A 51919-nucleotide genomic window follows, 5' to 3' on the forward strand; every position below is an offset into this window, starting at 1 on the left:
TCATGTATTTTCGACCTAACCCAAGAGGCATACGTCATGAACTTTGGGTTCATGCGGCGGGTTGTCGTAAATATTTTAACGTCACTCGTAACACTCAAACCTACGAAATTAAAGAAGTCTACAAGGTGGGTGAAAAGCCCTCTGTTGTGGCCGATGGCGCGAAATAGAGGAGCGATACAATGACACAAGAATTGAATAAGCAGTCAAATCGCCTTCAAAAAGGCGGTCGTATTGATCGCTCTAAACCGTTGACGTTTACGTACAACGGTAAACAATACAAAGGGTTTGATGGCGATACATTAGCGTCTGCATTATTGGCCAATGGTGTTGACCTTGTGGGGCGAAGCTTTAAATACAGCCGTCCGCGCGGCATTGTTGCAGCGGGCGCCGAAGAACCCAATGCGATCATGCAAATTGGTGCTACAGAAGCCACGCAAATTCCAAACGTACGAGCCACTCAACAATCGCTTTACAATGGTTTGGTTGCCGAGTACGACCAATGGTTGGCCAAGTGTGGACACGGACGTAATGGGCTGGGTTGGTAAGGTCGGTGGGAAAATGATGCCGCCGGGGTTTTACTACAAAACCTTTATGTACCCAAAATCCATGTGGGAAACCTACGAATCGTATATTCGTAAAGCCGCAGGCCTTGGTCGTGCACCAAAAGAAAATGACCCAGACATTTACGACAAGATGAATCAGCACTGCGATGTGCTCATTGTAGGTGCGGGTCCTGCAGGTCTTATGGCGGCATTAACGGCGGCACGGGCTGGTGCTCGTGTGATTATTGCTGACGAGCAAAACGAATTTGGTGGCAGCTTATTAAGCAGCACCGAAACCCTAAATGGCAAGCCTGCGTCAGAGTGGGTAGCCGAAGTCGTTCAAGAATTGTCAGGTTTTAAAGACGTGTTGTTGCTGCCTAATTCTCAGGTGAACGGCTATCACGACCACAACTTTTTGACGATCCAGCAACATTGTACTGATCAGTTTGCGGACCGCGCGCCAAATGGGCAAATTGCACAGCGCTTGCATCGCGTTCGCGCAAAATGGGTGGTGTTGACAACCGGTGCTCATGAACGTCCTTTGGTATTTGGTAATAACGATGTTCCGGGCTGCATGGTTGCAAACGCAGTATCGACTTACATTAATCGTTATGGCGTCGTGCCGGGTAATGAATTGGTATTGATGACGTCTAACGACAACGCCTATCGTACTGCACTGGATTGGCATGATGCTGGCCGGAAGGTCGTGGCGATTGTTGATTCTCGTAAAAATCCACATGGCACCTTTGTGGATGCAGCGCGCGAAGCGTGGCATTAGCATTATGGTGGGTTCTGGTGTGATCGAAGCTCACGGTAGCAAGCGCGTGACAGGTGTATCAATTGCACCATTGAACGAGGTGGGTGATACCGTTGTGGGGCCAGCGGTGAAAATGACAGCCGATACGGTGGCGACATCGGGCGGCTGGAGTCCGGTGGTGCACTTGTCCTGTCACACAGGGGCTCGTCCTGTTTGGAATGATGACATTCTGGGGTTTGTGCCTGGCGCTACGGTACAAAAACAGCTGACTGCGGGTGCCATCAATGGTGCGTTCAGCACAGTAAAAGTATTGGAAGAAGGTTTGAAAGCGGCAACCGACGCATTGACGCATTTGGGTATGGCGGTTCCTACGGTGACATTGCCAGAAGCGCAGATTGTAGAAGAAGGCAAAGCCATGGCTTTGTTTCATATTCCACACACTAAACCAACGTCAAAAGCGCCTAAGCAGTTTGTGGATTATCAAAATGATGTCACGGCGGCGGGCATTGAGTTGGCGTGTCGCGAAGGCTTCGAATCGATCGAACACGTTAAGCGTTATACCGCAATGGGCTTTGGTACTGACCAAGGTAAATTGGGCAACATCAACGGTATGGCGATTGCGGCAAAAATGCTCAATCAAACCATTCCAGAAACAGGCACAACGATTTTCCGTCCAAACTACACGCCGGTGACATTTGGTGCGATTGCTGGGCGAGATTGTGGTGAATTGTTTGACCCAAAACGCTACACCGCCATGCACGCTTGGCATGTGGAACGCGGTGCGAAATTTGAAGACGTTGGTCAATGGAAACGCGCTTGGTATTACCCGCAAGGCAACGAAACCATGCAAGATGCGTTAAACCGTGAGTGCGTAGCGACGCGTGAGTCGGTAGGCATTTTAGATGCGTCTACCTTGGGCAAAATTGATATTCAGGGCAAAGACGCACGCGAATTCCTCGGTCGTGTTTACACCAATGCTTGGGCGAAATTGCCCGTTGGCAAATGTCGTTATTGACCAATGTGTGGCGAAGACGGCATGGTATTTGACGATGGGGTAACGTCATGTTTGGCGGAAAACCATTTCTTGATGACCACTACGTCAGGCGGTGCGGCTCGTGTGCTTTCTTGGTTGGAATTTATCATCAAACAGAATGGCCAGAGTTGGAAGTGTTCTTCACGTCTGTGACGGATCATTGGTCCACCATGACGATTTCTGGGCCAAACAGCCGTAAGTTGTTGGAAAAGCTGACCGATTACGATGTGTCAAAAGAAAACATGGCCTTTATGGATTGGAAACCGATGACAGTGGCTGGCGTGCCAGCTCGTGTCTTCCGCATTTCTTTCACGGGTGAGTTGTTCTTTCGAGATCAACGTACAAGCGAACTATGGTTTGCATGTTTGGAAAGCATTATTTGAGCAGGGTGAAGAATTTAACCTAACCCCATACGGCACAGAAACCATGCACATTTTGCGTGCTGAAAAAGGTTTCATTATTGCCGGACAAGACACAGACGGTTCTGTGCATCCGTTTGACCTTGGTATGTCGTGGGCGGTGTCTATGCAGAAGCCATTTAGCTTTATCGGTAAACGCGGCATGCAACGTGAAGACTGTGTTCGTGAAAACCGTAAACAGCTTGTTGGCTTGAAAACATTAGACCCTAACGCCGTGTTGCCAGAAGGCGCACAAGGTGTGTTGGACCCTAATGCACCGATCCCAATGCCAATGGTTGGCCATGTCACATCCAGCTACTGGAGCGCGAACTTGAACCGCTCTGTTGCCATGGGGTTTGTGAAAGGCGGTTTGGATAAAATGGGAGAAACTGTCTTTTACCCACTTGCAGACGGTCGTGTCATTGAAGCGGAAATTTGTAGCCCAGTATTCTTAGATCCAAAAGGGGAGCGTCAAAATGTCTGATGTCACAGTAGCAGCAACGGAAACGAAATTGGTGACTAAGCAGTTGCCAGCCGCCGATATTATGGGCGAAAGCCCGCTGCATCATGCGGATCTTGCAAGCGTTGCCCAGAAAGGAGCGCAGCAAGGCGGTGTGCATTTTCATGAGCGCAAACTGAAAGGGTTGTTAACCTTGCGTTGCTTGCCAACCGCAGAACAGCAAAACGTAATTCAGTCTTTGTTAGGCGTGGCGTTACCAATGCAGCCATTAACGTCTGTTACTACGGACGCTGTGTCGGTGCGTTGGGTTTCTCCTGACGAGTGGCTGATTATTGTGTCAGGAGATCAGGCGTTTGAATTGGAAACACAATTCAATGCGCAACTCATGGGGCATTTTTCGTTGGTGAACATCAGCGGCGGCACCACTATTTTTGACGTTTCTGGCAGCCATGTGGTGGATATGTTGAAAAAGTCGACGCCAGTGGATTTGCACGACAGTGAGTTTCCGGTGGGTAAAGTGGTTTCTACGGTGTTTGCAAAAAGTGGTGTGATGATTTGTCGTGTGGCAGAAGATCACTACGAACTCGTGGTTCGCCGCAGCTTTGCCGACTATCTCTGGTTGTGGATCCAAGACGCCAGCCGAGAATACGGCTTGGTTGTAACCGCTTAAATCATTGTTATTCCCTTGTGTTATCGCACGGTTTGATTGACCACGTTTGTGGTCAATCCTTTTCGTGATCTAAAAAATGAAGCCAAAAAAGAGGCTATTGTATGAAGCTAAAAACCGCTCCTTGGATCTTTACAGCCAGCTGTCCAAGCATTATCGGCACCGTTGATGTGGTGACGCGATACATGGCGCAAGCCGGAAACTACGTGGATGAAATTCATTCTTTTGATGACCGTGAGTCGGGTCTTTTCTTTATTCGTATTGAGTTTTTGCCACAAAATGCGGACTTTAATGAAGCAACCTTTAAAGCTGAGTTTGCAGAACGCGCCGCTGAATTTTCGATGGATTGGTCGTTAACCGCTCCAAATCACAAGCCAAAAGTCGCCATCATGGTGTCAAAGTACGACCATTGTTTGAATGATCTTTTGTACCGTTTTCGTACAGGGCAGTTGAACATCGACGTCACGGTGATTATTTCCAATCACCCAGATTTAGAAGATCTCGCAAAATGGCACGGTATTCCGTACTACCATTTGCCCATTACGGCTGAAACTAAGCTAGAACAAGAGGCCAAAGTTCGCGCTTTGATTGAAGAATACGACACCGAATTGGTTGTGCTAGCGCGCTATATGCAAGTGCTTTCACCGAGTATGTGTGAATACCTAGATGGCCGCGCCATTAATATTCACCACTCTTTGTTACCGGGCTTTAAAGGCGCACGCCCTTATCACCAAGCATGGGAAAAAGGCGTAAAAATGGTCGGCGCAACGGCTCACTATGTGAACAACGACCTAGACGAAGGCCCAATCATTTCCCAAGGCATTCAAGTCGTGAACCACGCTCACTACGCAGAAGACCTGATTGCCAAAGGCCAAGACATCGAACGCGTTACCTTGTTTAACGCCGTGAAATGCCACGTAGAAAAACGCGTATTCTTAAATGGTAAACGTACTGTTGTGTTTGGTGGCTAGTGAAGTGATTTCCACATAAGAAAACCGACAGCGGGGAGATCAAAAAGGATGTCCCCGTTTTTTATTCTGAATATCCGCTTTTAAAAACTCTGGTCTGTTTGTCTGTCTGCTGCGTATGATTTCTAGTGAATGCATTTAACAGACGTAAGAGGTGGATTTTGAAGACAGCAAAAGTATGCGTGGTGCTGAGTTCATTGTTGCTTGTCGCTTGTACCAAGATTGGGTTGGGTGTGGCGAACTTGCCGAACCAATTTAGTGATACCGAAACGACAAAAGACCTAGCCTATGGGTCTGAGCCTTGGCAAAAATTAGACATTTATGTTCCGCCGCACGCTGCTGAAAAATCCCTTCCGGTCGTTGTATTCTTTTATGGCGGCAGCTGGAAAGATGGTTCAAAGGACATGTATCCGTTTGTCGGTGAAGCGTTTGCCAAAAAAGGCTATATCACGGTCATCGCGGATTACAGTAAATACCCGCAAGTAAAATTTCCTACCTTTGTTGAAGACGGTGCCAAAGCGGTTGCTTGGACCTATCGTCATATCGCCGAATACCAAGGCGACCCTAAACGCTTGTTTATAGCTGGGCACTCTGCCGGTGCGCACATCGGTGCGATGGTGACGGCCGACAAACAATATTTGCACGCCGAAGGCTTAGCGTCATCCATCATAAACGCGTTTGCAGGCTTATCTGGCCCTTATGATTTTGTGCCTTACGAAGACGACTATAAGGACATGTTCGGCCCGCCAGAAAATTACCCGAATATGCAAGTAACCACCTTCATTGATGGTAAAGAACCGCCAATATTATTGTTGTGGGGTGCGGACGACACCATTGTGGGCAAAAGTAATATGGACAAACTCATCACAAAAATCCATGCCGAGCAGGGCACTGTAGAAAGCAAAGTCTATGATGGTGTCGGTCATGCCGACATGGTGTCTAGTCTTGTGTGGTTTTTGAAAAGCAAAGCGCCAATACTGGAAGACGTGAGCGACTTCTTTCAACGTCATGGGGCGAACGCTATAAAAGTGAAGGATTAAAGTGTACTGACATTTTGCTTGGTCAGGATAGCGTTGAAATTTTTTAATGGTCATTAATCAGATAAGCAAACACATACAAAAATTACTTAAATCCATAGTATCTTTTCACAGAAAAACGATAACCTCTGTGTGACGTGTTTTAACTTTTTTTGCGAGAGAAGGGCTTAATGTGGATTTAGTTCGACTTATTTATACAAGTACCATCACCGAGCAATTTGAGGTGGAAGATATTGCTCGTATTCTTAAAGTGGCGCGAGTCAAAAATAAAGCTCTTAATGTTACCGGTTTGCTGTCTTTTAATCGGCAGTTCTTTCTTCAATGTTTAGAGGGAACACGTCAAGAGGTGAATCAGATTTATCATAAAATCGCCACGGATCCACGTCATAAAAAGCCTGAGATAATCAGTTATGAAGTGATTTCCTACAAAGAGTTTGATAGCTGGAATATGGGCTATCTACAAAATACAGCGAGCCTTCGTGAACTGTTTTATCAGCATACAAAAAGTATAAACTTCGACCCCTATAACATGAATGGTGAGCGTGCTTTGGCTCTGCTAATGGATATCAGAGATGAGATAAAACGGGCAGAAACACAGTAAAACGCTAAACAGAATCGATCTTTAATGCTTATGCAGCTGTTTCCTGGCATAAGCATTCTTTATGAACGTCATTCCTAATTCTTTAGCTGGAGTTTTTTTGCACCTCGTTACGTTTACTATAGCGGCCTCTTTTCCCGACACGATGTGAAGTAGCCGCAATGACAGCAAGCAGTATGACGGACACCAATTTCAACTTAGATTTGGCCGCTGAGTTAAAGGCCATTGTAGGAAACCAATACACGTTAACAGACGAAGACAAGACCAAGCCTTACAGCCAAGGTTTTCGTCTTGGCGGTGGCAAAGCGTACGCTGTTGTTCGTCCTGGTAGCTTGGTTGAAATTTGGAAGTGTTTGCAAGCCTGTGTAAAAGCAGATGTGATTGTTATTATGCAAGCGGCAAATACTGGTTTGACGGGTGGCTCAACACCGAATGGCGCAGACTATGACCGTCCTATCGTTATCATCAGCACCATGCGCATCGACGACATTCAGTTGCTTGATCAGGGCAAACAAATCGTTGGCTTCGCAGGCAGTACGTTATTTGGTTTAGAAGATACGCTGAAACCGTATGGGCGCGAACCGCATTCTGTGATTGGTTCTTCTTGTATCGGTGCCTCTATTGTCGGTGGTGTGTGTAACAACTCTGGCGGCGCGTTAGTGCAGCGTGGTCCTGCGTACACCGAAATGTCTTTATTTGCTCAAGTTACCCAAGACGGCGAACTGCAACTGGTCAATAACCTAGGCATTGAATTAGGAACGGATCCAGAAGAAATTCTGACCAACTTGCAAAACAAAACGTACCAAGAAAAAGACGTTCAATTCCCAGAAAAACGCGGCTCTGATAACGAATACCACGAACGTATTCGTGACGTTGACGCTGATACACCATCGCGTTTCAACAACGACCCGCGCCGTCTATACGAAGCATCCGGTTGCGCGGGTAAGTTGGCAGTATTCGCTGTGCGTATCGATACCTTCCCGATTCCAGAAAAATACCAAGTTTTCTACATCGGCACGAACGACCCAGCGGTCATGGAACAAATGCGCCGCGACATGTTGTCTACCTTTAAAAATCTGCCCGTGTCTGGCGAATACATGCACAGCAGCAGTTACGACATCAGTAAAAAATACGGCAAAGACAGCTATTTGGTGATCGACAAACTCGGCACCAAATACATTCCGAAAATGTTTGCCCTTAAGCGCACGGTCGATCGCTGGGCGGGCAAATTCAAGTTCATGCCAAGCAAGTTCTCTGACATCATGATGCAATACGCGAGTCAGCTTTTCCCGAATCACCTGCCAAAGCGCATGGAAGATTTCCGCGAAAAATACGAACACCACTGGATAGTGGAAACTAGCAATGACGGTGTCGCAGAAGCGCAAGCGTATTTGGAAAACTTCTTTAAAAACAACGAAGGCGACTTCTTCGCTTGTACCAAGCGTGAAGCTGACCAAGCTATTTTGCATCGTTTTGTGACAGGTGGTGCATTGACGCGTTATCACATTATGAACAAAAAAGATCTAGGTTCCATCATGACCATCGACGTGGCATTCCCTCGTAATGAGCGTGATTGGTTTGAAGAGTTACCACAAGACATCGAAGAGAAAGTCGCGGTTAAAATGTACTACGGCCACTTCTTCTGTCACGTCATGCATCAAAACTACATCATGAAAAAAGGCATCGACGCCAAAGCGGTGAAGAAGCAAATTCTATCCAGCTACGACGCTCGTGGTGCAGAATACCCAGCTGAACATAACGTTGGCCATGAATATCTAGCGAAACCAGCGTTACGCGAGTTTTACCAAAAAACCGACCCAACCAACAGCTTCAATTCTGGCATCGGCGGCACCAGTAAATTGAAAAACTGGCAAGAACTGAGCGACGAACACACTGGCTGTGGTTGTCATAAATAGGCTTTCTTAGAGCTTAATAGCAAAACTCAAAAAGCCGAGACGTTTCTTTTAAAGCTGTCTCGGCTTTTTTTACTTAACCATTTCGAATTGAGAGATTTCTATATCTTGTCCGTCAGGAAACTTGGCGTGTATTTCTAGCTTACCTCCCAATGCTTCAATGTATTGCTTCAATGTACTGATAAGGGCATCGGGACGATTTTCAATTTGAGAGATGTTTGGCTGAGCAATATTCATAAGGCTGGCTAAATCTGCCTGATTTACGCCTCTTTTTTTCTGACTTCTGCAAGCGACATCTCTGCAATAATTGCAACAGCTTTAGCTCTAGCGGCGGCTTGAACCTCTGGTTTAATTTTCTTCCGTAATTCGTTGATCGACTTAGCCATAACTAAACCTCCTATCTTGTTTTTTCTGAATCACTATTTTTCAAGTAATTTAAGAATTCTGTTTCAGCTAACGGAATATATCTATCATAAAATGTTTTATCTCTTTTCCCATCTTTGCGTCCACCACATAACAATATGGCTTTCCTTGTTGGGTCAAAAGCGTAAAAGACACGATATGGTTTTCCTGCATGCTGAACTCTCAATTCTTTAAGGTTCTTTACCTTATTTGTTCCTTTTAGAGAATCTGCATAAGGTCGTGCTAATTGAGGGCCTTTAATTTCTAATACATCAACCATTGATAGCACGTCTTCTTGCTCTTTGTCCGTCAAGCTAAGAAACCATTGTTCGTATTCGTCGGTTATTAATATCTCCCAAATCATAAGCAATCCTTGCTGTCTTTATGATTTTAAAAATACGCTTTAACGTATATATTGTCAAGAGTATATTTTCACGATGTAAACTCTCTAGATTTGCTTGTGAATAGAGTTATGAGGTAGTTTTTTTGTCTATTCCCATTTATACCAATGTAATAAGATGACTGAAATGGATACCGTTCCGGTTAACCCAAACCGCACAGGATAAAAACGAAAATGTCTCACTACGACAAGTTAACGTCACACTACCAAACACTCAGCCACTTTAATCATGCTCAAGCCATGCTTGGCTGGGACGCGGCGGCGAACATGCCATCGGGTGGTAGCGAAGCGCGTTCCAATGCCATGGCCGAATTGTCCGTTCATATTCATCGATTATCGACACAACCTCAGTTAGAAGAGTGGTTTGGTAACGCTGCGCAAGAACCCTTAAATGCAGAACAAAAAGCCAGCCTGCGGGAAATGAAACGCCAATGGCAGCAAGCGACCATGGTTCCAGAAGACCTAGTACAAGCGCAATCCATCGCGGGGTCCAAATGCGAACATGCGTGGCGCACTCAGCGTCAAGAAAACGATTGGACAGGCTTCGAGAAGAACTGGAAAGAAGTCGTCGCTTTGTCTCGCGAAGAAGCGAAAATCCGTGGCGCTGCATTAGGTCTCACGCCTTATGACGCCATGCTAGACAAATACGAACCGGGCACCACCACCGCATCCCTTAATACTTTATTCACGGATGTGAAAACCTGGCTGCCAGAACTGATTGAAAACGTACTGGAAAAGCAGAAGTCTGAATCTATCATTTTACCGTCTGGAACGTTTTCGACTGCAACTCAAAAAGCCCTCGGCTTAGAAGTTATGAAGCTATTGAAATTCGACTTTGACCGTGGCCGACTCGACCAAAGCGTGCACCCATTCTGCGGTGGTGTACCCACAGACGTGCGCATTACCACCCGTTATGATGAACAAGATTTTGTACAAGCCTTAATGGGCATCGTCCATGAAACAGGCCACGCTCGCTATGAACAAGGCTTACCCAAAGCCTTTGCAGGATTGCCTGTTGGCGAAGCCCGCTCCATGGGAATTCATGAATCTCAATCCTTATTTTTCGAAATGCAAATAGGGCGCAGCAAACCCTTTATCTCTCACTTATCACGCTTATCCGCCGATGCCTTCAACGCACACAACGACCCCGTGTTTGCCGAAGACAACCTCTACAAAATCTACACCCAAGTAGAAAAAGGCTTTATTCGCGTCGACGCCGACGAACTAACCTACCCAGCGCACGTCATCCTGCGTTACGAGATAGAACGTGACCTGATCAACGGTGTCATAGAACACACCGACGTACCTGCATTGTGGAATGAGAAAATGCAAGCCGCCCTTGGCATCTCCACCAAAGACAACTACAAAAACGGCTGCATGCAAGACATCCATTGGACAGATGGCGCCTTTGGCTATTTCCCAAGCTACACACTTGGCGCCATGTACGCCGCCCAATACAAAGCCACCATGACGAACAACGTAGACTTCGGCTGTGATTTCGATATGGCCATCCAAAGTGGCGACCTAAGCCCCATCTTCCAATGGCTAAGCGACAACATCTGGACACAAGCCTCGCTCCACACCACAGATGAACTCGTCAAACGCGCCACAGGTGAGACGCTCAATGCCGCGCATTTTAGAAAACACCTAGAAGGGCGGTATTTGTAATAGACCTGTTCCCTCCCTTTTCTTCAAGGGGAGGGCTAGGAGGGGTATGGCGCTTGGATCAAAGCAAACACCACCGCTCGACACTGTCGTTTGACCTCGCTCTTGGTGTTCGCTTTGCTCCTCGCTGTTGTTCGTAAACGCATAACGCATTCAATACTGCTGCCAAGTCTCTTCCCCTTACTTCAAGGGGAAGACGGAAGATGGGGTTTTGAAGTGGTTCGGCTTCGAGCAAACCAAACACCACCGTTCGACGTTACTTTGATAAATTGACGTTTGACCTCGCTCTTGGCGTTCGCTTTGCTCCTCGCTGCTAAACATATACACCCAAAGCGTAGGGCACGATGAGCGAAGCGTAATCTGCCGTTGTTCGTACACGCATAACGCATTAAATACGGCTGCCAAGTCCCTTCCTCTTGCCAAGGGGAAGATACCATCTTCACAATCCCCCAAAAGCCTTATGGTTTTACCTAGGCTTTCGTAGTATTGTCAGTTTATCGTAATGAAAGATGCAGTAAGGGATTGCTTGGCTGATACTGGCACGAGACCAAAAATATCAGACTCAAACGGTCTAATAGTGATACATCAAGTTTTGCTGAGTAAATCGGTAGAGCATGAATGTTAGTTCCATAAACAGGAAAGAAAATGATCGAATTCAAGGATGGGGTTTTGACCCCAGCAAACTGGTTTAGGCAATCTTGGCAGATGTTTGAAGCTTCAAAATCTCTTTACGATGTATTTTCAAGCCAAGAGCAGATCCAAACTGAAAAAGATAACTACCGTCATGTTGGTGCTATGAAGGGCGCAATGCTTTTGCTTGGGCTTTCAGCAGAAAATGCTTTGAAAGGGGCTTATATATATCGGTCTAACCCCGATATTTCGGGAGACAAATTATTGTCTAAACATTTTCATAATAAATCGCATGATTTAATAGAGATTGCGGGTAAGCTGAGCTTGGAACTCTCAGACGCTCAAGTGGACTTGCTTGAGCGGCTCACAATCTTTGTGCAGTGGGCGTCTAAGTATCAAGCTCCGCTAAGGAAATCTGAACTTCTGCAAGCAAGCGGAAAATTGAAATTAGAGTATCCGTCTGATTATAAAAGCTTAGAGGACCTTATCCATGTCCTTCAAGCTAATTCTGGTTTTGATGAGATACATGGCTGGCTAGTCACAAACTAACAAGACACCCACACAATATTATTTCAAAAATCATGGTGCCTACAGATGCTGGGGAAATTTATAGTTTATGACTTTTTTATTGTTGGTATTACTTGTGATTTTTTTATAGTTGGCTTAGTCCGGCTTGTACTTCAAAGAAAACATGCAATTCAGCGCAATAAGTTTAGTAGTTTAGTAACGAGTTTCTGGAGAAGCTACACATTTTCATGGAAAGCCATGGGTCGAATATGGAAGTATATGCTTGGCTTACTCATCGTTCACATAAAATGCAGGGAGAGATAGAGAATTGGGGGTAGTTTCAGCAATAATCACCGTAGTTATGGGTGCTCAAAATACTTTGGATATATTGAAAGATTGGATATTTTAAATACCACTATCATGCTAGTGGGAGAGTACTTCAAAGACGAGTAATTCAATATAAAATATAGAAGGAATTAATATATGATTATTAAAATTATTGGTTTGATGTTTATACCAATAGTACTGAGTGCTTGCTCTGCGAATAGCGCTAAAGTAAGTACCACTACTTCTCCCATAGACGGAGTGACTCGTACAATAATAACTGGGCCTGACTTTTCAAATAGCCTTATATATCCGGTTGATTCAAATGGCCTTGGTGTCTTAATAAAGGGCGGAGCCGTAGTAGATAAGAAATATGCTTTAATTAACTTTGAATCAAGCTCAAGTTCAGGCTATCGTTCTGCATTTTTTAGTGCCAGCGGTAAAAAGATTAACCTATCTCCAGCGCAATCTCTTACCTCTTTTGAAGTGGATAATGTTGGTATAACCTCAAATATGTCGTTTGGTCTAATGTGTGATGAATTACTTACTGTAGCACAAAGTAATGATGTTTATTTACGCATTGTTCGTAATAGTGGTTTTACTGATTACATGGTTTCAGAGTCACCTTATAGTGGTACAGATGGCTTTGAAATGATTAAAAAGATAGCAAGTTACTGTAAATGAAGAGCCCTATATTTATAGGTGTCCGTTCTATAGCGCGCATAGGATAGGCCATAATTTAGGTGGATTATAATAATTATAATTAGAAAAAATCTAAATATATTTAGAATTTTTCTTGCTTGCATAGTGAAAATTTTTATGCGGGTGCTAAGTATTTATGATTCCGATGAAGAAGCGCATAAAGATTTCGTCATTGCTTCAAGCATAAAAATTCATATGGGCTTTATGCGCTATGACTTACTATTTACTGAATAGACATTTAAAAGGGCTTGTTCAATCTTGAATAAGCCCTTTTTTATCTAAAGAAAAATAAAGACTTATGGAGTATTTAGGGTCAGATGAAAAATATCGTTATTCTCATCTAATTGATTGGGGTCAGAGTAAAATAAAATCAAATGGATATGCTACAGACAGAAGGTAGCGAAAAAATCTAGTAAGAATAGAAGATGGTGTTTAATATTACTCTGCTCCATTTTTCTAAATAAAATTGAGATTTTATTCTTTATATATAAAATAAATTAATAGAAAAATTGGCAATAATCCACATTGGTATTGTTAATTTATTTAAAATAAAAATCATCTAGGATAAGTATGAAACTAATTGTTATGCTGACCGTAGCTCTAATGATATCAGCTTGCTCCAGTTCGTTAGGAGTATTCAAGATAGGCCCCGAAACATACACAATTTCAAGTATTTAGAGTATTTAGGGTCAGATGAAAAATAGATATTAGGGTCAGATGAAAAATAACGAATATTAGATCCAGATAAAAAATAGCCCTTTTCATCTGGCTCTAAATCCCGCGGTCGATGCTTTTCGTTTGGGGATTTAACCCCCAAGTCTGCAAATCCTCTTTAAAGCTTTTTTAATTCATTGCTTTTGTTCAGCTGATATTCGTCAAGGTCGTTGGCGAGAAACAGGTTGCCCGAATAATGGGCTTTGGCTTCTTGATAAATGTCGGCGATGGAAGGGGATAGGTTTGGGTTGGCTTGGTAGCGAGGGCTAAAGTGCGTTAACACTAAGTTGGGGATGTTAGCTTGCTCGGCAAAGGTCGCCACAAGTTCGGCGTAACTGTGGCCGTAGCTGTTGCCTGACTTCTCAACGAGGTCTTTGGTGTAGGTGGCTTCATGAACCAGTACACTGGCACCTTGGCTTATTTGAGCCAATAGCTCTGGCTGGTCATTGTCGCCTGCCACTATGATTTTTTGCGGGCTTTGATCGTAGAGCAAATAGTCTTCACAATGGATTAGCTTGCCGTTTAGTTCAACATCTTGCCCCTTTTGTAACTGCCCCCAATGTGGCCCTCTGGGGATGTTTTGCCGCTCCAGTTTTTCCACATCCAAGCGCGGGTTGATGTCTTTTTCGGTAAAACAGTAAGCATAAGAAGGGACTCGGTGAGACAGGGCGACCGTTTCTACACGAACTTTTCTGAACTCGACAGATGGCAGATCATCAGTACAGACAAATTCAATGCCATAGGGCAGATACAATTGTGTATGTTGCTGAGTCGCTTCCACCCATTCTTTTACACCACTTGGTGCCATAATTTTCAATGGCGCCTTGCGACCATTCATGGCGGCACTTGCCAATATGCCTGGCAACCCATAACAGTGGTCGCCATGAATGTGCGTGATGAAGATGGCTTGTAAGGCATTGATCGATAAATTGGTATGAAGTATCTGATGTTGCGTGCCTTCGCCACAGTCGACAAGGTACCAGCCGTTGCCTCTTTCTTCGCGCACCGCGATGCCGGTTACATTACGAGTTTTGGTCGGAACGCCTGCCGAGGTTCCAAGAAAGACAATATTCATTTTTTACCTTGATGCATAAAGACGGGTTATCTGCCTAAGCCTAATGTTTTCATGGCCAAGCGGCAATCTTGGGTTGTATAGATGGCTTATTATTTACCTAGCTTCAAAAAACTCAAATCAGTCGCTGCTAAGAATTGTTATCTTCTATACGCTTCCTGAGCTAAAATACAAACCTTGTTCGTACTTTTTAATACATGAGATTTATAAATGACCGCATTTGATACCAAAGTGGAAGAATTGATCGCTAAGCATCCTCATTTAACCAAAGAGGAAGCCATCAAAATCATCACTGAGAAAAACGACCGTAAGAAGCAGAAGCGAAATGCCAGAACAAACAAAGGCAGCGTGAACAAAGGCTAGCAGCAAGAAATAGATAACTAGGTTCACATAACACCACTGGGTGGTACTTTATACCACCCTACATTTAATCTCTCTCTAAACCCATACTCTAACGCTATTTCGGCGCAAAAGGCCGTTGCTTGCCCACCATGAGCTAACCAAATCAAACTGAAGGATCATTCCTTACTTAACCTTAAACATCTCTCTTAGTTTTTTAAGTGTGAAGTGATACTATAGTGATACTTTTACTTATGAAGGTGTCACTATGAGAACGGAAGTCGTTACGACGTTAAAGAGACAAGCAACAAAACTGCTTGCCGATTTACATGAAACCAAAGAACCTATTCTCATAACAGAGCATGGTCAACCGTCTGCTTACCTTTTAGATGTTGCTGATTACGAGTTAATGGTTGAGCGGATGAAGATTCTAGAAGGCATTGCGAAAGGAGAGCAGGCCATTCGAGATGGTCGAATTATGGACATGGATCATGCCAAAGAGAAGATGAGTAAATGGCTCAAATAATTTGGACAGAGCCCGCCTTAGATAATTTAAACGACATCGCTGAGTATGTTTCTGTTAGTCATCTACAAGCCGCTAAGCAGTTAGTTGAAAATGTGTTCAGCCAGGTGCAGAGACTCGAATTTTTTCCAGAATCAGGTAAAGTACCCGAAGAAATTTCGACATTAAATTACCGAGAAGTTGTTGTTAATCCTTGTCGTGTTTTTTACAAAGTAGAACAGGACTCCGTTTATATCCTGCATGTGCTTAGGCAAGAAAGAGACCTGCGGAAGTTTTTACTGTCAGCGGGAATCCAAGGTTAACCACTCACTCATGATTTTTAGGACCAAATAAAAACTGGGTGGTTTTTATTTACCTCACTATCTTCATAAGACAAAAAAAGACCGATGCTATGCAAATCACATCGGTCCTTCTCACTTCAAACCTCTAATAATCCAACGCCATCTCTGCCATTTTCATGGTATTTTCAAACGAAGCACAGCCTGCGATAAATAAGCCGTTATGACAGAACATTGCATCGTCCAAACCTGTGACGTCTTGCAGTTCTTTATCTGACAATCCAGCCCATGGCGCAGGCAGTTTTTTGCGGTCTTCAAATGAGCCTAGTTCAACGGGCACTGTTTGTATGCGCCATTGTCCGGTTTGCGATGGGTAAACCATGAATAAGGCGTCTTTGGATAGTCTAAGCACGGTGGTTTTCCACGGTGTGTATTGTTCTAACACGATGATTCTTGGGTCTTCGGCTTTTTCGATGGCGTTGGCGACGATGGCTTTAGCGTTTACGCCGCCGCTTGCCGCAGCAATAAAGCGAGTTAATATGCGAGATGCGAAGGCAACGGCTTCATCGAAGCAGGCGTCAAAATCGCCTTCTTCTTGCCATGTTGGGTTAAACATGGAGATGGTTTGACTCAGGCTGATGCCGGTTTGTACGCCTTCTACGTGTCCGCAATCGATGGCGTCGATGGTGGAGACGAGATTTTTATCCAATGAGTTGGTGACTTCTTGGTCACCTGCGCATATTTCTAGGCCGTATTTTTGCCAAATCAAGCCAAAGGATGAAAACGGGATGCCGTTTTCTCGTGCGCCTGCACCGCCTTTTTGGTGGTGGTCAAAACGGCCTTGTTCTGCGTCGTATATTCCGCCAACGTCTACCACAATATCGGCCTTAGCCATGGCATCTAGGTCGCGCGTGCGGAGTATTTTAGCCGCTGGAAAAAGGTGTTTAAGTGCCGCGACGGCAAAGACATCGTCGGCATGAAAGTTGCCATTGTGCGTTGCGATTACTTGAACGGGTTCGGTCATTCTGTGGTCTCTTTGATTGATTTCATTTCACTTAACAGCACACACGTACTAATAAAACGGCATTTTACGGGGTTTTGTCAGAGGGTGACACCGTTCATTTGCCTATCTGGCTTTTTGTTCTGCGTATATTGTTAAGTAATATAAATAGGAATATGATTCTCAAAACCTTAGGGGAGTAGTCTCTCAGTCTAGTCTGAGATAACCGTCAACAGTCTCCGAACAGTTGTTCGTGGTGGTTATGTCCTGTTTTATATGGATTGACAAGACTTAAGGCAAGCGTTGTTCTCGGGTGGAGGGCCGCTCTTGCCTTCTGTCATTTCCACCCGAGGACCTGACTGTGTTTCCAATCATTGCTTTTCTTGCTTTCCTGTCTTATTTGTCGAGATCATTACGATCTCAGTTTACTGTTTTTTACTCATCGTTTTTTCTTTCTTCCGTGAGGTGGCGCTATGATGTTGGCTATTTTAGCCTTATTAGGCGGTTTTGTTTTGTTGGTGTGGAGCGCGGATCGTTTTGTAGATGGTGCTGCCGTGACGGCAAAATACGCGGGCATGCCGCCGTTATTAATCGGTATGGTGATTGTGGGGTTCGGCACGTCTGCACCCGAAATGGTGGTGTCTGCCATGGCCGCGATGGATGGGAACCCTGATTTAGCTTTGGGCAATGCGTTGGGGTCAAATATTGTCAATACTGGGCTTATTCTTGGCGTTACGGCGTTGATTGCGCCGATCATGGTGCAATCTAATATCGTCCGAAAAGAGCTGCCCCTGTTGTTGCTAATAGGTTTGTTATTTGGCTATTTTATTTGGGACAAGTCGTTAACGCGCGTTGAGGCGGTGCTTTTGTTGGTTGGCTTTTTTTCGCTGATTGGCTGGAGTATTTTCTCTGCCATGAGGGGCAAAAACGATGCGTTAGAAAGCGACATGGAACAAGAGTTGGTATCGCACTCTATGTCTAAAGCAAAGGCCATTTTCTGGCTGGTGGTTGGTTTGGTGCTGCTGATCGTCAGTTCCCGTGTGTTGGTGTGGGGGGCGGTTAATATTGCTCATGAATTTGGGGTGAGTGATTTGGTCATTGGTCTTACGATCGTTGCATTGGGAACGTCTTTACCAGAGCTTGCGGCTTCTATTATTGCGGTGCGAAAAGGTGAGCACGATATTGCCATCGGCAATGTGGTTGGGTCGAACATGTTTAACCTTTTGGCCGTGATAGGCATAGCTGGCGTGATTTCTCCTATGCAAAATTTGTCGGCGGATGTGCTGTCCCGTGATTGGCTGGTGATGATGGTAATGACGGTTGTTTTGTTGATGATGGCTTATGGATTGCGTCGACCGGGTCGTATTAATCGCTATGAAGGCGCAGGGTTGTTGCTCGCTTTTGCTGCTTATAATGTGTGGTTAGTCTCATCGGTTATTGGGTAATGTGAGATATCATTGGTTAAGGTTTAAACGAAGAAGAGACGTTTATGGAAGAGTTATTCACTCAATTTTGGCAAAGTCATTCCACTACCATTGTGACGCTTGGTTATCGGATTGTATTGGCCGTGGTTATATATCTAGCCAGCTCGTTTATTGCAAAAGCAGTACGTAAAGCAATACTGAATACGAATTCTAAGCTGCATAAGCTGGACGCCACGCTAGCACCGATATTTTCAACGGTCGCCAGTTACGCGGTGTATGTGATTGGTGGTGTGTTTATTTTAGACATTTTTGGTGTCAACACGGCCAGCCTGATTGCTTTGGTCGGTGCGGCTGGTTTGGCGATCGGTTTGGCGTTGAAAGACACACTAAGTAACATCGCTGCCGGGATTATGTTGCTCATATTACGACCTTTTAAAGCGGGGGATTTTATCGAGTTCGGCTCCACACAAGGCGTGGTGAAAGAAATTAATTTATTCACCTGCGTGTTTGAAACCGTTGACGGTTTATACATTGCTTCTCCGAATAGCATTTTGTGGGGAAACAATATTAAGAACTTCACGCGAAACGGTAAGCGGCGCATGGATATTGTGGTTGGCATATCCTATTCGGATTCTATTGAGGTTGGTTTGTCTGTGCTTAAACAAGTGGCAGAAAGTGAGCCTAGGTTATTGGAAGACCCAGTCCCTCAGACAATGGTGGTTTCTATGCTGGACAGTTCGGTGAATATTCAGCTTAGAGCGTGGGCAAAAACGGATGATTATTGGCCGACATACTGGGATTTAAACAAACGCGTCAAAGAGTCGATAGAGGCCGCTGGCTTGACGATTCCGTTCCCTCAACGAACTTTGCATTTGGTGAGCGAACAGGGTGTGCGGGCGCTGAAAGAAAAACCATAGGGGCTTTATTCTGCGCGACGACGGCTTCGTAAGCAGGTCAGCCTCAGATTCAAAGAAGGGAGTACCCCTTCCCTAACCCTCCTCTTGGAAGACAAAAGGGAGGGTACCATTGGTTCCGAGGACGATGAAATCCACAAACCTCTGGCACTTCTAGCAAAAATCACTGTCTATTCACTTCCTTGTGCATTTTTCCTTTATGATAGTCGTCATTAGAATTTGAATTAAAGTTGGAACCTGAAAATTATGAACAGTACGCCTACACACAAGCCACGTCCGATGGTGGATCTTATTGTCAGTGTCATTTTGCCGTCGTTGATTTTGATGAAGTTAAGTGGAGAAGATAAATTAGGCACCAGCGGCGGTTTGATTGCCGCGCTGGCGTTTCCTTTGGGTTGGGGCCTTTTTGAATTAGTTAAGTACCGTAAGTTTAACTTTATTGCGCTGTTGGGTTTAGTGAGTGTGTTACTGACGGGCAGCATTGGGTTGTTCGAATTGGACAATAAATGGCTGGCGATTAAAGAGGCGGCGATTCCCGCGGTTATTGGTATTGCTGTTCTGATCTCGACGTTTACACCTTATCCTTTGGTGCGGGCCATGTTCTTCAACGCCGCGATCATGGACGTTGATACCATTAAGCAAAAGCTTGAAGAGAATAACAGTACGGAAATGTTCGAAAAGCGACTTATGAAGGCCACGTACTTTATTTCTGGTTCTTTTGTCTTCTCAGCGACGATGAATTACGTCTTGGCGAAATGGATTGTTACCAGCCCAGCGGGAACGGAAGCCTTTAATGAAGAACTAGGACAGATGACGCTGTACAGCTACCCAATGATCGCTATTCCCTCCATGATCATGTTAATGGCGATATTTTATTACCTATGGCGCAGCATCCAAAAAGCCACAGGATTGAAACTGGAAGACTTAATTGTTAAGAAATAGCCCCAGCTATCAAGTTATTAGCAGAGATTAACCCCATCCTCCGCCTTCCCCTTGAAGACAAAAGGGGAAGGGACTTGTTCATTAAACGCTCACAAGAGATTAACCCCATCCTCCGCCTTCCCCTTGAAACAAAAGGGAAGGGACTTGTTCATTAAACGCTCACAAGAGATCAGCCCCATCCTACCCGTTAGATAACCTAAAGACGTTGAGTCGCTTTTAGTGTTTCTCTAGTCGTTTCCAGCCAGTTCCCCCATCACCCGAAAAATTACACTGAGTTCATTGCTTAACCTTGAAAGGATAAATCGATGAACGCAGCTGAGATACACGATAAAGCCATTGTGATCGATGGTTTGATTTGCGCGAAATGGAACCGTGAATTATTTGAAGACATGGCCAAAGGGAAGTTAACCGCGGCCAATTGCACTGTGTCGTTTTGGGAAAACTTTGAAGGTACGGTTCGAAACGTGGTTGAGATGAATCAGCTAATCGAAGCCAACAGCGATTTGCTATTAAAAGTCCGTACCACAAAAGATATTCATCGTGCTAAAGCCGAAGGCAAAACGGGTGTGATGATGGGCTTTCAAAATGCCCATGCGTTTGAAGACCAAATTGGCTACGTGCAGGTCTTCAAAGACCTTGGTGTGGGCATTGTACAAATGTGCTACAACACACAAAACTTGGTGGGCACAGGTTGCTATGAGCGCGATGGCGGCTTGTCTGGTTATGGTCGTGAGATCGTAGCAGAAATGAACCGTGTCGGTATGCTGTGTGATTTATCTCACGTTGGTCCCAACACGGCCAAAGAAGTCATCATCGAATCCACTAAGCCTGTTGCGTATTCTCACTGCTTGCCTGCAGGACTAAAAGAGCACCCACGCAACCGCACCGACGAAGAGCTTAAATTCATTGCTGACAATGGCGGTTTTGTTGGCGTGACCATGTTTGCGCCTTTCTTAAAAGCCGGAATTAACGCCACGATTGATGACTATGTGGAAGCCATTCAATACATCTACAACATCGTGGGCGAAGACGCGATTGGCATCGGTACCGATTTTACGCAAGGTCACGGTTACGACTTTTTCGAATACCTCACTCACGACAAAGGCTATGCCCGCCGTTTGACTCGCTTTGGCGAGATCATTAATCCGTTGGGTATGCGTACGGTAGGTGACTTCCCGAACTTGACTGAAGCGTTGTTGAAGCATGGCTTTAGCGAGCGCCAAGTGGTCAAAATTATGGGTGAGAATTGGGTAAATCTATTAGAAGAAGTTTGGGGAGAATGATGATGGGAACTCACGCGCCAGAAATGCCAATCGAAGTGGATGATGAAACCGGTGTTTGGAACACGGACGCATTGCCAATGTTGTACGTGCCTCGTCACTTTTTTGTTAACAATCACATGGGGATTGAAGACGAAATTGGCGCAGAGCGTTACGCGGAAATTTTGTACAAAGCGGGTTATAAATCGGCGTATTTTTGGTGCGAACAAGAGTCGGCTTGTCACGGTATTTATGGCCAAGAGATTTGGCACCACTACCTTAAACGTCTATCGCAACGTGGTTGGGGCTTTTTCATTACCGAAGAGTTAGACATTGAAAAAGGCACCGCAAAAGTACGTTTGGAAAATTCCGCTTTTGTTTATCACTACGAAAAAATTCACGGTAAAAAAGTCAATCGTAAAGTGGATTACATGTTTACGGGTTGGTTTGCTGGGGCATTGGATCAAATCGCAGAAAGCAATGGTTTGGAGATCCGCACCAAGGCCATTCAGACTCAAAGTGCAGCAGAAGATGGGTGTGACGTCGGTTACTTCCAAGTTTCCCCACTGTAGCGTTTTTAAACACATGGTGTCATCACGGGCAGGTGATGATGCCAACCGTAACAGTTAAACGTCGTTTTCAAGAAGGCAGGATGTTATGTCCCAGTATGATGCGTTGTTCGAGCCATTAAACATTAATAAATTAACCATTCGCAATCGTATTGTCAGTACGGCTCACGCTGAGGTATACGCCACTGATGGCGGCATGACAACCGATCGTTATGTGAAGTACTACGAAGAAAAAGCCAAAGGCGGCTGTGGGCTTTGTATTTGCGGTGGTTCCAGTGTGGTGTCTATTGATAGCCCACAAAGCTGGTGGAGCTCGGTTAATTTATCAACCGATCGCATTATTCCGCATTTCCAGAATTTGGCCGATGCCGTGCATAAACATGGCGGTAAGATCATGATTCAAATTACCCACATGGGGCGTCGCTCTCGTTGGGACGGAGAAAATTGGCCGAACCTAATGTCGCCGTCTGGCATTCGTGAGCCGGTTCACCGTGCGACTTGTAAAACCATTGAAGTGGAAGAAATGTGGCGCATTATTGGCGATTTCGTCCAAGCGGCGCGTCGTGCCAAAGAAGGTGGTTTGGATGGCGTCGAGCTGTCTGCGGTTCACCAGCATTTGATCGACCAGTTTTGGTCACCACGAGTGAACAAACGTACCGACGAATGGGGCGGGACGTTTGAAGGTCGCATGAAGTTTGGTATGGAAGTGCTCAAAGCGGTTCGTGCCGAAGTGGGGCCGGATTTTGTTGTGGGTATGCGTATTACCGGTGATGAATTTCATCCTGATGGCTTAGGTCACGAAGAGATGAAGAAAATCGCGCAATATTACGATGCCACGGGCATGGTGGACTATTTTGGCGTCGTCGGTTCGGGTTGCGACACGCACAACACCTTAGCCAACGTGATTCCGAATATGAGCTATCCGCCTGAACCTTTCTTGTATTTGGCGGCGGGCATAAAAGAAGTGGTCAATGTGCCGGTGATTCACGCGCAAAATATCAAAGACCCGAATCAGGCGAAACGCATTATCGAAGCGGGTTATGTGGATTTTGTTGGCATGACGCGCGCGCACATTGCCGACCCGCATTTTATCGCCAAGATCAAAATGGATCAGGTCGATCAAATTCGTCAGTGCGTGGGCGCAAACTATTGCATCGACCGTCAGTATCAAGGCTTGGATGTGTTGTGTATTCAAAACGCAGCAACGTCTCGTGAATACATGGGCTTGCCTCATATTATTGAAAAAACCACCGGCGCGATTCGACACGTTGTGGTGGTTGGCGGTGGCCCTGGTGGATTAGAAGCGGCGCGTGTTGCCGCAGAACGTGGTCATAAAGTCACCTTGATTGACAAAGCCGACGAGTTAGGTGGGCAATTAGTCTTGGCAGCCAAAGCGCCACAGCGTGATCAAATCGCGGGGATCACTCGTTGGTTGGTCATGGAAATAGAACGTTTGGGTGTAGAGGTGCGTTTAGGCACAGCGGCCAGCGAAGAATTGATCAAAGAACTGAACCCAGACGTGTGTATTTTGGCGATGGGCGGTCGTCCATTTATTGACCAAAACCCAGAGTGGGGTGCAGAAGAAGGTTTGGTTGTATCTACTTGGGACATTCTAAGTGGCAAAGTCGAGCCGGGCAAAAACGTCTTGGTTTACGACACGATTTGTGAATTCTCTGGCATGTCGGCAGCGGATTATTTGGCGTCGAAAGGCTCGCTAGTGGAGTTGGTGACCGACGATATCAAACCGGGTGTTGGCATTGGTGGCACAACCTTTCCGACTTATTACCGTTCTTTGTATGAGAAAGAAGTCATCATGACGTCGGACTATTTGCTGGATAAGGTTTACCGAGAAGGCGATAAATTGGTCGCTGTACTGGAAAACGAATACACCGCACAAAAAGAAGAGCGCGTCGTGGATCAGATCGTTGTCGAAAATGGCACGCGTCCAAACGAAGACTTGTATTACGCACTAAAACCAAGCTCATGCAATAAAGGCCAAATTGATAATGAAGCCTTGTTTGATATCAAGCCTCAACCTGTACTGAGCGGTGGTTCTGATGACGGCATGATCTTGTGGCGTTTGGGTGACGGTGTGTCGCAGCGTAATGTTCATGCGGCTATGTATGATGCTTTGCGTCTATGCAAGGATTTGTAGGAGTAATAGATCATGATTTTTGATTGGTTACCTCCTACGTTGATTGGTGTTCTACTGGTGCTGGCTGGGATTGGTGCGGTTCGTCGCATCAATCTATGGCGCGCAGGGCAGTCCGAAAAAGTCGATATTCTGGCCGGCTTAATGGCCATGCCAAAACGCTACCTTCATGATCTTCACCATGTGGTGGAGCGGGACAAGTATATGTCTCGTACCCACGTGGCGACAGGCGGTGGCTTTGTTTTGGCGATGGTGCTGGTGGTGTTTGTTCACCTGTTTGGGGTGAAAAGTGAGATTCTTGCTTGGGCACTATTGGCGGCTTTGGTGATCATGTTCTGTGGTGCATTGTTTGTCGCTAAGCGTCGCTTGAATCCACCTTCACGCCTTTCAAAAGGGCCGTGGATGCGTTTGCCAAAAAGCTTGCTGACGTTTTCCATTACCTTTTTTGTACTGACCTTGCCAGCGGCGGGCATATTGCCCGAAGGCTTTGGCGGTTGGCTGCTTACTGTAGTCTTGTCCGTTTTGATCTTAATGAGCCTTGGTGAAATGCTGTTTGGCATGACATGGGGCGGGCCAATGAAGCACGCTTTCGCGGGGGCGTTGCATCTTGCGTTTCATCGTCGTCCAGAGCGTTTTGGTGGCGGTCGTTCAACGGGTCTAAAGCCTGCGGTGTTGGGTGGCGATGTGCACGGGGTTTCAAAACCAACGGATTTTAAGTGGAATCAGTTATTAGGCTTTGACGCGTGTGTGCAATGTGGTCGTTGCGAAGCGGTGTGTCCTGCGTTCGCGGCGGGGCAGCCATTGAATCCTAAAAAACTCATTCAAGATATGGTGGTGGGGTTTGCGGGCGGCACGGACGAAAAATACGCAGGTAGCCCCTATCCTGATGGCTCAGGTGGTGTTCAAGACGTGGGTAACGCCGTGGGCGGAAAAGATCAAATTATCACGAATGGATTGATCAATCCCGACACTCTTTGGTCGTGTACTACTTGTCGAGCGTGCGTGGAAGAGTGCCCGATGATGATCGAGCACGTAGACGCGATTGTGGATATGCGTCGTTTTTTAACGCTAGAAAAAGGCGACACACCAAACAAAGGCGCCCAGGTACTCGAAAATATTATCGCGACAGACAATCCCAATGGCTATTCCCCCGCGAGTCGCACTCACTGGGCGGCTGATCAGAATTTGAATGTCATGAAAGAGGTAAAGCAAGCGGATGTGCTGTTTTGGGTTTCGGATGGTGCGTTTGATATGCGCAGTCAGCGGATATTGCGTTCTTTTGTGACACTGCTAAAAGCCGCTAAAGTGGATGTGGCAATTTTGGGTGACGAAGAACGAGACAGTGGCGATGTTGCTCGCCGTTTGGGGGACGACGCGACGTTCCAAAGTTTGGCAAAGCGTAATTTGGCCACCATGTCTCAGTACCGTTTTAACACCATCGTGACAACCGACCCTCATGCGTTTCATTGTTTAAAAAATGAATACGGTGATTTTGGTTCGACGGCGCTGGATGGCGTAGAAGTGTTGCATCACACGACGTTCCTAAATCGTTTGATCAAAGAAGGACGTTTGCAATTGGACGCCTTTAGCGGTGGCAAAGTGACGTATCACGACCCTTGTTATCTTGGACGTTACAATGGCGAATACGACGCCCCACGCGAATTGTTGGCGAGCTTGGGTATTGAGGTCGCTGAAATGGAACGTTCTGGCTATCGCTCACGTTGTTGTGGCGGTGGCGGTGGTGTGCCAATTACCGATATACCGGGCGAACGCCGTATTGCCGACATGCGTATGGAAGACGTGATCAGTACTGGTGCTGAGATGGTGGCGGTAGGGTGTCAACAATGTACGGCGATGTTGGAAGGCGTGGTAGAACCTCGTCCGGTGGTAAAAGACATTGCTGAGATTTTGGCCGGTCAACTGAAGGAGATGCACTAATGAGTAATTTTTCTTCTAATGACGATGCTTTACATTCGGTGTTTCGACGAGACCTAAGAACCGAGTGGATTGCTCGAAACCGTTTGCACCCTTTGCATGACAGTGTGGTGTCTGCTCAACAGGGTGGTGAAGTGCGTGGCCCAACGGGTCTGCTGCGTAAGAACCCTCATGTAATAGGTTTTATCGGGCCAAATGGCCTAAAACGCATTGATAGAGCGAATGGCTCTTTTGTTGCCATTGGCGGAAAGAAACGCGTGCCGAGCGCGAAAGACTCACAACGTCCGCTGCACCTGGTTGAAAATCCAGAAGGCTATATCATGGTGGTGGGTGACATGATTGGTGGTCGTTTGACCAGCCATGACAAAGACATTCTTGGCTTGGCACATCAGTTGGCTGCGGAGAAAAGCAAAGTCGCTGTTGTGCTGGTATGTTTTGGAGAGAACAAAGAAACGCAATGCGATTTGGCTGGAGTGGATCGAGTGATTCATCTTGAAGGCAATGTCTTTGAAGGGTTTGCTCCCGAAGCCGGGCTGTCCGTCTTGCAGCAAATTGAAACGAGCTACCAGCCAATGCATTGGTTATTTCCAGATAGCGTACACGGTGGAAGCGATTTGGGCAGCCGTTTGGCGGCGCGATTAGGTGAAAGACCGGCGACACAAGCGTGGCAAGTGACCAGCGAAAAAACGATAAGCCGAGGCGCGTCAGGCAGCCAAGACATCAGCCGAACAACGCCCCGTATTCTTATGCTGATGGAAGAATGTGCGAATGCAGTGGAAGACACGCGTCATGAAGCTTTGCCATTGGCGTTGGAGTTTGACGTCTCGATGGCAGAAGGGGACCATCGACTGATTGATCAGGGGCAAATTGACGTAGATTCGAATGCAGTGCCCTTGGCCGAAGCGGAATTTATTTTGTCTGCTGGCAACGGTATTCACAACTGGGATCAATTCCATTCTGCCGCTGCCGCATTGCGAGCGACGGAAGGGGCAAGCCGCGTGGCGGTCGACGACGGCTTTATGCCTCGTTCGCGTCAGGTGGGCGCTTCGGGTACGTGGGTGACAGCTCGCGTGTATTTGGCGGTGGGTATTTCCGGGGCGATTCAACACATGCAAGGCATTGGTCAGTGCGACAAAGTGGTTGCTATTAATACGGATGCAGGCTGTGACATGGTGAAACGGGCTGATTTAGCGGTGATTGCAGACAGTGAGGCGATTTTGGCAGAGTTAACCAGATTGGCTCAACAGCGAGAGTTATCAAAGGAAGAGGAGGAAAGTGATGCAGCCTAACGTGAATGTGGTTTCTTTGGTATCCATTGGTCGTCACCCTCAATCTGGCCGCTCACGTCGTGCCGAACAAGATGGCAGAGCCGTTGAATTGGGGCTTTCATTGGTGGGTGAGGCGTTAACCGTTGTGCATGTAGGGGAGGATCAAGACCCTGTTCTGCGACAATACGCAGGAATGGGGTTGCCCTCGATGACGGTCTTGTCACAGGGAAAAGAATGTGACGCATTGCCTGTACTGACGTCGTTTTTAAAAGCGCAATTGCCCAGCGTGGTTTTAACGGGGGTGCGTTCTGAAAGTGGTGAATCTTCTGGCATGCTGCCGTATTTGTTGGCTGAAGCACTGGGTTGGCCATTGGTGCCTCGCGTGGCTGAAATTCTACACATAAAGGATGGCCAAGCCGAAGTGCTGTTGGCGCTGCCGCGTGGTCAACGACGTTCTGTACAAGTAACTTTGCCATTCATTGCCAGCGTCGACAATGCGGCTCAGGAGGCTCGTCAAACCGCTTTCGGCCCGGGCCTGCGTGCCACACTCCATGTAGAAACCGTAGACAGTGTTGTGGACGATGCCGCAATCCAATGGGAAATGAGTGCCGCAAAACCGCGCCCTAAACGATTAAAAGTCGTGAAGGCCAAGACCGCCGCAGACCGAATGAAGGCCGCTACCGCAAAACCCGTCGGCGGTGGTGGGAAAATCATGAAGAACGAAACGCCAGCGGAAAAGGCGCAAGCGATTTTTGATTTATTATTAGAAGAAAAAGTGGTGCGCTAAACAGGGTTTTGGGTATAAGCTGTTTACCCCGCTGATGGTTGTTTGAGCAGATTTTGCAGAATAGGTATACGCTATGATGATTGTAGACTTGGTTGATGAAGTTGATTTTAAAGAAAAACTTATTGCCCTAGGTGCACCCGTCACATACGAGCAGAGTTTGCTGGAAGTACAAGAAGCCGTGTTGGCATGGCTGCAAGCATACCCTGAGCAAACCCCCTTCATTAAAGAGCTATGCGAGTCTATGCAAAAAGACAACACCACCGTGTTGCCAGAAGTGTATCGGGTGATGAGCGCTTTTGGTTAACTTTTTATCTGTCTGTTCTTCTTCTGTTTTATCCATTCTTCTTCAACAGTAATAAAGCACGCTTAACGACATTAAGTGGGCGCTTTTTGTCAGTTTTTTTAGTTTTTCCCTCCTACATTTTTAATACATTTTTCTTGTAGAATTTTACTTATGTTTTTTCAAAATTAGCTATAGTCAATATAAGAGTAATACAGTATTTTAGCTAAATCGATGGAATTAAGTAAAAAGTAAGGAAGTATAAAAACCTGATTAATAGTCGTTTAAAAGTGGTAAATGGTATTAAAAACTATCGTTTTTTAACGAGTATTTTTACACCACTGCTTTTCATGCTATTGAGACATTTTGGACGAAGTTTATGAAAATCAAAACGAAGCTGTTGATTGCTTTTTCAATTGCCACTGTGTTGCCTGTTTTGGTCGTTAGTGCAATAACGGGGTTCCTTGCTTCTGACCAAGCTCTGAAAGACTTTGCTAAAAACAGTGGTCAAACGTTAGGTGCAGTAGAAGAAACGTTTGACCAATTTCTTACCGATATTAAATACGTTGTCGGCTTCATGGCGGAAAGTGACCTAGTGTCCGACCCCAATGCCAAGCCTTTAACGACCTACCATGAAAAAGAAGGCAAAGCCCCGAGTAAAGTCGCCAAACAAAATGGTGGACGTGAAGAAGGGGTTTTTAACCTTTTTGAAGACATCGGTAAAAACAATCCCAACTACGTTTACGTGTACATCGGCGACGATGCTGATGGCTATTTAGAATGGCCAGGTACGTACGGCTACAATGAATGGCACCCAAAACAGCGCGCTTGGTACACAAGAGCGATGCAAACTCCGGGTGAAGTGGTATTGCGTGATGCTTATTATTGGGAGCCTGATGATGCTGTCTATGTATCGGCGGTGCGTACCTACAATAAAGGCAATAAAATCGGCGGTGTGGTGGCCGTGGACGTGTCTATTAAAACACTAACGGAAATGGCTAATCGAACTAAACTGGGCAGTTCCGGCAGCATCATGGTGATCGAGAACACGGGAACCGTTTTGGTGGATGCCATTCATCCAGAAAATAATTTCAAACCCATTGGTGAATTAGACGGCGATGCTTATCAGATGATTGCGAAATCATCGGCTGGCGTGGTGAATTTCTCGCTTGATGGCGAAAACTACTACGCGAATATTTACACTTCGCCAAATCTAAAATGGAAGTTTGTTGGCTTGATGCCTGCGTCTGAGATTTACTTAAGCACGGTTGAAATGGTCAAAACCACCGCGATTGTTTGTGTGTTGCTTTTGATTGTTTTTGGTTTTGTGGCCTACTTGATGGCGAAAGGTTTTATTACACCCATTGAATCAGTTTCTAACCATTTGCGTACGCTTGCTGAAGGTGAAGGAGATTTGACGTCGCAAATCGACATTCAAACCAATGATGAAACAGGCAGTTTGTCGAATTGGTTTAATCAATTTATAGAGACCACTCGAAAACTGATTCTAGGCATCAAAACATCCAGTATTCAGATCGATAAGATCGCGGCAGAAACCTCTGCAAAAGCCAGCGAGGTGGCTCAGTCGGCGACAAAACAATTGCAATCTATCGAGTTGATTGCCGAAGCAGGGCAGCAGATGTTAATCGCCTCCAACGAGGCCGCAGAAAGCTGCGCGAATTCTGCGCAATTCTCTGAGAAAGGGCTAGAAACCACCATTGCAGGTAAGACGCTTCTTAAAAACAGCGCCGAAGGGGTCAATCGCTTAGGTGCTCGTTTAAAAGAGTCCAATAACATCATTACCGAATTGCAAAAAGAAACGGTCAATATTAATCAAATTTTATCCACCATTCAGGCGATTGCAGAGCAAACAAACTTACTGGCGCTAAACGCCGCCATTGAAGCGGCACGCGCAGGTGAACAAGGTCGAGGCTTTGCGGTGGTGGCGGATGAAGTGCGCACTTTGGCTGGGCGCACGCAAGAGTCAACGGAGCAGATCAGTAGTATCTTGGGTTTACTGGCTAATCGTACCAAGCAAGCGTCGGATTCGATGATGACCAGTGTGTCTGAGTCTGAAAATGCCATTAACTTGTCCGATCAAGCATTGGTGTCTTTTGAGCAGATCGAAGAAGTTGTTAAGCAAATGCGTGATATGACCATGCAAACGGCAGCATCAGCGGAAGAGCAAAGAGCGGTTACCGAAGGGGTGAATGAAAACATTAATGCGATCAGTGAATCGGCGCATCGTGTGTCTGATATTTCGGGTGATGTGGCTGACTTGTGTCGTAAACAAGACGAATTAAGCAAGCAATTGCATGTGATGGTGGTGCGTTTCCGAACCGAATAAGCGCTTTCTTTCATACTGTATTGAGTTATCCAAAAGGTCGCTTTTATTGCGGCCTTTTTATTTGCATTTTTTTGAATGTTTTATTTTAAACTTTAGTGATAACGATTATCATGAGCGCCTAAATTTACTAATAGGGTGTCAGCATGGTTAAATCGTTCATAATGTTTCTGTTCACTTTTTCTTTGAGTGCAGCATGGGCTGGTCAAGTCACTGTCCAAGATGTATTGGGACGTGATGTTACTTTTAATGCGCCAGCGCAGCGTGTCATTGTTGGGTTCTATCCTGAAGACTACATGGCCATCGGTACGGAAGCCGCTTATGACAAGGTTGTTGGTATGTCCAAATACATTTGGCAGGCGCGTTCAGCGAACTGGGATATGTATGTAAAACATCGTCCTTCTTTAGACGATATTCCTGGAATCGGTCGAGTGGACACACAGACATTTTCGGTAGAAAAAGTCATCAGTTTGAATCCTGACGTATTGATGTTGGCCGATTGGCAGTTTAAAGGTCTAGCAACTGATATTGAGCGCCTTGAAAGTGCCGGTATTAAAGTGGTTGTAGTGGATTACAACGCACAGACGCTAGAACGCCACATCAAGAGCACAGAGTTGATTGGTGTGATCACAGGTCAAGAAAAACGTGCAGCGAAAATCGCCGCGGAATACAAAGCAACCGTAGACTCGATCAGCAAACGATTGGCCGATGCGAACCTTCCAAAGCCTAAGGTTTACACAGAATTTGGTGCGTCAGGTATCCAAGAGCTGGGCTTCACTTTTGGTAAAAACATGTGGGGAGCGATTTCAACCATGGCGGGCGGCGATAACATTTCCGCTCCATTTGTTGAATGGTGGGGGAAATTAAACCCAGAGCAAGTCATTGCGTCCAACCCTGACATCGTTGTCATCACAGGTTACGAGACGGGCAAAGGCACAGATTCAATGATTATGGGTCAAGGTGTAGACGAAACAGAAGCTCGTAAGCGCCTAGCGGGCTACAAAAATCGCTTAGGTTGGTCTTCTATTTCAGCGGTGAAAAACAATCGTTTATACAGCGCGTACCACGGTGCATGTCGTACAATTTTGGACGCTGCCATGATCCAATTCTACGCCAAAGCAATGTATCCAGAGGTTTTCTCTGATCTGAACCCAGAACAAGCGTATATGGATTTCTATAAGAAATACCTTCCTGTAACGCCAGAAGGGACATTTGTTCTCGCGTTATAAGCGTTATTGACATTTATTTTAGTAGGCATAAAGCGACTTATTGAATAACAAAAAGGCGTTCTACCATGCGGTGGAACGCCTTTTTTATTTGCTGTTTTTATCTGGCTGGAACAGGGCGATAGCAATAAAAAAGAGATGAGAAAATGTCTACGCCAACGGCCCACCAATAATAGTGGTGCGTAATCCTGCAATAATATTCTCGCCTGTTTCGCGTCTTAGTTCGTCGTACCAAGCTTGAGTTTCTTGCATGTCTTTACCATGAGTAACATCGCAGCGTTTGCGTGCTTTTAGTACAAGATCCTTCACGCGAAAACGGCGCTCTTCTTCGTATTGCTTCAAAGCAGCAAGCACACCTGAAACCGTTTTGCCTTTTCCTTTGAATTGATCCGCAAAGCATTGACCAAGCACCACAGAGTCTTCCAAGGCGGAACAGCCGCCTTGGCCAATGTCTGGCGTTGTGCTGTGTGCCGCATCACCGAGTAGGGCGATGTTGCCTTTTACTAGGGTATCGAATGGTTCTATGTCATGAATCTCAATACGGTTGGTGGTTTCTGGATTAATAGCGGCAATCAGCTTTTGCACTGGCTCAGCCCAACCCGCAAAGTAACCTGTTAGGTCTGCAATCACTGTGCTTCTATCTTGCTCAAGGCCTTTTGGTAATGGCACATCAAAGAAGAAGTAAAAGCGTCCATCGGCTATTGGCATGATGGAAACACGTTTGCCATCACCAACAAAGGTGGTCCATTGGTCGGCTGGGGCAATGTTTTCATCTATTTCAACCAAGCCATTCCAATTCACATAATCAGCGTAGCGGCGTTCGGTTTGGTAGCCCAGCACATGAGTTCGCACAGCAGAGTGAGTGCCATCGGCCGCGATCATAAAGTCGCCAATGGCGCTGGTGCCATCCGTAAAATACGCCATAACGCCCGTTTCGCTTTGCTCGACTTTTTCAATGCGCTTGCCAAATTGGATTTTGTCACGTCCCCACCAATCGATCATTTGGCTTTGTAAGTCTGCCCGTGATACCGGACAGGGTCGTTCGCCAACCGCATCCACTAATGGTGCAAGGCTGAATTGCGTCATGACGGTGCCAGTAAAACCATCGTGGTACGCCATGTTGTGCATCGGGCCACCAAGCTCATCCATAATGCTGCCCATGCCCAAATGGTTCATGCATTTTACGCCGTTAGACCAAATAGAAAGCGCCGCGCCAACAGGTTTGATTTCTTTCACGGCTTCAAAAATATCGCACTCGATACCTTGCTGTTTTAAGGCTGCCGCAGCAGACATGCCGCCAATGCCGGCGCCAATAATCAGTGCTTTCATAGGGTTTTCCTCAGACTCTTAATGACTAATAAGAGAGAGCATTCGCAATAAATATGCCATGAAACAAACGAACCTGTTATTTATTTTGTGAAACCTTTGTTTTAGCGGGATGTGGAATCTTAGTCGGTTGGCCAAAGAAGTGAGCTATCAATGACTTCTTTGACCGATGGGGCAGGTTTTGTTTTATCTTGGTGCGGTTTTTAGATTTTTGCGCTATTTCGGCTCGTATCGTGACTGACATTGCCGGGGTGAAATTAGCTGCCTCGATAAGTGCTGTAAGAATAGGGCGATACCAATAGCGGAATATGATAGTGAGCGTTCTCGTCATTGATACCGAAACGTATCACTACCGTATTCAAAAAATGGGGAGCGGTGCTAGTAGAATTTTCTTCATTGCTGGACTGTTTTGAAAAGTAGGCATCAATCACAAATTCTAGCTCGTAAACCCCATTCGTAAAGCGATCTCCTTCTAACAGCGGTTGATCACAACGTCCGTCATCGTTTGAAAAAGTACGGTGAATGCGTTCACGCTGGCCATTGTCGAGATGTCGATAAAGATGAATTTCAACGCCTGCCGCGGCGATGCCTCGTGTCGTGTCTAAAATGTGTGTGGTTAAATATCCCATTGTGTTGCCTCATGTGATGTCTAAATATATGTCTTATCTTGCCTAATTTTTGCAAAGGCTGCAGTAGGAAGTGACATGTTTTTGAAAATGTTGTTTCATTGTTATCAATATTTGTGCCATCTGTTTCTGTTTGCGATGGCGTTACTGACATTTGGAGAAGTCTTATGAGCGATCAGTTAGCCGCGTTCAGTCAACTGAATGAAGCGGATTTTGTCTCGTTGTTTAGTCGTATTTATGAGCATTCTGCTTGGGTTGCTGAAGCGCTTTGGCGTCACAAATCGGAATATCCGAGTGATTACTTTGATCAAATTGAGAAGATTAAAGAGGCCATGATTGAGATCGTTGAGCAAAGCGCAGAGGAGCAAAAATTGCTTTTGTTGCGTGCCCACCCAGACCTTGCTGGCAAAGCGGCTTTGGCGGGAGAGCTAACTCAGGAATCCACATCAGAGCAATCGGGGGCAGGGCTAGACCAATGTTCAGAAGAGGAACTAGCGTACTTTCTCCAGCTTAACAATACCTATCGCGAAAAATTTGGTTTTCCCTTTATCATGGCTGTGAAAGGCGCGACCAAAGAGCAAATATTGGCAGGCTTTATTGAACGAACCCCCAATGACTGGCAAACTGAGTTTGACCGAGCCATGAGCGAAGTTCATAAAATTGCAGGGTTCAGATTGGCCGATTTGTAAATTCGTTCTAAGTTGCTCATAAAAAACGCCATCGCTTTGTGAGAAGCGATGGCGGTTTGTTGTTTGATCTTTACTATTTTTTACTTGGATAAACAAAATAAGCTCAAACAACAGAGAAGGATATTCTTTTTCCTAGTGCTTCTAGTGCCGCGACTAAGGTATCGATTTTTGTGTTGTGACCAAGGTTGATAATTCGTTGCATTTCTTGTTTCTTTTTACCGATACGTTTTGCCAGTTCTGCTTGCGAAACGTGCTCTTCAAGCATGGTGTTTAGCAATAGTACTTTACTCCAAATACTAAGTGGTACGCTGACAGATTCACCTTTTACTTTAGATGGCAAGGGAACGGATCGTTCGTCTTCAAAATAGAACTCAAAAGCGGTAATAAGAGCATCAGCAGCTTCGTTTAATGCTTCTTCGTAAGTGTCAGCACAAGTAAGTGCCTCAGGGATATCTGGAAAGCTGACGCTGTAGCCATTTCCATCTTTTTCAATAATGACTGGGTATTTCATATTCTTCTCCAGCTTGTTGGAAAGAGTACCTTTAAGATAGGTTTCAATCGTCTATTCCTAGTTGTTTGAGAATTGCTTTTCTAGTGCCTTCTGCAATTTCTTTACTTGGGTGTCTTGGCATAACAGATCGCTTGTCTTCGTAGTAGAGTTTTAAGTGGTTTGTGCCTTGTTTGACCTCTACGCCCATTCTTTCCAAGTATCGTCTGAATTCACTTTGCTTCATCTTGCCTCCATGCTGATGAACTGAATATAGAGTAATCAAAAATGTTTACTAAGTAAAATCAAAAGTAATCTTTTTTGTTTACTTTGTGCGTCCGTAAATTTTTATTAGAATGCTTAGTAATATAAAAACCACCATCGATGTATAAATGCCGATGGCGGTTTTTTTAGTGGGAAATGAAAATAGCAGGCTTATTTATCGACAAAGTTAGCTTGAATGCGTTGTGTTAAAAAGTCGGCTGCGCTGATCGGTTGGTAACGTTTTGCTGGGCCTTGGATGATCTGCGTTTTGTTGGCTTGGCAAAAGAAAGCGATGGAATGGCGACTGCCGCAGTATTCACCGACTCGTGGTTGACGAACACGGTGCAAGTTGGATTTTAGCTGATCGTCGCTCCAGCGCATGAGCATATCGCCGATGTTGCAGGTGATTACGCCGCCAAGGGGCGGAATGCTGGTCCAGCGTTGAGTGTCAGCTTCGGCGCCGGGGCAGACTTGTAAGCCGCCGTGGCCTTCGTGTTGGAACAATAAAGTCAAACAATCGAAATCCGTATGGGCACCCGCACGCCACATATTACCCTGTTCGGCGACGCCTTCCGTTGCGTAGTAGTGCAACAAACGTAAGGTGCTTTGATAATCGGGCTTACGTGGGTCGTGGGCATTGCTAAAGAAGTCTCGATCAAAGCCGAGCTTGTCCGCAAAGCAAGACAATACCTTCGTACCGACTTCCCAGCACTGTTTTTCAAAACGCAGTGTATTGGCCTGAAAGTCTGGCAGTTCTTCTTCAGTTGGCCACAAATTATCCATGTGGTATTGAGTGATTTGGTAGGATTCTTTTTGATCTTTGGTGCCAGTAGAAGGGCGAATTTGGCTGCGACTTTCCCAACCTGCATTGACGCTTTTTGGTCTTGGGTATTTGCTTTTAATACTTTCAGGAAGGTCAAAAAAACGCTCGGACTCTTTAAAGGCCGCTTTTATTTCTTCAGGATCGATGCCGTGGTTACTTAATTGGAAAAAGCCAATCTCGGTGGCCGCGAGCCAAAGTTGCTCGGTGATTTCTTCTCGGCGACTTTCAAAGTCGCTCATGTCGATGATGCGAATTTCTCGGTCGTTGGTGTCTTCACCGGTTCCGCCAAAAGTGGTTTCGCGTTGCAGTTCTTCCAGTGAGTATGAATCAGTCATGGTTTCTCCCATTCTCCTAGGTTTAAAATAACTAGGCGTTTTTGCCTAGTGGAAAATGGAGCAATGACCGAATGTATTTCCTATGAAATACATCTGACTGCTTCTACTCCGATTGTTTTCTATTGCTTAATTACCGCTTTTATTTACCAGACCCCCTCATGCAATTTTGCGGCCTCTTCTTCAAGGCAAGGCCCAATCACTTCTACTTTTCGTTGCCCCGATGCAAATACGGTGCGACAAGGCAGCGCCAAGGTTGGGTTTTCTGGGTGATTGCCTGTGATCTCTTTCAAGCTGTCTTCGCTTAATCCATACACAAGACGTCCTAACCCTGCCCAATAACGGAACCTGCGCACATGGCGCAAGGCTCAGCGGAAACGTACATGGTGCATTTCGCTAAAAAGTCAGGACGATACGCCTTGCTAGCGCGCGTCATTAACTTGCGCTCGGCGTGGCCTGTCATATCGAAATCGGGCAAGTAGCCGTTTACTTGCGTCATTAGTACATTGTCTTCATCGTCGACTAAAATCGCCGCAAACGGGTGGATACCTTGTTGTTTGGCTTCATCCGCTAGGGCAAAGCTTTGGCGCAAAAAGTCTGTGTCTTTTGTATTTAATGTCATATCTGTCTCTATTTTATTTCTTTTTAGGAAGGCTCCACGGAAACCACCACGCCTGAATCCACTGGATCGATTTAAATAGCAACAAGCTAATAACCGACAGAAATATCAGCCCGGCAAACGCTTGTGGAATTTTAAAGAACGACGTGGAGAACTGGATGAAATAGCCCAAGCCTTCTTCTGCCGCGACGAACTCGGCCACAACAGCACCGATAATCGCCAAGGTGATAGAGACGCGAAGGCCGCTAAAAATATGAGGAATCGCATAAGGAATGCGGATCTGCCACGTTTCACGGTATCGCGGAGCACGCAACGACTGGCTCAGCTCGATCATTTCTGGCGGTGTTTCCAACATGCCCGTTGTGGTTGATACCACCAAAGGGAAGAAGGTGATCAAGCAGGTGATCAGCACGCGAGATGGATCGTCTGTGCCAAGTAAGACGATGATCAAAGGCGCAACGGCTACTACCGGCGTTGACTGGATCACGATCAAAGCGGGATACAGCACGCGGTTCATCAGTTCAGAACGCATCATGCCAATCGACAAGGGAATCGCGATGGCGATAGACAGCGCAAAGCCCATCAAGGCCACACGTAACGTCGCCCAAAGGTGCGTCAACCAGCGAGAAAACTCCACGTCAAAAACGCCGTAAAGATCGCCGAAGGAGAGGGCAGAATGTAGTTTGGTACATGGCCAAATCGACAGACCAATTCCCAAAGCAGCACAAGGCCGATGAAAAACAACGCCGGTGCGAAACGATTCGCTTGTTTAGCAAGCCACGATTTAGGCTGGTACGTTGGGTTCATAAATGTAGCCTCTAATTTTGTCGGTTAGTTCTGCAAAGCGGGGAGAATTAATGGTTTTCGATGAACGAGGGCGAGGGAGATCCACCTCGATTAGATCCAACACCGAGCCGGGGCGTTTGCTCATGACCAAAATGCGATCCGCCAACAACACGGCTTCGCTGATGGAATGAGTAATAAACAACACGGTTTTTGGATGCTCTTTCCAGATGTCGAGCAAATCAAAACCAATTTGCTCACGCGTTAAGGCATCCAGCGCCGAGAAAGGTTCGTCCATTAACAAGATGTCTGGATTGAGTAGTAAGGCTCGGACAATGCCGACGCGCTGCTGCATACCGCCAGACAGTTCGTCTGGCATTTTGTCGGCAAATTGCGTTAAGCCTGCCATTTCTAACAATTCGTTGGCGCGCTTTTCATCGCCGGCGGAATAGCTGCCGTATTTGTGTTTAAGAGGAAACAAGACGTTTTTGCGTACCGTTAACCAAGGCAACAGATTGGCTTTTTGAAACACAATGCCTACGTCATCACGAGGTTCGGTGACGGGTAGATTGAATACTGACACTTCACCATGAGACGGAATCAATAAGCCTGCGACCATGCGCAGTAATGTGGATTTACCACAACCGGAAGGACCAACCACCGCCACGAACTCGTGACGGTGAATGTTTAAATCGATGCCTTGTACCACCATGGGGGCTTCTGGACGAGGGTCAAATTTATGACCTACGCCCTTCATGCTGACGTAAGCCGCTTTGCCGTTGTCGTCTATTGGTTTTTGGTTATCCATGCCGTTACTCCGGCTTAAAGTGGTTGTTTACTGCTGTTGCAGGGTCTAAAGCATCCAGTGCTAAGCCATTGGCTTCTGCCACGTATTCCCAGGTTTTTTGAATGCGTTTGTCGGTGAAATTACCGAAGCCGTCTTCGTTGGTCACGTCGTTGTAGACCAAGTTATAGATGCTTTTTATTTGCTCAGAAACAATGCTCGCATCCACTTCTGGCACCATTTTGTGAAGGTCGATGCCCGCTTGATCAGGATTCGCGTAAGTGAATTTAATGGATTTGGCAAAGGCTTTAATAAAGCGTTTCGCAACGTCTGGGCGTTCTTCTAAGAATTTTTCCGACGCCAAAACAGACGAGCTGTACAAGGATAAGCCAGAGTTTGACCACGGCATTTCGATCAATTCTTTGCCTGCGCCTTTGGCTTGTGCGTCATAAAGTGCGGTGTTGGTCACCCATGCAATAATAGCGTCTGTGCTGCCGGTGATCATCATTGGTGCGAGCGCACCTGGATCGGATTTTACGAGTTTGATGTCACTCTCACTAAGACCGTTTTGTTTTAGCACCAAGGGTAAAAAAGCGTTGGAAGAGGTAAAAGGCGACGTGGCGACTTTTTTGCCTTTTAAATCTTTAATGGACGTAATGCCGCTGCTTTTCAGTACGAAAAACGCGTGTGGCGCTTGAGTAAAGTAAGGGTATACCGCCACAACTGGCACATTGTCCTGTGCTTTGGCCGCCATTAATGCCCCAATGTCAGAACTGCCAATATCCGATTGTCCAGTCGCCATTTTGGTTAGCGCATCGGTGGAGCCGCGACCGCTGGCAATTTTGACGTCCAAATCTTCTTCTGCAAAGAAGCCTTGTTGAATCCCCACATAAACAGGCGCTTTATCACCACCCGGTAGCCAATCCAATTGAAACGTCACTTTGTCTGCCGCCATCGCCGCAGTGCTGGAAATAAGACTGGCTAAAAGAGTCAATCGAATGCTTGTTTTTGTTGCTGTTCTCATAAGTAGGCTCCGCGTAATAGAAAGTGAGTAAAGATTCGCTTGTTTCACTGTGTTGAATTAGAGCAACAACTGTTCCATATTTGTATTTTTTTGCCGATATTTTTTTAACGCATTGAATTTATTAAATAAAAATTAATAAAGGATAAGGGGTTGGTAAAACAACTGTTTGAATTTGAGCTTTCTTAGCGCGCAAAAATAGCGCGGTGGGCGTTTCTAAAATGGTGCAAAAAGTATCCGCAGTTGGAAAAAGGCGTCGGTGTTAGAGAAAAGACCGTATTTCATCTTGGGTCAAATATCGCCATTGGCCGCTGTCTACATCGAGTCGAACATCGCCGATATTTTCACGATGAAGTGCCACGACTCGGTTGCCCACGGCAGCAAACATGCGTTTCACTTGATGAAACTTGCCTTCAGTAATGGTCAATCGAACTTGCTTGTCAGAAATGATGTCTAGAATGGCCGGTCGGGTCAGCTTGGCTTCGCCCTGTAATGCAATGCCATGGCGAAACTGTTTTGCAATATCGTCCGCTTGCGTGGCAGATAATGCTCTGGATAAGGTCACGTTATACACTTTCGGGCAGTGACGGGTGGGTTGAGTGATGCCAAAAGACCAACGTCCATCGTCTGTAATTAACACAAGCCCTGTTGTGTCGGCGTCCAACCGACCTGCAATATGAAGCTCGGAGACGTTTTCAATATCGAGATAACGAAACAAGGAAGGGTACACTTCATCAATATTCGAACAGACGGTGCCGGCCGGTTTGTTCATCAAAAGATAACGAAATGGGCGGGCGGTGAGTCGTTTGTCATTCAGCAACACCGTATTGTTTTCATGAACCTGAGTGGCTTCATCTATGATGGTTTGGTCATTGACAGACACTTCCCCAGAATGAATGCAGCGGATGGCTTCTGCTTTGGTGAATTCTGTGCTTTTGCAAACAAACTTATCAAGACGCATGATGAATAAAACTGACGATGGGAAAGAGCGTGCCATTATCCTGCCTGTCAGCAAATTATCAATGTTTGAGATGTACATCGTCGTAAACGTCTGTCTGCACATTGAGTGAAAAAATCCACAACGAAAAAGTATTGTTAAGGTAACGTGATTGGTTTTTAATAAAACTTTGTACGATTGGTCAGGTTTTTGCATTTACGCTACTATCCTAAAGACATAAACCAACATAAAAGCCGAATAAATAAGGAGAGCGCTTTGAAATGTATACTGAACGATGAGCTCATCGACGAAAACACGCTCCCTAGCGACTTTACTGCTTTGCGTTACCTAAGAGAAAAGCGTGGATTAACAGGGACAAAAGAAGGTTGCGCATCTGGCGATTGCGGTGCGTGTACGCTTCTTGTTGGTGCATTGGAAGACGGTGAGCTGACGTATTCGACACTCAATTCGTGTATCACGCCAATGCAATCTTTGGCGGGCAAGCACATTGTCTCGGTGGAGTATTTGTCTAAATCGGGAGAATTGCATCCTGCTCAACAAGCCATGGTGGCATCACATGGTTCCCAGTGTGGTTTTTGCACTCCGGGCTTTGTACTGTCTTTGGCTGGGCTTTATGAAAACAAACAGGGAAGCGAGCAAGCCATTGACCGCGAAGCGGTGTGCGATGCAATTTCTGGCAATTTGTGCCGTTGTACTGGCTACCGCCCGATCATTGAGGCGGGTCTTTCCATGACTAAAGAGCCCATGATCAAGGTGCAAGAGTCTAAAGAGACGCCTTTTATTGAGCTGATGAGTAAGAACGACAGCATCAAAACACAGCTGGAAAGCCTGCAAACAGAGCCTCATGACAGCAGCAACTATTTACAACCCATCGATTTAGAGCAACTCGCTCACGCGTTAACATCCAATCCAGAGGCTGTTTTGATCGCTGGTGGCACCGATTTGATGCTAGAAAACACTCAGCGCTATCGTGACTTTGACACCTTGATCGATGTGTCTCGTGTGATTGAGCTTAAACATCTACACATTGGTGAAACGTCGTTGACCATCGGTTCGTCGGTAACTTACAGCGAGTTGGAAGATTTTAGTAAGACACTTTATCCGCAGGTGAATGCCTTGTTAAGTCGCATCGCATCCAGACAAATCCGTAACCGTGGAACGATTGGTGGCAACGTAGCGAACGCATCCCCAATTGCCGATTTACCACCTTTATTACTGGCGTTTGATGCCGATATTCAATTATTGAAACACGACGGCAGCACCAGAGCCGTGAACATCGCGGACTTTTACCAAGGTTACAAACAAACCCAATTAGCCGCTGATGAGATGATCGCATCCTTCGAATTGTCTCTCGACAAGCTGGCGCAATTTCATCGCTTTTATAAAGTATCAAAACGCATGGAAGACGACATTTCCAGCGTCATGCTAGCGGTTCGATTTGAAGTCGATAACGGCACGTTAAGCGATGTACGCTTTGCATTTGGCGGCATGGCAGCCACACCGATTCGCGGATTAAATGCCGAAGCAGCGCTGACTTGCAGAGCCATTAACGACGAGCAAGCCTTAAACCAAGCCATCGACGCATTACGCAGTGAATTAACGCCCATGAGCGACATGCGAGCCAGTGCGAAATACCGTTTGGATATGGCCTGCAACCTGATTCGCAAAGCATGGTTGGAACTAAACGGCACCGACGTGGTGACTTTCTCTGGTCACGCTGTCAGCGATTCCATTTTATCGACCGGTTTGGAGGGCAGCACTCATGCGTAAACTTCCACAAGATTTTACTCTCGACACAAAAGCCTTTAAAAAGGGGCTTCTGCCTGTTCATGAATCGGCGATTAAGCACGTAACAGGCCAAGCGGTTTATATTGACGACATGCCAGAATGGCCAAATGAATTGCATGTGGCAACGGGATTATCGACCGAAGCCCATGCGGATATTGTGTCGATCAATTTGGACAAAGTTCGCGCTTATCCTGGTGTTGTGGACGTGATTGTACAGGCCGATATTCCCGGTGAAGTGGATGTATCGCCTGTATTGAGCGGTGATTTACTCTTGGCGGGCGATTTTGTTCACTTCATTGGGCAAGCCATTTTTGCGGTCGCGGCGACTAGCTTACGTGCGGCGAAACAAGCCGTTGCCTTGGCGGAAATAGAGTACAAACCGCGAGAAGCAACCTTGCATCCTCGCCAATCCTTAGAGCGCCAAGAGTTCGTTTTACCGACGCACACTATTAGCTGTGGCGATGCCAAAGGCGCGCTGGAAAGCGTGCCGAATAAGCTTAAATCGGACATGTACATCAAAGGCCAAGAGCATTTTTATTTGGAAGGGCAGATCAGTGTGGCCACCCCAAATGAAGACGGTGGCGTGCAAGTATTTGCGTCTTCCCAGCATCCTGCTGAAGTGCAAAAGCTGGTGGCGCGTGTGCTGGGTTTACCTGTGGCACAAGTGCTTGTTGAAGTACGACGCATGGGCGGTGGCTTTGGCGGTAAAGAATCCCAAGCCGCGGTGTTGGGCTGTATGGCGGCGGTACTCGCCGTGCGCAACCGTTGTCCGGTGAAATATCGCATGCCGCGCCAAGACGACATGGTACAAACCGGCAAACGCCATGACTTCTGGAACAGTTACGAAGTAGGCTTTTCCAATGAGGGTGAAATTATCGCCGCGGAATACGACATGGTGGGCAAATGTGGCTGTACCGCCGATTTGTCCGACGGCGTTGTTGACCGCGCCATGTTTCATGCGGACAACGCTTACTTCTTACCGAATGCTCGTATCAGTGGCTATCGTGGGAAAACCCACACAGTATCCAATACCGCGTTTCGAGGTTTTGGTGGGCCAAAAGGCGTGATCTTAGCCGAAAACGTCATTGAGGAAATCGCCTGTGCGGTCGGTAAAGATGCTTTAGATATTCGTAAGTTGAACTGCTACCAAGGTGAGAAGAACACCACACCCTACGGTCAAAAAATCGAAGACGATGTCTTGCTGAGCTTGATCGAAGAATTGGAAACCAGCTCAGATTATCGCGCTCGCCGTGAAGCAATAAAGGCCTTCAACAAGAAAAACCCTTTCCTGAAAAAAGGTCTCGCGCTCACGCCTGTAAAATTCGGTATTTCCTTTACCTCAAAACACTTAAACCAAGGCGGTGCTTTGCTGCACATCTACACGGACGGCAGCGTTCATGTGAGTCACGGCGGAACGGAAATGGGGCAGGGGCTTTATACCAAGGTAGCGCAAATTGTCGCCAAGGCTTTTGGTATCGATTACCAACGTGTCAACGTTGGTTCTACTCGTACTGACAAAGTGCCAAACGCGTCACCAACCGCCGCATCAGCGGGAACGGATTTGAACGGCATGGCGGCGTTGGATGCGGCCATGACGATCAAAAGCCGCTTGCAAGAATTCGCTATGGAACACTTCGGCATCGCCGCCGATGCCTTTGCTATTGAAGACGATCAAGTGATCCTAGGCAGTGAGACCATGAGCTTTCCTGAATTCATCAAACTCGCCTACATGAACCGCGTGTCTTTGTCGTCTACGGGTTTTTATAAAACCCCGAAAATCGGCTACGACCGCAAAGCCGCCAAAGGCCGACCTTTCTTGTACTTTGCCAATGGCGCGGCCGTGTCTGAAGTGATCGTCGATACTTTCACAGGTGAGTACAAAGTCACGCAGGTGGATATCCTTCACGACGTGGGCGATTCGATTAACGCCGACATCGACATCGGACAGATTGAAGGTGCGTTTGTACAAGGCATGGGCTGGCTCACGTCAGAAGAGCTAAGCTGGGATGAAAAAGGTCGCATCACCACCAACAGCCCAGCGAATTACAAAATTCCCACCTCGGCGGACATTCCAGAGAAATTCAACGTTAAGCTATTTGACCGTCCTAACAGTGAAGAATCCGTCTATCGTTCTAAAGCCGTAGGCGAACCGCCGCTCATGCTGGGCATTTCCGTTTGGTGTGCGTTAAAAGACGCCTGCGCTGCCGTGGCCGATCATAAAATCTCGCCACCATTGGCCGTGCCAGCCACACCAGAGGCGGTGTTTTATGCCATGCAAGCGGCTAAGGAAACCAGCCTATGATGTCTTCTATGAGCTGGGTTCAGGCGTTACAGGAAGTGGAAAAGGCAGGGCAGGCTTGGGTGATCGCCACCGTGATCGGCACCCAAGGTTCTGCGCCGCGGGAATCATCCAGCAAGATGATTATCACCGAAGAACACAGCTTCGACACCATCGGCGGCGGACAGCTGGAATACGCTGTCTGCCAGAAAGCCCGTGTCATGCTGCAAGATGCGGCGTCGCCTTCACACGTATTGGAAAACTTTCCCCTCGCCGCTAAAACCAACCAATGTTGCGGCGGTACGGTTAGCGTGTTGCTAGAGTACTTCCCAGAACCCGCCACAAAGATCACTATCTTTGGAATGGGACACGTTGCGACCACCTTGGTGAATGTATTGGGCAACATGCAGGCGAAAATCTCATGGGTCGACAGCCGCGAGAACCTAGCTCAAGACCACAACATCCAAGGCCTACCGAGCAACGTCACGCCGTTTTTGTATGAATCCATGTTGGAACACATCGACCACATGAGTCATAACGAAATCGCCTTAGTCATGACCCACGACCACGCCTTGGACTATCAGCTAGTGGAAGCGTTATTGGATCGCAAAGACTGCCGATTCATCGGCTTAATCGGCTCGAAAACCAAAGCCCTGCGCTTCAAAAAACGCCTCGTCAGCGCTTCCTTCAGCCAAGCGGAAATCGACTCGGTTCACTGCCCAGTGGGGCTAAACGAAATCGCAGGCAAGAAACCCTTCGAAATCGCCATCTCCATCGCAGGGCAAATCATCCAAATCACCCAAACCAAAACAGAAACGAAAAAAGGCAGTGGACTGACTTGGAAAGAAATCAACAACGCTTTGAGTGAAGAGAAGGCTCACATCTAGGTTGTTTGGTAGCAGGAGCAAGGCAAACAGTCCTAGGCGACTACCGCCGTCATCCCCGCGAAGGCGGGGATCCATTGACCCTGACTTCCGTTGGAGACGCGAGCAAAGCAAACACCACAGCTCGACACTATCGTTTGACCTCGCTCTTGGCGTTCGCCTTGCTCCGCATCAACGTAATTATTCCCTCCCCTTATGTCTTCCAAGGGGAGGGTGAGGGAGGGGTTGTTACTTTGGCTCTTCGGAGCTTTGACCCTGACCTCCGCTGGAGACGCGAGCAAACCAAACCCAACCGCTCGACACTGTCGTTTGACCTTGCTCTTGGCGTTCGCCTTGCTCCGCATCAACCCTATAAATTATGGATTTACCTATTTTCTGTAGGTCGCGGCTTTAGCCCGACAACGTAATTATTCCCTCCCCTTATGTCTTCCAAGGGGAGGGCGAGGGAGGGGTTATTACTTTGGCTCTTCTGGGCTATGCCCCTGACTTCCACGAGCATTATGCTCCTTGACCGCACCTGTTAACGGGTGCTATTAATAGCACTCGATTGCACGCTAGGAAGTCACTATGCAGATTAAATTTTCCGAGGATGTTATTCCTCTGTCAGACCTGAAGATCAATCCCGGAAAGGTAGTTGGTCGAACGCAGGAAACGCATCGCCCAATTCTGCTTACCAGTCGCGGCCGCGGCGTAGCGGTTGTTCAGGGGCTAGAAGATTATGAGAAAACCGCAGAGGAATTGCGGTTTGTAAAAGCGGTGGCGCAGGGACTAATGGATGCCCGCGAAGGTAACACTGTCTCCTTGGAGGACGCCAAGAAAACCTTGGGAATTAAGTAAATGGAATTACGCATCGCACAGTCTGCAGTTGAAGATTTACAGGCTATTCAGGAGTATTACCGAGAACAAGATGTGCCGTATATCGGTGATGACTTCGTCGCTGCTATATTGAAACATTGCGGCATGCTTCCAATTCACCCTGATGCAGGTCGAGTTGTTCCTGAATTCAACATGGATCACATTCGCGAACTGATTCACGCGCCATTTCGGGTTGTCTACCTCAGACAAGCCAAAGAGATTGTACTCATACGCGTCTGGCGAAGTGAGAGACAACTTGAATTAACAGAAAATGATATATAAACAGATATCACCTACTGAATACTTTGCATACCAACTCATCTATAGTGCACCATTAGCGAAGCGGCTTTTTTAAGGAAATGTTATTGTTCTAATGAATAACTTATTTAAACTACGGACAAGGTCGTTTTTTTTGTAGGTCGCGGCTTCAGCCCCGATAACGTCATTAATTTCTTTCCATTTAGTTAGGCATAAATACGTTACCTTGAACGCAGGTCGGTCATAAGGCCTGAGGGAATCGCTTGCCTCGAGGGTCAAATCGCGCTACAAAAGAGCAAACGAAGAACCAATGTAGCGGCGATCAAAGACCATCTGAAGAGACATCGTCCAAACAGGCTTTGGTATTGAGCGAGTTATATAACAGGGAAGTCCTGCCATGAAAAAAGCCAATCCCCTATTTAGCAACGCAGTTGTTCAACATTGGGTTATAACCACAGGTACGCTGTCGTATAACCCTTAATTGTTAGCTGTACAAGGAAACAATATGGCAAGTGTTGAACAATCGATCAGCTTTGTTGAAATCATTAATGCGATTGGTCCATATGTTGTTGCTGTAGCTGGCATGGCTTTTGGCTACTTCCAATCTAAAAAAGTTGCTGAGATTACAAAGGAAAAAGATCTTCAAATCGCGAGCATTCAGCAAGATTCGATCCTTGCAATGGAACAGTTTAAAAAGAGCAACGTTGCGCTTTTGAAGTTACAAGAAATCTATAGCCCAATGTTCGCTAAAGTTGAATCGCTATTTCATACATATCGTGGATTGGTGTCCGATAAGAAATCTTCTTCGGCTATTCAAGCCGATTTAGAAAAATTTTTGGTCGATGATTATATTTCCTTTTCGGTTGAAAGCCGAAAAGCAGTATTGGCTGAAGCAATTGTGATTTGTCAGGTGTTACAAGACCATAAAGCGTATGAAATAGCCGCCAATTTAGACAATAAGATTACAGAAGCTTTGTCATTAATTGATTTTACAGGAAAATCATCTGGTAGTGAGCACATGGTAGTGCTCAAAAAGTTACAACGCGAATATAGATTACTTTATGTGTCATTATTTCATCGCGTTTCAAACTTAAATTCAGCAGCTAACAATTCAAGTAACGCGGATGCAGCAAGCTGTACCGGTTCTTGAAACGTTAGCTATGCATAAGGATTTTGACCTTGTACCAAGTTAGATACTGGAATCTTCTAAAAGAGCTAAAGGCCCAGGTCGCTTACCTCCATGCCTATGCGGCGAGTGATGAACTTCTTGATAAGTCAGTGAATATTTTTCTCGCAGTTACGTCATCAGCAAGTATTGCCGGCTGGGCTTTGTGGAATGAATATCAACTGGTTTGGGCTTGTATAATCGCAGCATCACAAGTAGTAACAGCGATTAAGCCTTTTCTCCCTTTTAGAAAACGATTGAAAGCAGTCTCAGATTTAAATACACAAATACAGGCGATTTTTTTGGAAGCGGAAACCGGGTGGTACAAGGTTGCTGAAGGCTGCATTACGGAGGAAGAAATCCATCACGAAACTGTGAGGCTCAAAGGAAGAGTTTTAAACGCGGAAAGAAGTACTATGAATGGGCTGGTTCTTCCAAGGAAAAGAAAAATTGAAAGAAATTGCAGAGACAGCAGCAGACGAATATTTTACGGTTAATTACTTAGGAGAAACGTGATGAGCAACAAGTCAACTCAGGACAATAATAGCGGGCAAATTACCCCCAATAGTGGGCGAAACTTGCCCAATATGACAGTTAAAACGCCTATGCCGCCAGTTAAGCCGCCAAAGTCTTCAGACTCTGGAAATAGTAACAATAAAAATAGCTAACAAGCAAAGGCAGCGGATGCTTTGCACCACTGCTTTAGACGTTATATTTTTATTCATAGTGTAGGAGAGCTCAATGGCTCATATCCCAAAAGAAGCACATGTTGTAGCCTACTATTTGGCGAAATTTCCAGATTCATATAAAAATCTTGAGCCTAATAAAAATATGACGAATTTGCTCATTAGTTACTCTCGATTCTTTTTTATGCCAGATAGTTCATTAAAGAGACTGCGAGATGAGTACGATGCTTTTTTTCCTCATAGAGCAGGATATACAGGTGCTGATACGAGAGCGTCTCGTGTAAAAGTTAATGAGTCTCTTAAAAATCTCAGTGAGCCTGAATTGCATGAAATAGTACTCAATATTGTAAATGAAGACTCAGCTGTATTACCTGATATCGAGACCGACACGCCTTTGTGGGAAGGGAAAAGAGTTCAAGTTCTAGTAAATAAATTTGAAAGAAATCGGTATGCACGTGCCGCTTGTATTGAACATCATGGGTTCAAGTGTCAATGCTGCTCCAATAATATGGGTGAAATTTACGGGGCAATTGCTGAAGGTATTATTGAGGTACACCATATCAAACCTATTTCCGAAATTGGTGTTGATTATCAAATTGATCCCATCGCTGATTTAGTTCCTCTTTGCCCAAATTGTCATAGAGTTCTGCATAAACGAAACCCGCCTTATACAGTCGCAGAAGTGCGGTCAGCGTTAAGAAAAATATAACAAGGTATTTAAACGGAACAAAAACAGTGGGTTACGTTTCGCTTCGCTACACATTTTAACCCACTGTTTTTGTTCCGTTTAATGCGGCGTTAAAATACAACTCAACCCTGTCTAAAGAAACCACAACCCTGCAATAAGGACACTCCACCAAGCGCCCTTGCTTATCCCGCAATTAACCAAAGAATTCACTTCCAAACCGGTTTTCGCACTTCGAGATCCACGTCGGCAGCGGTGAGGCCGAGGTCTTTCAGTTGGGCGTCGTTTAGGTGGCTGAGTCGGTTTCTCGTGCGCCAGTTGTGGGCGATTCTTGTTAAGATTGCTTTCCATGGCTTTTCTTTCAGGTTTTCTAATGTGGCTTTGCAACATTGGCTTATGCCTATTTGGTGACATGGGTTGTTGCTGAGTGTTTCTGACGTGCCGTTTCTCATGGTGTTGCTCCTTGTGTTTGTCTGTTTTTGAGACTCTGTAGGTAAATAATCGTCTAATCATTGCACTGCGACAAACGAGAAAAAGTGCTTTATAGTTAAGGAAATCTTACTTATAAAGGGTGTGTTTCATGTCTTCCAGTCGAGCTTTGCCGCCGCTTAAATCTTTGCAGGCGTTTCGTTATGCGGCGCAGTCGTTGAGTTTTAAGAAGGCGGCGGAGTCGTTGTTTGTGACGCAGGCGGCGGTGAGTCAGCAGATTAAAACCTTGGAGCAGGCATTGAGCGTTGAGTTGTTTGAACGACACACTCGCCAAGTGGTGTTGACGTCGGAAGGGCAGTATTTGTTTGACTACGTTGAGAAGGCGTTTGGTTTATTAGAAGAAGGTGTGAAAGGCATTACGGAAGACCCGAACCCCAGTACTTTGGTGATTAGTTCGGTGCCGTCGTTTTCAAGTCGTTGGTTGGTGTCGCGTTTGGGTGGGTTTCAAACGCAGGAACCGGAGATTAATCTTCGTTTGAGTCCGAGTATTGAATTGTCGACGTTTGCGGACAGTGATTTGGATTTGTGTATTCGTTTGGGGCGAGGCGAGTACGCTGGGTTAACGTCGCAGCTGTTGTTTAAGGAGCATTTGGTGCTGGTGTGTCATCCGTCGATGATTAATATGGACGCGCCGATGAAAGAACAGTTGATCAATATTCCGATTATTACCGATACTGGGCCAGACGTTCGGCATGTGTGGCCGGTGTTGCAGCGTTTTTTAGACCTGTACGATATGCCAATGAAGTCGCATTTGCATGTGGCGGATCTCTACGTCTTTGGTGGAGGCGCTGTTGTCTCGACAAGGCATAGCCATGATGCGGTATGGTTTGGTGTATGAACAGATCGAGAAAGGTCAGTTGATTTGTCCGTTGCCGATTTATATGAAGTCACAGTATGACTTTTATTTGGTTGCGCCTGCGCCGCATTTTAAGTACGAAAAGGTGGTTAAGTTTAAACGCTGGATCGAAGGCGAGGTGAAGGCGATTGATGCGTCTTGGACGACGTATTTAGCGCGTCACCCAGATATGGAGGAGGTTCATGTCTAGGCGCGACGTTTTATCGACATTTTGTCTACTTTTCCTGCAATATAATTATTTTTTAGAAAATACACGGCGAATTTGTTACAGTCTGTCGTTAGTCAAAAATAAGGTAGCATTTCTGTATTATGCCCATTCGATCTCCATTCGGTTCTTCGCCTACTTTTGCGGTTGAGCCTGACCATTTCCATGTTTTGCAATCTGCTGTTCGTTTTCGTGAATATTTATTAGACGCCATTCGTAATGCGACGTCTCGAATTTACCTTGTCGCTTTGTATCTTGAAGCGGATGACGCTGGCCGAGAAATATTGACCGCGGCGTATGAGGCGAAGCAACGTAATCCTGATTTAGACATTGCGATTTGTGTGGATTGGCATCGTGCGCAACGCGGTTTGATTGGCGCGGTGAAGTCCAAAGGAAATGCGGGCATGTATCAGGAGTTTGCGGAGAAATACGAGCACGCCATTCCTGTTTATGGGGTGCCGGTGCGTAACCGTGAAGTGTTTGGTGTGTTGCATCTTAAGGGATCCATTGTTGATGATTCGGTGATCTACACCGGTGCCAGTTTTAATAATGTGTATCTTCATCAGCAAGACCGTTACCGTTTTGACCGTTACCATGTGATTCAACATTCGGCGTTGGCGGACAGTATGGTGGGGTTTATTCGTGATGGGATGATTTTGCAGCCTGCAGTGAAGGATTTGTCGCAAACGGCGTTACCAACGACAAAGGAGTTGAGACCGGCGATTCGACAGTTTCGTGTGTCTTTGGGTAAGGCGTTTTACAAAGTAGAAAGCGCTGTAGGGCATCAAGCCGATAATTCATCCGAAGGCGATCCGAAGGTGGCGGTTACGCCGATGGTGGGGATTGGCAAACGTCGTAATGAGCTAAACCAGAAAATCGTGTCGATGTTGGTTGAGGCGAAGAGCGAATTCGTTCTATGCACGCCGTATTTTAACCTGCCTAAAGTGGTGCTAAGAGAGTTGAAACGCGCCATTGGTCGTGGCGTTAAGGTGAGTATTATTGTGGGTGATAAGACGGCGAATGATTTCG

General features: G+C 46.1%; 55 protein-coding genes and 1 pseudogene. 38 read left to right on the forward strand and 18 right to left on the reverse strand.

The window, feature by feature from the left end; all coding sequences use genetic code 11:
* The 7 genes and pseudogenes from N5P32_RS04995 to dld form a co-directional block, all read left to right on the forward strand.
* Positions 1 to 167, forward strand: a 167-nt coding sequence (locus N5P32_RS04995) for a sarcosine oxidase subunit delta (RefSeq protein ID WP_265728082.1), incomplete at its 5' end; no start/stop codon positions are given.
* A gap of 12 nt (positions 168 to 179) precedes the next feature.
* Positions 180 to 3214: pseudogene (locus N5P32_RS05000) on the forward strand (sarcosine oxidase subunit alpha).
* A complete protein-coding gene (locus N5P32_RS05005; protein ID WP_265728031.1) occupies positions 3207 to 3860 on the forward strand; it encodes a sarcosine oxidase subunit gamma in 654 nt (217 codons plus the stop codon). Before N5P32_RS05000 ends, N5P32_RS05005 begins: the two are co-directional and overlap by 8 nt.
* Positions 3861 to 3961: 101 nt before the next feature.
* The gene (purU, locus tag N5P32_RS05010) at positions 3962 to 4828 is read left to right on the forward strand and encodes a formyltetrahydrofolate deformylase (protein ID WP_265728032.1); all 867 of its coding nucleotides are present in this window, start codon (positions 3962 to 3964) and stop codon (positions 4826 to 4828) included.
* 158 nt (positions 4829 to 4986) lie between these two features.
* Positions 4987 to 5865 (forward strand): alpha/beta hydrolase, encoded by an 879-nt coding sequence (locus N5P32_RS05015; RefSeq protein ID WP_265728033.1) that lies wholly within the window; start codon positions 4987 to 4989, stop codon positions 5863 to 5865.
* A gap of 169 nt (positions 5866 to 6034) precedes the next feature.
* A complete protein-coding gene (locus tag N5P32_RS05020; RefSeq protein WP_265728034.1) occupies positions 6035 to 6463 on the forward strand; it encodes a BLUF domain-containing protein in 429 nt (142 codons plus the stop codon).
* Positions 6464 to 6636: 173 nt separating this feature from the next.
* The gene (gene dld / locus N5P32_RS05025) at positions 6637 to 8376 is read left to right on the forward strand and encodes a D-lactate dehydrogenase (protein ID WP_409371076.1); all 1740 of its coding nucleotides are present in this window, start codon (positions 6637 to 6639) and stop codon (positions 8374 to 8376) included.
* 69 nt (positions 8377 to 8445) lie between these two features.
* Here dld and N5P32_RS18160 read toward each other — a convergent pair whose 3' ends face one another.
* From N5P32_RS18160 to N5P32_RS05035, 3 genes are read right to left on the reverse strand one after another with little or no spacing between them, the layout of a single operon-like run.
* Entirely contained in the window at positions 8446 to 8610 is a 165-nt protein-coding gene (locus tag N5P32_RS18160; protein WP_409371075.1) for a helix-turn-helix domain-containing protein, read from the reverse strand.
* A 23-nt stretch (positions 8611 to 8633) separates the two neighbouring features.
* Positions 8634 to 8759 (reverse strand): hypothetical protein, encoded by a 126-nt coding sequence (locus N5P32_RS05030; protein ID WP_265728036.1) that lies wholly within the window; start codon positions 8757 to 8759, stop codon positions 8634 to 8636.
* 11 nt (positions 8760 to 8770) lie between these two features.
* Positions 8771 to 9139, reverse strand: coding sequence for a type II toxin-antitoxin system RelE/ParE family toxin (locus N5P32_RS05035; RefSeq protein ID WP_265728037.1), 369 nt, complete (start codon positions 9137 to 9139; stop codon positions 8771 to 8773).
* A 210-nt stretch (positions 9140 to 9349) separates the two neighbouring features.
* On the opposite strand from N5P32_RS05035, the gene N5P32_RS05040 reads away from it, so the two are divergent.
* The 3 genes from N5P32_RS05040 (at position 9350) to N5P32_RS05050 (ending at position 12985) form a co-directional block, all read left to right on the forward strand.
* A complete protein-coding gene (locus N5P32_RS05040) occupies positions 9350 to 10843 on the forward strand; it encodes a carboxypeptidase M32 (RefSeq protein WP_265728038.1) in 1494 nt (497 codons plus the stop codon).
* A 642-nt stretch (positions 10844 to 11485) separates the two neighbouring features.
* Complete coding sequence (locus N5P32_RS05045) at positions 11486 to 12019, forward strand: hypothetical protein (protein WP_265728039.1); 534 nt, start codon at positions 11486 to 11488, stop codon at positions 12017 to 12019.
* 441 nt (positions 12020 to 12460) lie between these two features.
* Positions 12461 to 12985 carry a hypothetical protein gene (locus N5P32_RS05050; protein WP_265728040.1) on the forward strand — a complete coding sequence of 175 codons (525 nt, stop codon included), beginning with the start codon at positions 12461 to 12463 and terminating at the stop codon, positions 12983 to 12985.
* Positions 12986 to 13835: 850 nt separating this feature from the next.
* On the opposite strand, the gene N5P32_RS05055 is transcribed toward N5P32_RS05050, so the two are convergent.
* A complete protein-coding gene (locus N5P32_RS05055; RefSeq protein WP_265728041.1) occupies positions 13836 to 14792 on the reverse strand; it encodes a ribonuclease Z in 957 nt (318 codons plus the stop codon).
* A 207-nt stretch (positions 14793 to 14999) separates the two neighbouring features.
* On the opposite strand from N5P32_RS05055, the gene N5P32_RS05060 reads away from it, so the two are divergent.
* The 3 genes from N5P32_RS05060 (at position 15000) to N5P32_RS05070 (ending at position 15953) form a co-directional block, all read left to right on the forward strand.
* Positions 15000 to 15152 carry a hypothetical protein gene (locus tag N5P32_RS05060; RefSeq protein WP_265728042.1) on the forward strand — a complete coding sequence of 51 codons (153 nt, stop codon included), beginning with the start codon at positions 15000 to 15002 and terminating at the stop codon, positions 15150 to 15152.
* A 244-nt stretch (positions 15153 to 15396) separates the two neighbouring features.
* Positions 15397 to 15654, forward strand: a complete 258-nt coding sequence (locus N5P32_RS05065; protein WP_265728043.1) for a type II toxin-antitoxin system Phd/YefM family antitoxin — start codon at positions 15397 to 15399, stop codon at positions 15652 to 15654.
* Positions 15642 to 15953: a type II toxin-antitoxin system RelE/ParE family toxin gene (locus N5P32_RS05070; RefSeq protein WP_265728044.1), complete on the forward strand. Its 312-nt coding sequence runs from the start codon at positions 15642 to 15644 to the stop codon at positions 15951 to 15953. The genes N5P32_RS05065 and N5P32_RS05070 overlap by 13 nt, the downstream gene beginning before the upstream one ends.
* Before the next feature lie 124 nt (positions 15954 to 16077).
* Here the strand turns inward: N5P32_RS05070 and N5P32_RS05075 are convergent, their stop codons facing one another.
* Entirely contained in the window at positions 16078 to 16953 is an 876-nt protein-coding gene (locus N5P32_RS05075; protein ID WP_265728045.1) for an MYG1 family protein, read from the reverse strand.
* 449 nt (positions 16954 to 17402) lie between these two features.
* On the opposite strand from N5P32_RS05075, the gene N5P32_RS05080 reads away from it, so the two are divergent.
* From N5P32_RS05080 to N5P32_RS05135, 12 genes are all read left to right on the forward strand, one after another.
* The gene (locus N5P32_RS05080) at positions 17403 to 18374 is read left to right on the forward strand and encodes a calcium/sodium antiporter (RefSeq protein ID WP_265728046.1); all 972 of its coding nucleotides are present in this window, start codon (positions 17403 to 17405) and stop codon (positions 18372 to 18374) included.
* Positions 18375 to 18418: 44 nt separating this feature from the next.
* Positions 18419 to 19270: a mechanosensitive ion channel family protein gene (locus tag N5P32_RS05085; protein WP_265728047.1), complete on the forward strand. Its 852-nt coding sequence runs from the start codon at positions 18419 to 18421 to the stop codon at positions 19268 to 19270.
* Between the two features lie 243 nt (positions 19271 to 19513).
* Positions 19514 to 20209: a VC0807 family protein gene (locus N5P32_RS05090; RefSeq protein ID WP_265728048.1), complete on the forward strand. Its 696-nt coding sequence runs from the start codon at positions 19514 to 19516 to the stop codon at positions 20207 to 20209.
* Positions 20210 to 20514: 305 nt separating this feature from the next.
* Positions 20515 to 21492, forward strand: coding sequence for a dipeptidase (locus tag N5P32_RS05095; RefSeq protein WP_265728049.1), 978 nt, complete (start codon positions 20515 to 20517; stop codon positions 21490 to 21492).
* A gap of 2 nt (positions 21493 to 21494) precedes the next feature.
* Positions 21495 to 22040 (forward strand): DUF5943 domain-containing protein, encoded by a 546-nt coding sequence (locus N5P32_RS05100; protein WP_265728083.1) that lies wholly within the window; start codon positions 21495 to 21497, stop codon positions 22038 to 22040.
* 85 nt (positions 22041 to 22125) lie between these two features.
* A complete protein-coding gene (dgcA, locus tag N5P32_RS05105) occupies positions 22126 to 24192 on the forward strand; it encodes a dimethylglycine demethylation protein DgcA (RefSeq protein WP_265728050.1) in 2067 nt (688 codons plus the stop codon).
* Positions 24193 to 24204: 12 nt separating this feature from the next.
* Complete coding sequence (locus N5P32_RS05110; RefSeq protein WP_265728051.1) at positions 24205 to 26127, forward strand: (Fe-S)-binding protein; 1923 nt, start codon at positions 24205 to 24207, stop codon at positions 26125 to 26127.
* Positions 26127 to 27413 (forward strand): electron transfer flavoprotein subunit alpha, encoded by a 1287-nt coding sequence (gene etfA, locus N5P32_RS05115; protein ID WP_265728052.1) that lies wholly within the window; start codon positions 26127 to 26129, stop codon positions 27411 to 27413. The genes N5P32_RS05110 and etfA overlap by 1 nt, the downstream gene beginning before the upstream one ends.
* Complete coding sequence (gene etfB, locus N5P32_RS05120; RefSeq protein WP_265728053.1) at positions 27403 to 28179, forward strand: electron transfer flavoprotein subunit beta; 777 nt, start codon at positions 27403 to 27405, stop codon at positions 28177 to 28179. The genes etfA and etfB overlap by 11 nt, the downstream gene beginning before the upstream one ends.
* Positions 28180 to 28252: 73 nt before the next feature.
* Positions 28253 to 28483 (forward strand): hypothetical protein, encoded by a 231-nt coding sequence (locus tag N5P32_RS05125; protein ID WP_265728054.1) that lies wholly within the window; start codon positions 28253 to 28255, stop codon positions 28481 to 28483.
* A gap of 355 nt (positions 28484 to 28838) precedes the next feature.
* A complete protein-coding gene (locus N5P32_RS05130; protein ID WP_265728055.1) occupies positions 28839 to 30806 on the forward strand; it encodes a methyl-accepting chemotaxis protein in 1968 nt (655 codons plus the stop codon).
* A 143-nt stretch (positions 30807 to 30949) separates the two neighbouring features.
* Positions 30950 to 32032 (forward strand): ABC transporter substrate-binding protein, encoded by a 1083-nt coding sequence (locus N5P32_RS05135; protein WP_265728056.1) that lies wholly within the window; start codon positions 30950 to 30952, stop codon positions 32030 to 32032.
* Between the two features lie 147 nt (positions 32033 to 32179).
* Here N5P32_RS05135 and hpxO read toward each other — a convergent pair whose 3' ends face one another.
* Complete coding sequence (hpxO, locus tag N5P32_RS05140; protein WP_265728057.1) at positions 32180 to 33358, reverse strand: FAD-dependent urate hydroxylase HpxO; 1179 nt, start codon at positions 33356 to 33358, stop codon at positions 32180 to 32182.
* A 254-nt stretch (positions 33359 to 33612) separates the two neighbouring features.
* The gene (gene uraH, locus N5P32_RS05145) at positions 33613 to 33984 is read right to left on the reverse strand and encodes a hydroxyisourate hydrolase (protein ID WP_265728058.1); all 372 of its coding nucleotides are present in this window, start codon (positions 33982 to 33984) and stop codon (positions 33613 to 33615) included.
* 164 nt (positions 33985 to 34148) lie between these two features.
* Here uraH and uraD point away from each other — a divergent pair, with 164 nt between their 5' ends.
* Complete coding sequence (gene uraD / locus N5P32_RS05150) at positions 34149 to 34670, forward strand: 2-oxo-4-hydroxy-4-carboxy-5-ureidoimidazoline decarboxylase (RefSeq protein ID WP_265728059.1); 522 nt, start codon at positions 34149 to 34151, stop codon at positions 34668 to 34670.
* A gap of 103 nt (positions 34671 to 34773) precedes the next feature.
* On the opposite strand, the gene N5P32_RS05155 is transcribed toward uraD, so the two are convergent.
* The 10 genes from N5P32_RS05155 to N5P32_RS05200 all read right to left on the reverse strand — a co-directional run bounded on the left by N5P32_RS05155 (position 34774) and on the right by N5P32_RS05200 (position 40780).
* On the reverse strand, positions 34774 to 35181 hold the full coding sequence (locus tag N5P32_RS05155; protein WP_265728060.1) for a type II toxin-antitoxin system HicB family antitoxin: 408 nt from the start codon (positions 35179 to 35181) through the stop codon (positions 34774 to 34776).
* 43 nt (positions 35182 to 35224) lie between these two features.
* The gene (locus N5P32_RS05160) at positions 35225 to 35404 is read right to left on the reverse strand and encodes a type II toxin-antitoxin system HicA family toxin (RefSeq protein WP_265728061.1); all 180 of its coding nucleotides are present in this window, start codon (positions 35402 to 35404) and stop codon (positions 35225 to 35227) included.
* A 188-nt stretch (positions 35405 to 35592) separates the two neighbouring features.
* Complete coding sequence (locus tag N5P32_RS05165; protein ID WP_265728062.1) at positions 35593 to 36579, reverse strand: isopenicillin N synthase family dioxygenase; 987 nt, start codon at positions 36577 to 36579, stop codon at positions 35593 to 35595.
* 143 nt (positions 36580 to 36722) lie between these two features.
* Positions 36723 to 36893 (reverse strand): hypothetical protein, encoded by a 171-nt coding sequence (locus N5P32_RS05170; RefSeq protein WP_265728063.1) that lies wholly within the window; start codon positions 36891 to 36893, stop codon positions 36723 to 36725.
* Positions 36894 to 36901: 8 nt separating this feature from the next.
* Positions 36902 to 37198, reverse strand: a complete 297-nt coding sequence (locus N5P32_RS05175) for a nucleoside deaminase (RefSeq protein WP_265728064.1) — start codon at positions 37196 to 37198, stop codon at positions 36902 to 36904.
* 13 nt (positions 37199 to 37211) lie between these two features.
* The gene (locus N5P32_RS05180; protein WP_265728065.1) at positions 37212 to 37832 is read right to left on the reverse strand and encodes an ABC transporter permease; all 621 of its coding nucleotides are present in this window, start codon (positions 37830 to 37832) and stop codon (positions 37212 to 37214) included.
* Positions 37811 to 38002: a hypothetical protein gene (locus N5P32_RS05185; protein WP_265728066.1), complete on the reverse strand. Its 192-nt coding sequence runs from the start codon at positions 38000 to 38002 to the stop codon at positions 37811 to 37813. Before N5P32_RS05185 ends, N5P32_RS05180 begins: the two co-directional genes overlap by 22 nt.
* Entirely contained in the window at positions 37980 to 38786 is an 807-nt protein-coding gene (locus N5P32_RS05190) for an ABC transporter ATP-binding protein (RefSeq protein ID WP_265728067.1), read from the reverse strand. Before N5P32_RS05190 ends, N5P32_RS05185 begins: the two co-directional genes overlap by 23 nt.
* A gap of 4 nt (positions 38787 to 38790) precedes the next feature.
* Positions 38791 to 39786, reverse strand: a complete 996-nt coding sequence (locus N5P32_RS05195; RefSeq protein WP_265728068.1) for an ABC transporter substrate-binding protein — start codon at positions 39784 to 39786, stop codon at positions 38791 to 38793.
* A gap of 259 nt (positions 39787 to 40045) precedes the next feature.
* Entirely contained in the window at positions 40046 to 40780 is a 735-nt protein-coding gene (locus N5P32_RS05200; RefSeq protein ID WP_265728069.1) for a pseudouridine synthase, read from the reverse strand.
* Between the two features lie 216 nt (positions 40781 to 40996).
* Here N5P32_RS05200 and xdhA point away from each other — a divergent pair, with 216 nt between their 5' ends.
* The 9 genes from xdhA to N5P32_RS05245 all read left to right on the forward strand — a co-directional run bounded on the left by xdhA (position 40997) and on the right by N5P32_RS05245 (position 49364).
* Complete coding sequence (xdhA, locus tag N5P32_RS05205; RefSeq protein ID WP_265728070.1) at positions 40997 to 42511, forward strand: xanthine dehydrogenase small subunit; 1515 nt, start codon at positions 40997 to 40999, stop codon at positions 42509 to 42511.
* Positions 42504 to 44831 (forward strand): xanthine dehydrogenase molybdopterin binding subunit, encoded by a 2328-nt coding sequence (gene xdhB / locus N5P32_RS05210; protein WP_265728071.1) that lies wholly within the window; start codon positions 42504 to 42506, stop codon positions 44829 to 44831. The genes xdhA and xdhB overlap by 8 nt, the downstream gene beginning before the upstream one ends.
* Complete coding sequence (gene xdhC / locus N5P32_RS05215; protein WP_265728072.1) at positions 44828 to 45694, forward strand: xanthine dehydrogenase accessory protein XdhC; 867 nt, start codon at positions 44828 to 44830, stop codon at positions 45692 to 45694. Before xdhB ends, xdhC begins: the two co-directional genes overlap by 4 nt.
* A 74-nt stretch (positions 45695 to 45768) precedes the next feature.
* Entirely contained in the window at positions 45769 to 46098 is a 330-nt protein-coding gene (locus N5P32_RS05220; protein WP_265728073.1) for a hypothetical protein, read from the forward strand.
* Positions 46099 to 46258: 160 nt separating this feature from the next.
* Positions 46259 to 46528 (forward strand): type II toxin-antitoxin system Phd/YefM family antitoxin, encoded by a 270-nt coding sequence (locus N5P32_RS05225; RefSeq protein ID WP_012070385.1) that lies wholly within the window; start codon positions 46259 to 46261, stop codon positions 46526 to 46528.
* Positions 46529 to 46828, forward strand: coding sequence for a type II toxin-antitoxin system RelE/ParE family toxin (locus N5P32_RS05230; RefSeq protein WP_265728074.1), 300 nt, complete (start codon positions 46529 to 46531; stop codon positions 46826 to 46828).
* A 481-nt stretch (positions 46829 to 47309) separates the two neighbouring features.
* Complete coding sequence (locus N5P32_RS05235; protein ID WP_265728075.1) at positions 47310 to 47954, forward strand: hypothetical protein; 645 nt, start codon at positions 47310 to 47312, stop codon at positions 47952 to 47954.
* Between the two features lie 29 nt (positions 47955 to 47983).
* Positions 47984 to 48466: a hypothetical protein gene (locus N5P32_RS05240; protein ID WP_265728076.1), complete on the forward strand. Its 483-nt coding sequence runs from the start codon at positions 47984 to 47986 to the stop codon at positions 48464 to 48466.
* 244 nt (positions 48467 to 48710) lie between these two features.
* On the forward strand, positions 48711 to 49364 hold the full coding sequence (locus N5P32_RS05245) for an HNH endonuclease (RefSeq protein WP_265728077.1): 654 nt from the start codon (positions 48711 to 48713) through the stop codon (positions 49362 to 49364).
* Positions 49365 to 49549: 185 nt separating this feature from the next.
* On the opposite strand, the gene N5P32_RS05250 is transcribed toward N5P32_RS05245, so the two are convergent.
* Positions 49550 to 49792, reverse strand: coding sequence for a DUF1127 domain-containing protein (locus tag N5P32_RS05250; RefSeq protein ID WP_265728078.1), 243 nt, complete (start codon positions 49790 to 49792; stop codon positions 49550 to 49552).
* A 128-nt stretch (positions 49793 to 49920) separates the two neighbouring features.
* Between N5P32_RS05250 and N5P32_RS05255 the strand changes: the two genes are divergently transcribed.
* The 3 genes from N5P32_RS05255 to pssA all read left to right on the forward strand — a co-directional run.
* Complete coding sequence (locus N5P32_RS05255; RefSeq protein ID WP_265728079.1) at positions 49921 to 50667, forward strand: LysR family transcriptional regulator; 747 nt, start codon at positions 49921 to 49923, stop codon at positions 50665 to 50667.
* A complete protein-coding gene (locus N5P32_RS05260) occupies positions 50642 to 50875 on the forward strand; it encodes a type 2 periplasmic-binding domain-containing protein (protein WP_265728080.1) in 234 nt (77 codons plus the stop codon). Before N5P32_RS05255 ends, N5P32_RS05260 begins: the two co-directional genes overlap by 26 nt.
* Before the next feature lie 119 nt (positions 50876 to 50994).
* A partial coding sequence (gene pssA, locus N5P32_RS05265; protein ID WP_265728081.1) for a CDP-diacylglycerol--serine O-phosphatidyltransferase occupies positions 50995 to 51919 on the forward strand: 925 nt, incomplete at its 3' end.

Source organism: Marinomonas pontica (assembly GCF_026191375.1).
In the GTDB taxonomy this organism is placed as follows: domain Bacteria; phylum Pseudomonadota; class Gammaproteobacteria; order Pseudomonadales; family Marinomonadaceae; genus Marinomonas; species Marinomonas pontica.

What these genes read in the sequence shown, in the direction of transcription:
- N5P32_RS05060 (WP_265728042.1), top strand. Translation starts at nt 15,000, where the DNA reads ATGACCGCATTTGATACCAAAGTGGAAGAATTGATCGCTAAGCATCCT.
- N5P32_RS05200 (WP_265728069.1), bottom strand. Translation starts at nt 40,780, where the DNA reads ATGGCACGCTCTTTCCCATCGTCAGTTTTATTCATCATGCGTCTTGAT.
- N5P32_RS05245 (WP_265728077.1), top strand. Translation starts at nt 48,711, where the DNA reads ATGGCTCATATCCCAAAAGAAGCACATGTTGTAGCCTACTATTTGGCG.
- N5P32_RS05110 (WP_265728051.1), top strand. Translation starts at nt 24,205, where the DNA reads ATGATTTTTGATTGGTTACCTCCTACGTTGATTGGTGTTCTACTGGTG.
- N5P32_RS05255 (WP_265728079.1), top strand. Translation starts at nt 49,921, where the DNA reads ATGTCTTCCAGTCGAGCTTTGCCGCCGCTTAAATCTTTGCAGGCGTTT.
- N5P32_RS05050 (WP_265728040.1), top strand. Translation starts at nt 12,461, where the DNA reads ATGATTATTAAAATTATTGGTTTGATGTTTATACCAATAGTACTGAGT.
- N5P32_RS05095 (WP_265728049.1), top strand. Translation starts at nt 20,515, where the DNA reads ATGAACGCAGCTGAGATACACGATAAAGCCATTGTGATCGATGGTTTG.
- N5P32_RS05165 (WP_265728062.1), bottom strand. Translation starts at nt 36,579, where the DNA reads ATGACTGATTCATACTCACTGGAAGAACTGCAACGCGAAACCACTTTT.
- N5P32_RS05130 (WP_265728055.1), top strand. Translation starts at nt 28,839, where the DNA reads ATGAAAATCAAAACGAAGCTGTTGATTGCTTTTTCAATTGCCACTGTG.
- uraD (WP_265728059.1), top strand. Translation starts at nt 34,149, where the DNA reads ATGAGCGATCAGTTAGCCGCGTTCAGTCAACTGAATGAAGCGGATTTT.
- N5P32_RS05195 (WP_265728068.1), bottom strand. Translation starts at nt 39,786, where the DNA reads ATGAGAACAGCAACAAAAACAAGCATTCGATTGACTCTTTTAGCCAGT.
- N5P32_RS05055 (WP_265728041.1), bottom strand. Translation starts at nt 14,792, where the DNA reads ATGAATATTGTCTTTCTTGGAACCTCGGCAGGCGTTCCGACCAAAACT.
- N5P32_RS05065 (WP_265728043.1), top strand. Translation starts at nt 15,397, where the DNA reads ATGAGAACGGAAGTCGTTACGACGTTAAAGAGACAAGCAACAAAACTG.
- N5P32_RS05225 (WP_012070385.1), top strand. Translation starts at nt 46,259, where the DNA reads ATGCAGATTAAATTTTCCGAGGATGTTATTCCTCTGTCAGACCTGAAG.
- N5P32_RS05100 (WP_265728083.1), top strand. Translation starts at nt 21,495, where the DNA reads ATGGGAACTCACGCGCCAGAAATGCCAATCGAAGTGGATGATGAAACC.
- xdhB (WP_265728071.1), top strand. Translation starts at nt 42,504, where the DNA reads ATGCGTAAACTTCCACAAGATTTTACTCTCGACACAAAAGCCTTTAAA.
- N5P32_RS05035 (WP_265728037.1), bottom strand. Translation starts at nt 9,139, where the DNA reads ATGATTTGGGAGATATTAATAACCGACGAATACGAACAATGGTTTCTT.
- N5P32_RS05135 (WP_265728056.1), top strand. Translation starts at nt 30,950, where the DNA reads ATGGTTAAATCGTTCATAATGTTTCTGTTCACTTTTTCTTTGAGTGCA.
- etfA (WP_265728052.1), top strand. Translation starts at nt 26,127, where the DNA reads ATGAGTAATTTTTCTTCTAATGACGATGCTTTACATTCGGTGTTTCGA.
- N5P32_RS05175 (WP_265728064.1), bottom strand. Translation starts at nt 37,198, where the DNA reads ATGACATTAAATACAAAAGACACAGACTTTTTGCGCCAAAGCTTTGCC.
- N5P32_RS05190 (WP_265728067.1), bottom strand. Translation starts at nt 38,786, where the DNA reads ATGGATAACCAAAAACCAATAGACGACAACGGCAAAGCGGCTTACGTC.
- N5P32_RS05090 (WP_265728048.1), top strand. Translation starts at nt 19,514, where the DNA reads ATGAACAGTACGCCTACACACAAGCCACGTCCGATGGTGGATCTTATT.
- N5P32_RS05155 (WP_265728060.1), bottom strand. Translation starts at nt 35,181, where the DNA reads ATGAAATACCCAGTCATTATTGAAAAAGATGGAAATGGCTACAGCGTC.
- N5P32_RS05070 (WP_265728044.1), top strand. Translation starts at nt 15,642, where the DNA reads ATGGCTCAAATAATTTGGACAGAGCCCGCCTTAGATAATTTAAACGAC.
- N5P32_RS05075 (WP_265728045.1), bottom strand. Translation starts at nt 16,953, where the DNA reads ATGACCGAACCCGTTCAAGTAATCGCAACGCACAATGGCAACTTTCAT.
- etfB (WP_265728053.1), top strand. Translation starts at nt 27,403, where the DNA reads ATGCAGCCTAACGTGAATGTGGTTTCTTTGGTATCCATTGGTCGTCAC.
- N5P32_RS05045 (WP_265728039.1), top strand. Translation starts at nt 11,486, where the DNA reads ATGATCGAATTCAAGGATGGGGTTTTGACCCCAGCAAACTGGTTTAGG.
- xdhC (WP_265728072.1), top strand. Translation starts at nt 44,828, where the DNA reads ATGATGTCTTCTATGAGCTGGGTTCAGGCGTTACAGGAAGTGGAAAAG.
- N5P32_RS18160 (WP_409371075.1), bottom strand. Translation starts at nt 8,610, where the DNA reads ATGAATATTGCTCAGCCAAACATCTCTCAAATTGAAAATCGTCCCGAT.
- N5P32_RS05080 (WP_265728046.1), top strand. Translation starts at nt 17,403, where the DNA reads ATGATGTTGGCTATTTTAGCCTTATTAGGCGGTTTTGTTTTGTTGGTG.
- dgcA (WP_265728050.1), top strand. Translation starts at nt 22,126, where the DNA reads ATGTCCCAGTATGATGCGTTGTTCGAGCCATTAAACATTAATAAATTA.
- N5P32_RS05260 (WP_265728080.1), top strand. Translation starts at nt 50,642, where the DNA reads ATGATGCGGTATGGTTTGGTGTATGAACAGATCGAGAAAGGTCAGTTG.
- N5P32_RS05235 (WP_265728075.1), top strand. Translation starts at nt 47,310, where the DNA reads ATGGCAAGTGTTGAACAATCGATCAGCTTTGTTGAAATCATTAATGCG.
- hpxO (WP_265728057.1), bottom strand. Translation starts at nt 33,358, where the DNA reads ATGAAAGCACTGATTATTGGCGCCGGCATTGGCGGCATGTCTGCTGCG.
- N5P32_RS05185 (WP_265728066.1), bottom strand. Translation starts at nt 38,002, where the DNA reads ATGAACCCAACGTACCAGCCTAAATCGTGGCTTGCTAAACAAGCGAAT.
- N5P32_RS05030 (WP_265728036.1), bottom strand. Translation starts at nt 8,759, where the DNA reads ATGGCTAAGTCGATCAACGAATTACGGAAGAAAATTAAACCAGAGGTT.
- N5P32_RS05250 (WP_265728078.1), bottom strand. Translation starts at nt 49,792, where the DNA reads ATGAGAAACGGCACGTCAGAAACACTCAGCAACAACCCATGTCACCAA.
- N5P32_RS05230 (WP_265728074.1), top strand. Translation starts at nt 46,529, where the DNA reads ATGGAATTACGCATCGCACAGTCTGCAGTTGAAGATTTACAGGCTATT.
- N5P32_RS05005 (WP_265728031.1), top strand. Translation starts at nt 3,207, where the DNA reads ATGTCTGATGTCACAGTAGCAGCAACGGAAACGAAATTGGTGACTAAG.
- purU (WP_265728032.1), top strand. Translation starts at nt 3,962, where the DNA reads ATGAAGCTAAAAACCGCTCCTTGGATCTTTACAGCCAGCTGTCCAAGC.
- uraH (WP_265728058.1), bottom strand. Translation starts at nt 33,984, where the DNA reads ATGGGATATTTAACCACACACATTTTAGACACGACACGAGGCATCGCC.
- N5P32_RS05085 (WP_265728047.1), top strand. Translation starts at nt 18,419, where the DNA reads ATGGAAGAGTTATTCACTCAATTTTGGCAAAGTCATTCCACTACCATT.
- N5P32_RS05125 (WP_265728054.1), top strand. Translation starts at nt 28,253, where the DNA reads ATGATGATTGTAGACTTGGTTGATGAAGTTGATTTTAAAGAAAAACTT.
- N5P32_RS05160 (WP_265728061.1), bottom strand. Translation starts at nt 35,404, where the DNA reads ATGAAGCAAAGTGAATTCAGACGATACTTGGAAAGAATGGGCGTAGAG.
- dld (WP_409371076.1), top strand. Translation starts at nt 6,637, where the DNA reads ATGACGGACACCAATTTCAACTTAGATTTGGCCGCTGAGTTAAAGGCC.
- N5P32_RS05040 (WP_265728038.1), top strand. Translation starts at nt 9,350, where the DNA reads ATGTCTCACTACGACAAGTTAACGTCACACTACCAAACACTCAGCCAC.